Source organism: Citrobacter freundii complex sp. 2025EL-00176, assembly GCF_053309355.1.
Genome location: NZ_JBRYHT010000002.1, coordinates 1 through 54,698, shown reverse-complemented (window position 1 = coordinate 54,698; position 54,698 = coordinate 1). Strand labels below are relative to the sequence as shown.

The 54,698-nt window shown below is 50.9% G+C and carries 65 protein-coding genes, 5 tRNA genes and 2 pseudogenes (1 of these 72 running past the window's edge); 28 read left to right on the top strand and 44 right to left on the bottom strand.

Annotated elements, in window-relative coordinates:
• Positions 1-696, top strand: partial view of a nicotinate-nucleotide--dimethylbenzimidazole phosphoribosyltransferase gene (cobT, locus tag ACVXHP_RS07330; protein WP_447571174.1) — the 3' portion only. It extends 369 nt beyond the left edge of the window; only the last 696 of its 1,065 coding nucleotides appear in the window; the start codon falls outside the window, past its left edge; it ends in the stop codon at positions 694-696.
• Positions 697-821: 125 nt separating this feature from the next.
• Positions 822-1,751 carry a L,D-transpeptidase gene (gene ldtA / locus ACVXHP_RS07325; RefSeq protein ID WP_447571173.1) on the top strand — a complete coding sequence of 310 codons (930 nt, stop codon included), beginning with the start codon at positions 822-824 and terminating at the stop codon, positions 1,749-1,751.
• Between the two features lie 24 nt (positions 1,752-1,775).
• Here ldtA and ACVXHP_RS07320 read toward each other — a convergent pair whose 3' ends face one another.
• The 5 genes from ACVXHP_RS07320 to mtfA all read right to left on the bottom strand — a co-directional run bounded on the left by ACVXHP_RS07320 (position 1,776) and on the right by mtfA (position 6,414).
• On the bottom strand, positions 1,776-2,459 hold the full coding sequence (locus tag ACVXHP_RS07320; protein WP_447571172.1) for an ABC transporter ATP-binding protein: 684 nt from the start codon (positions 2,457-2,459) through the stop codon (positions 1,776-1,778).
• A 10-nt stretch (positions 2,460-2,469) separates the two neighbouring features.
• The gene (locus ACVXHP_RS07315) at positions 2,470-4,158 is read right to left on the bottom strand and encodes an ABC transporter permease (RefSeq protein WP_447571171.1); all 1,689 of its coding nucleotides are present in this window, start codon (positions 4,156-4,158) and stop codon (positions 2,470-2,472) included.
• Positions 4,142-5,179, bottom strand: coding sequence for an extracellular solute-binding protein (locus ACVXHP_RS07310; RefSeq protein WP_304700191.1), 1,038 nt, complete (start codon positions 5,177-5,179; stop codon positions 4,142-4,144). The genes ACVXHP_RS07315 and ACVXHP_RS07310 overlap by 17 nt, the downstream gene beginning before the upstream one ends.
• Before the next feature lie 262 nt (positions 5,180-5,441).
• Positions 5,442-5,517: transfer RNA gene (locus tag ACVXHP_RS07305), tRNA-Asn, on the bottom strand.
• A 99-nt stretch (positions 5,518-5,616) separates the two neighbouring features.
• Positions 5,617-6,414 (bottom strand): DgsA anti-repressor MtfA, encoded by a 798-nt coding sequence (mtfA, locus tag ACVXHP_RS07300; RefSeq protein ID WP_200006038.1) that lies wholly within the window; start codon positions 6,412-6,414, stop codon positions 5,617-5,619.
• A gap of 93 nt (positions 6,415-6,507) precedes the next feature.
• On the opposite strand from mtfA, the gene ACVXHP_RS07295 reads away from it, so the two are divergent.
• Positions 6,508-6,597, top strand: a tRNA-Ser gene (locus ACVXHP_RS07295).
• Positions 6,598-6,663: 66 nt separating this feature from the next.
• Here the strand turns inward: ACVXHP_RS07295 and ACVXHP_RS07290 are convergent.
• Positions 6,664-6,792 (bottom strand): annotated as a pseudogene (locus ACVXHP_RS07290) (hypothetical protein); the annotation flags it as partial.
• A 127-nt stretch (positions 6,793-6,919) separates the two neighbouring features.
• Positions 6,920-7,306 (bottom strand): VOC family protein, encoded by a 387-nt coding sequence (locus ACVXHP_RS07285; RefSeq protein ID WP_447571170.1) that lies wholly within the window; start codon positions 7,304-7,306, stop codon positions 6,920-6,922.
• Positions 7,307-7,591: 285 nt separating this feature from the next.
• Here ACVXHP_RS07285 and ACVXHP_RS07280 point away from each other — a divergent pair, with 285 nt between their 5' ends.
• Together ACVXHP_RS07280 and ACVXHP_RS07275 are read left to right on the top strand one after the other, a co-directional pair.
• The gene (locus tag ACVXHP_RS07280; protein WP_316129580.1) at positions 7,592-7,927 is read left to right on the top strand and encodes a hypothetical protein; all 336 of its coding nucleotides are present in this window, start codon (positions 7,592-7,594) and stop codon (positions 7,925-7,927) included.
• A 101-nt stretch (positions 7,928-8,028) separates the two neighbouring features.
• Positions 8,029-8,361 (top strand): EmrE family multidrug efflux SMR transporter, encoded by a 333-nt coding sequence (locus tag ACVXHP_RS07275; RefSeq protein ID WP_200006041.1) that lies wholly within the window; start codon positions 8,029-8,031, stop codon positions 8,359-8,361.
• A gap of 105 nt (positions 8,362-8,466) precedes the next feature.
• Here ACVXHP_RS07275 and ompC read toward each other — a convergent pair whose 3' ends face one another.
• A complete protein-coding gene (ompC, locus tag ACVXHP_RS07270) occupies positions 8,467-9,657 on the bottom strand; it encodes a porin OmpC (RefSeq protein WP_316129581.1) in 1,191 nt (396 codons plus the stop codon).
• 439 nt (positions 9,658-10,096) lie between these two features.
• Here ompC and ACVXHP_RS07265 point away from each other — a divergent pair, with 439 nt between their 5' ends.
• The 3 genes from ACVXHP_RS07265 (at position 10,097) to ACVXHP_RS07255 (ending at position 12,744) form a co-directional block, all read left to right on the top strand.
• The gene (locus ACVXHP_RS07265) at positions 10,097-10,789 is read left to right on the top strand and encodes a phosphohydrolase (RefSeq protein ID WP_447571169.1); all 693 of its coding nucleotides are present in this window, start codon (positions 10,097-10,099) and stop codon (positions 10,787-10,789) included.
• Between the two features lie 76 nt (positions 10,790-10,865).
• Positions 10,866-12,296 (top strand): DNA cytosine methyltransferase, encoded by a 1,431-nt coding sequence (locus ACVXHP_RS07260; RefSeq protein ID WP_447571168.1) that lies wholly within the window; start codon positions 10,866-10,868, stop codon positions 12,294-12,296.
• Complete coding sequence (locus ACVXHP_RS07255; RefSeq protein ID WP_200006045.1) at positions 12,277-12,744, top strand: very short patch repair endonuclease; 468 nt, start codon at positions 12,277-12,279, stop codon at positions 12,742-12,744. The genes ACVXHP_RS07260 and ACVXHP_RS07255 overlap by 20 nt, the downstream gene beginning before the upstream one ends.
• Here ACVXHP_RS07255 and yedA read toward each other — a convergent pair.
• Entirely contained in the window at positions 12,736-13,656 is a 921-nt protein-coding gene (yedA, locus tag ACVXHP_RS07250) for a drug/metabolite exporter YedA (protein WP_447571167.1), read from the bottom strand. The two genes, ACVXHP_RS07255 and yedA, sit on opposite strands and share 9 nt — an antisense overlap.
• A gap of 178 nt (positions 13,657-13,834) precedes the next feature.
• On the opposite strand from yedA, the gene ACVXHP_RS07245 reads away from it, so the two are divergent.
• Together ACVXHP_RS07245 and ACVXHP_RS07240 are read left to right on the top strand one after the other, a co-directional pair.
• Positions 13,835-14,746 (top strand): DUF808 domain-containing protein, encoded by a 912-nt coding sequence (locus ACVXHP_RS07245; RefSeq protein WP_200006047.1) that lies wholly within the window; start codon positions 13,835-13,837, stop codon positions 14,744-14,746.
• A 77-nt stretch (positions 14,747-14,823) separates the two neighbouring features.
• Positions 14,824-15,006: a YodC family protein gene (locus ACVXHP_RS07240; RefSeq protein WP_200006048.1), complete on the top strand. Its 183-nt coding sequence runs from the start codon at positions 14,824-14,826 to the stop codon at positions 15,004-15,006.
• Between the two features lie 205 nt (positions 15,007-15,211).
• Here the strand turns inward: ACVXHP_RS07240 and yodD are convergent, their stop codons facing one another.
• Complete coding sequence (yodD, locus tag ACVXHP_RS07235; protein WP_032939599.1) at positions 15,212-15,439, bottom strand: YodD family peroxide/acid resistance protein; 228 nt, start codon at positions 15,437-15,439, stop codon at positions 15,212-15,214.
• A gap of 163 nt (positions 15,440-15,602) precedes the next feature.
• On the opposite strand from yodD, the gene dsrB reads away from it, so the two are divergent.
• Positions 15,603-15,791: a protein DsrB gene (gene dsrB / locus ACVXHP_RS07230; RefSeq protein WP_038641589.1), complete on the top strand. Its 189-nt coding sequence runs from the start codon at positions 15,603-15,605 to the stop codon at positions 15,789-15,791.
• A 54-nt stretch (positions 15,792-15,845) separates the two neighbouring features.
• Here dsrB and rcsA read toward each other — a convergent pair whose 3' ends face one another.
• The 14 genes and pseudogenes from rcsA to fliF form a co-directional block, all read right to left on the bottom strand.
• Positions 15,846-16,469, bottom strand: coding sequence for a transcriptional regulator RcsA (gene rcsA, locus ACVXHP_RS07225; protein WP_061382614.1), 624 nt, complete (start codon positions 16,467-16,469; stop codon positions 15,846-15,848).
• Between the two features lie 277 nt (positions 16,470-16,746).
• Positions 16,747-17,542 (bottom strand): annotated as a pseudogene (gene fliR / locus ACVXHP_RS07220) (flagellar biosynthetic protein FliR).
• An 8-nt stretch (positions 17,543-17,550) separates the two neighbouring features.
• Entirely contained in the window at positions 17,551-17,820 is a 270-nt protein-coding gene (gene fliQ, locus ACVXHP_RS07215) for a flagellar biosynthesis protein FliQ (RefSeq protein WP_032939600.1), read from the bottom strand.
• Positions 17,821-17,829: 9 nt separating this feature from the next.
• Complete coding sequence (gene fliP, locus ACVXHP_RS07210; protein ID WP_038641584.1) at positions 17,830-18,567, bottom strand: flagellar type III secretion system pore protein FliP; 738 nt, start codon at positions 18,565-18,567, stop codon at positions 17,830-17,832.
• Positions 18,567-18,944 (bottom strand): flagellar biosynthetic protein FliO, encoded by a 378-nt coding sequence (gene fliO / locus ACVXHP_RS07205; RefSeq protein WP_447571309.1) that lies wholly within the window; start codon positions 18,942-18,944, stop codon positions 18,567-18,569. The genes fliP and fliO overlap by 1 nt, the downstream gene beginning before the upstream one ends.
• Positions 18,944-19,357 (bottom strand): flagellar motor switch protein FliN, encoded by a 414-nt coding sequence (fliN, locus tag ACVXHP_RS07200; protein WP_005127761.1) that lies wholly within the window; start codon positions 19,355-19,357, stop codon positions 18,944-18,946. Before fliN ends, fliO begins: the two co-directional genes overlap by 1 nt.
• On the bottom strand, positions 19,354-20,358 hold the full coding sequence (gene fliM / locus ACVXHP_RS07195; RefSeq protein ID WP_038641580.1) for a flagellar motor switch protein FliM: 1,005 nt from the start codon (positions 20,356-20,358) through the stop codon (positions 19,354-19,356). Before fliM ends, fliN begins: the two co-directional genes overlap by 4 nt.
• A 4-nt stretch (positions 20,359-20,362) precedes the next feature.
• Positions 20,363-20,830 (bottom strand): flagellar basal body-associated protein FliL, encoded by a 468-nt coding sequence (gene fliL / locus ACVXHP_RS07190; RefSeq protein WP_038641578.1) that lies wholly within the window; start codon positions 20,828-20,830, stop codon positions 20,363-20,365.
• Positions 20,831-20,934: 104 nt separating this feature from the next.
• Positions 20,935-22,149: a flagellar hook length control protein FliK gene (gene fliK / locus ACVXHP_RS07185; RefSeq protein ID WP_447571166.1), complete on the bottom strand. Its 1,215-nt coding sequence runs from the start codon at positions 22,147-22,149 to the stop codon at positions 20,935-20,937.
• A complete protein-coding gene (gene fliJ, locus ACVXHP_RS07180; RefSeq protein WP_003030438.1) occupies positions 22,146-22,589 on the bottom strand; it encodes a flagellar export protein FliJ in 444 nt (147 codons plus the stop codon). Before fliJ ends, fliK begins: the two co-directional genes overlap by 4 nt.
• Positions 22,590-22,610: 21 nt before the next feature.
• On the bottom strand, positions 22,611-23,981 hold the full coding sequence (fliI, locus tag ACVXHP_RS07175) for a flagellar protein export ATPase FliI (protein WP_047410431.1): 1,371 nt from the start codon (positions 23,979-23,981) through the stop codon (positions 22,611-22,613).
• On the bottom strand, positions 23,981-24,688 hold the full coding sequence (gene fliH / locus ACVXHP_RS07170; protein WP_317678508.1) for a flagellar assembly protein FliH: 708 nt from the start codon (positions 24,686-24,688) through the stop codon (positions 23,981-23,983). The genes fliI and fliH overlap by 1 nt, the downstream gene beginning before the upstream one ends.
• Positions 24,681-25,676, bottom strand: coding sequence for a flagellar motor switch protein FliG (fliG, locus tag ACVXHP_RS07165; RefSeq protein WP_200006053.1), 996 nt, complete (start codon positions 25,674-25,676; stop codon positions 24,681-24,683). The genes fliH and fliG overlap by 8 nt, the downstream gene beginning before the upstream one ends.
• On the bottom strand, positions 25,669-27,342 hold the full coding sequence (fliF, locus tag ACVXHP_RS07160; protein WP_304700168.1) for a flagellar basal-body MS-ring/collar protein FliF: 1,674 nt from the start codon (positions 27,340-27,342) through the stop codon (positions 25,669-25,671). The genes fliG and fliF overlap by 8 nt, the downstream gene beginning before the upstream one ends.
• A 216-nt stretch (positions 27,343-27,558) precedes the next feature.
• Between fliF and fliE the strand changes: the two genes are divergently transcribed.
• Positions 27,559-27,873, top strand: coding sequence for a flagellar hook-basal body complex protein FliE (gene fliE, locus ACVXHP_RS07155; RefSeq protein ID WP_016153486.1), 315 nt, complete (start codon positions 27,559-27,561; stop codon positions 27,871-27,873).
• 54 nt (positions 27,874-27,927) lie between these two features.
• Here the strand turns inward: fliE and yedF are convergent, their stop codons facing one another.
• Both yedF and yedE read right to left on the bottom strand, forming a co-directional pair.
• Positions 27,928-28,161: a sulfurtransferase-like selenium metabolism protein YedF gene (yedF, locus tag ACVXHP_RS07150; RefSeq protein WP_000790504.1), complete on the bottom strand. Its 234-nt coding sequence runs from the start codon at positions 28,159-28,161 to the stop codon at positions 27,928-27,930.
• The gene (yedE, locus tag ACVXHP_RS07145; protein WP_316129601.1) at positions 28,158-29,384 is read right to left on the bottom strand and encodes a selenium metabolism membrane protein YedE/FdhT; all 1,227 of its coding nucleotides are present in this window, start codon (positions 29,382-29,384) and stop codon (positions 28,158-28,160) included. Before yedE ends, yedF begins: the two co-directional genes overlap by 4 nt.
• 164 nt (positions 29,385-29,548) lie before the next feature.
• Here yedE and yedD point away from each other — a divergent pair, with 164 nt between their 5' ends.
• Complete coding sequence (yedD, locus tag ACVXHP_RS07140; RefSeq protein WP_042307689.1) at positions 29,549-29,962, top strand: lipoprotein YedD; 414 nt, start codon at positions 29,549-29,551, stop codon at positions 29,960-29,962.
• Between the two features lie 40 nt (positions 29,963-30,002).
• Here the strand turns inward: yedD and amyA are convergent, their stop codons facing one another.
• The 4 genes from amyA to fliD all read right to left on the bottom strand — a co-directional run bounded on the left by amyA (position 30,003) and on the right by fliD (position 33,753).
• On the bottom strand, positions 30,003-31,490 hold the full coding sequence (gene amyA, locus ACVXHP_RS07135) for an alpha-amylase (protein ID WP_447571165.1): 1,488 nt from the start codon (positions 31,488-31,490) through the stop codon (positions 30,003-30,005).
• Positions 31,491-31,558: 68 nt separating this feature from the next.
• Positions 31,559-31,930, bottom strand: a complete 372-nt coding sequence (gene fliT, locus ACVXHP_RS07130; RefSeq protein ID WP_003030458.1) for a flagella biosynthesis regulatory protein FliT — start codon at positions 31,928-31,930, stop codon at positions 31,559-31,561.
• Positions 31,930-32,337: a flagellar export chaperone FliS gene (gene fliS, locus ACVXHP_RS07125; protein WP_085048008.1), complete on the bottom strand. Its 408-nt coding sequence runs from the start codon at positions 32,335-32,337 to the stop codon at positions 31,930-31,932. The genes fliT and fliS overlap by 1 nt, the downstream gene beginning before the upstream one ends.
• A 15-nt stretch (positions 32,338-32,352) precedes the next feature.
• On the bottom strand, positions 32,353-33,753 hold the full coding sequence (fliD, locus tag ACVXHP_RS07120; protein WP_447571164.1) for a flagellar filament capping protein FliD: 1,401 nt from the start codon (positions 33,751-33,753) through the stop codon (positions 32,353-32,355).
• Between the two features lie 254 nt (positions 33,754-34,007).
• Between fliD and ACVXHP_RS07115 the strand changes: the two genes are divergently transcribed.
• From ACVXHP_RS07115 to sdiA, 9 genes are all read left to right on the top strand, one after another.
• Positions 34,008-35,270 carry a FliC/FljB family flagellin gene (locus ACVXHP_RS07115; protein ID WP_447571163.1) on the top strand — a complete coding sequence of 421 codons (1,263 nt, stop codon included), beginning with the start codon at positions 34,008-34,010 and terminating at the stop codon, positions 35,268-35,270.
• A gap of 79 nt (positions 35,271-35,349) precedes the next feature.
• The gene (gene fliB, locus ACVXHP_RS07110; protein ID WP_447571162.1) at positions 35,350-36,552 is read left to right on the top strand and encodes a flagellin lysine-N-methylase; all 1,203 of its coding nucleotides are present in this window, start codon (positions 35,350-35,352) and stop codon (positions 36,550-36,552) included.
• Positions 36,553-36,748: 196 nt separating this feature from the next.
• Positions 36,749-37,468 (top strand): RNA polymerase sigma factor FliA, encoded by a 720-nt coding sequence (gene fliA / locus ACVXHP_RS07105; RefSeq protein WP_016153479.1) that lies wholly within the window; start codon positions 36,749-36,751, stop codon positions 37,466-37,468.
• Positions 37,469-37,520: 52 nt separating this feature from the next.
• Complete coding sequence (gene fliZ, locus ACVXHP_RS07100; RefSeq protein WP_061382623.1) at positions 37,521-38,072, top strand: flagella biosynthesis regulatory protein FliZ; 552 nt, start codon at positions 37,521-37,523, stop codon at positions 38,070-38,072.
• A 100-nt stretch (positions 38,073-38,172) separates the two neighbouring features.
• The gene (gene tcyJ, locus ACVXHP_RS07095) at positions 38,173-38,973 is read left to right on the top strand and encodes a cystine ABC transporter substrate-binding protein (protein WP_304700031.1); all 801 of its coding nucleotides are present in this window, start codon (positions 38,173-38,175) and stop codon (positions 38,971-38,973) included.
• 107 nt (positions 38,974-39,080) lie between these two features.
• Positions 39,081-40,067 carry a D-cysteine desulfhydrase gene (gene dcyD / locus ACVXHP_RS07090; RefSeq protein ID WP_447571161.1) on the top strand — a complete coding sequence of 329 codons (987 nt, stop codon included), beginning with the start codon at positions 39,081-39,083 and terminating at the stop codon, positions 40,065-40,067.
• Positions 40,068-40,088: 21 nt separating this feature from the next.
• Complete coding sequence (gene tcyL / locus ACVXHP_RS07085; protein ID WP_200006062.1) at positions 40,089-40,757, top strand: cystine ABC transporter permease; 669 nt, start codon at positions 40,089-40,091, stop codon at positions 40,755-40,757.
• Positions 40,754-41,506 (top strand): L-cystine ABC transporter ATP-binding protein TcyN, encoded by a 753-nt coding sequence (gene tcyN, locus ACVXHP_RS07080; protein WP_279275808.1) that lies wholly within the window; start codon positions 40,754-40,756, stop codon positions 41,504-41,506. Before tcyL ends, tcyN begins: the two co-directional genes overlap by 4 nt.
• 230 nt (positions 41,507-41,736) lie before the next feature.
• Positions 41,737-42,459: a transcriptional regulator SdiA gene (sdiA, locus tag ACVXHP_RS07075; RefSeq protein ID WP_447571160.1), complete on the top strand. Its 723-nt coding sequence runs from the start codon at positions 41,737-41,739 to the stop codon at positions 42,457-42,459.
• 66 nt (positions 42,460-42,525) lie between these two features.
• On the opposite strand, the gene ACVXHP_RS07070 is transcribed toward sdiA, so the two are convergent.
• Together ACVXHP_RS07070 and ACVXHP_RS07065 are read right to left on the bottom strand one after the other, a co-directional pair.
• Entirely contained in the window at positions 42,526-42,750 is a 225-nt protein-coding gene (locus ACVXHP_RS07070) for a DUF2594 family protein (protein ID WP_200006065.1), read from the bottom strand.
• A gap of 19 nt (positions 42,751-42,769) precedes the next feature.
• Positions 42,770-42,913: a hypothetical protein gene (locus tag ACVXHP_RS07065; protein ID WP_447571159.1), complete on the bottom strand. Its 144-nt coding sequence runs from the start codon at positions 42,911-42,913 to the stop codon at positions 42,770-42,772.
• A 296-nt stretch (positions 42,914-43,209) separates the two neighbouring features.
• On the opposite strand from ACVXHP_RS07065, the gene uvrY reads away from it, so the two are divergent.
• From uvrY to ACVXHP_RS07035, 6 genes are all read left to right on the top strand, one after another.
• Positions 43,210-43,866 carry a UvrY/SirA/GacA family response regulator transcription factor gene (uvrY, locus tag ACVXHP_RS07060; protein WP_006684079.1) on the top strand — a complete coding sequence of 219 codons (657 nt, stop codon included), beginning with the start codon at positions 43,210-43,212 and terminating at the stop codon, positions 43,864-43,866.
• The gene (gene uvrC / locus ACVXHP_RS07055; RefSeq protein ID WP_200006066.1) at positions 43,863-45,695 is read left to right on the top strand and encodes an excinuclease ABC subunit UvrC; all 1,833 of its coding nucleotides are present in this window, start codon (positions 43,863-43,865) and stop codon (positions 45,693-45,695) included. The genes uvrY and uvrC overlap by 4 nt, the downstream gene beginning before the upstream one ends.
• Positions 45,696-45,750: 55 nt before the next feature.
• Positions 45,751-46,299, top strand: a complete 549-nt coding sequence (gene pgsA / locus ACVXHP_RS07050; RefSeq protein WP_038641531.1) for a CDP-diacylglycerol--glycerol-3-phosphate 3-phosphatidyltransferase — start codon at positions 45,751-45,753, stop codon at positions 46,297-46,299.
• A gap of 151 nt (positions 46,300-46,450) precedes the next feature.
• Positions 46,451-46,526: transfer RNA gene (locus tag ACVXHP_RS07045), tRNA-Gly, on the top strand.
• 51 nt (positions 46,527-46,577) lie between these two features.
• Positions 46,578-46,651, top strand: a tRNA-Cys gene (locus tag ACVXHP_RS07040).
• Between the two features lie 12 nt (positions 46,652-46,663).
• Positions 46,664-46,750: transfer RNA gene (locus ACVXHP_RS07035), tRNA-Leu, on the top strand.
• A gap of 125 nt (positions 46,751-46,875) precedes the next feature.
• Here ACVXHP_RS07035 and ACVXHP_RS07030 read toward each other — a convergent pair.
• The 12 genes from ACVXHP_RS07030 to ACVXHP_RS06975 form a co-directional block, all read right to left on the bottom strand.
• Entirely contained in the window at positions 46,876-47,886 is a 1,011-nt protein-coding gene (locus ACVXHP_RS07030; protein WP_447571158.1) for a tyrosine-type recombinase/integrase, read from the bottom strand.
• Complete coding sequence (locus ACVXHP_RS07025) at positions 47,886-48,113, bottom strand: DUF4224 domain-containing protein (RefSeq protein ID WP_072034363.1); 228 nt, start codon at positions 48,111-48,113, stop codon at positions 47,886-47,888. The genes ACVXHP_RS07030 and ACVXHP_RS07025 overlap by 1 nt, the downstream gene beginning before the upstream one ends.
• Positions 48,114-48,427: 314 nt before the next feature.
• Complete coding sequence (locus ACVXHP_RS07020) at positions 48,428-48,817, bottom strand: chromosome partitioning protein ParB (protein ID WP_447571157.1); 390 nt, start codon at positions 48,815-48,817, stop codon at positions 48,428-48,430.
• Positions 48,799-49,287 (bottom strand): hypothetical protein, encoded by a 489-nt coding sequence (locus tag ACVXHP_RS07015; RefSeq protein WP_447571156.1) that lies wholly within the window; start codon positions 49,285-49,287, stop codon positions 48,799-48,801. Before ACVXHP_RS07015 ends, ACVXHP_RS07020 begins: the two co-directional genes overlap by 19 nt.
• A complete protein-coding gene (locus tag ACVXHP_RS07010; RefSeq protein WP_407129718.1) occupies positions 49,271-49,570 on the bottom strand; it encodes a hypothetical protein in 300 nt (99 codons plus the stop codon). The genes ACVXHP_RS07015 and ACVXHP_RS07010 overlap by 17 nt, the downstream gene beginning before the upstream one ends.
• A gap of 72 nt (positions 49,571-49,642) precedes the next feature.
• Complete coding sequence (locus ACVXHP_RS07005; protein WP_447571155.1) at positions 49,643-49,894, bottom strand: hypothetical protein; 252 nt, start codon at positions 49,892-49,894, stop codon at positions 49,643-49,645.
• Entirely contained in the window at positions 49,895-50,356 is a 462-nt protein-coding gene (locus ACVXHP_RS07000; protein ID WP_447571154.1) for a hypothetical protein, read from the bottom strand.
• The gene (locus ACVXHP_RS06995; RefSeq protein WP_447571153.1) at positions 50,353-51,030 is read right to left on the bottom strand and encodes a hypothetical protein; all 678 of its coding nucleotides are present in this window, start codon (positions 51,028-51,030) and stop codon (positions 50,353-50,355) included. The genes ACVXHP_RS07000 and ACVXHP_RS06995 overlap by 4 nt, the downstream gene beginning before the upstream one ends.
• Entirely contained in the window at positions 51,014-52,054 is a 1,041-nt protein-coding gene (locus ACVXHP_RS06990; protein WP_447571152.1) for a chromosome partitioning protein ParB, read from the bottom strand. The genes ACVXHP_RS06995 and ACVXHP_RS06990 overlap by 17 nt, the downstream gene beginning before the upstream one ends.
• On the bottom strand, positions 52,054-52,536 hold the full coding sequence (locus ACVXHP_RS06985) for a hypothetical protein (protein WP_235426165.1): 483 nt from the start codon (positions 52,534-52,536) through the stop codon (positions 52,054-52,056). Before ACVXHP_RS06985 ends, ACVXHP_RS06990 begins: the two co-directional genes overlap by 1 nt.
• Before the next feature lie 101 nt (positions 52,537-52,637).
• On the bottom strand, positions 52,638-52,958 hold the full coding sequence (locus ACVXHP_RS06980; RefSeq protein WP_047416128.1) for a hypothetical protein: 321 nt from the start codon (positions 52,956-52,958) through the stop codon (positions 52,638-52,640).
• A gap of 1,045 nt (positions 52,959-54,003) precedes the next feature.
• The coding region (locus ACVXHP_RS06975) for a LexA family protein (protein WP_447571151.1) at positions 54,004-54,698 on the bottom strand (695 nt) is incomplete at its 5' end.

Genomic DNA, 54,698 nt, shown 5'->3' with positions numbered 1-54,698 from the left:
GGTGTAGTGAATATGCGCGTCGCGCGCGGTTGCGGCAATATTGCCCAGGGCCCGGCAATGAGCCGTTCACAGGCCGAGGAACTGCTGCTGGAAGTTATCCGCTATACCCATGAACTGGCGAAAGAGGGCGTCACGCTGTTTGGCGTGGGTGAACTCGGTATGGCAAATACCACGCCTGCGGCGGCTATCGTCAGCGTGCTGACCGGCAGCGATGCCGAGGATGTGGTGGGTATCGGCGCTAATCTGCCGCTTTCAAGAGTTGGCAATAAAGTTGAGGTTGTGCGGCGAGCCATTGCCGTCAATCAACCGGATCGCAATGACGGTATCGATGTACTGGCTAAAGTTGGCGGGTTTGATCTGGTTGGCATGGCGGGGGTGATGCTTGGCGCGGCCTCCTGTGGGTTGCCGGTCGTGCTGGATGGTTTTCTTTCCTATTCTGCTGCGCTGGCGGCCTGTCAGATTGCACCGCAGATTAAACCCTATCTGATTCCGTCACATTTCTCTGCTGAGAAGGGAGCCCGCACTGCGTTGACGCATCTGGAGCTGGATCCGTATCTCAATATGGGGATGCGTTTAGGCGAAGGCAGCGGGGCCGCGCTGGCGATGCCGATTATCGAGGCAGCCTGCGCGATGTATCGCAATATGGGGCAGTTAGCCGCCAGCAACATTGTGCTACCGGATGGTAAAGAAGCATAGTTACGGCAGGCCCGAGCCTCGCCGCATGGCGAGGTTTTTTATACGCATTGAAGTTGTAACCCACTAAAACAGATAATAAAAGCTATAATTACTGGATATCTGCTGCGGCAAGGGAAAGGAAAAAGATGCGTCGTGTAAAACTGCTTTGTTCACTCATCATGTTGCTTGCGAGTCAGGCAGCGCAAGCGGTGAGTTATCCGCTGCCGCCAGAAGGTAGTCGTCTGGTAGGTACCCCGCTGACGATTACGATCCCGCCCGGAAACACCCAGCCGCTGGAGGCATTTGCCGCGCAGTACGGGCAGGGGTTGAGCAATATGCTCGAGGCCAATCCCGGCGTAGATGTTTTTTTGCCTAAGTCTGGCTCGACGCTGGTCGTGCCGCAGCAACTGATATTGCCGGATACCATGCGTGAAGGCATTGTTATCAATGTCGCCGAAATGCGTCTTTACTATTATCCCGCTGGCAGCAATACGGTAGAGGTTTTACCCATTGGTATTGGTCAGGCAGGGCGAGAAACCCCGCGTAACTGGGTGACGGCGGTCGAGCGTAAGCAGGAAGCGCCGAGCTGGACGCCGACGCCGAACACCCGTCGCGAATATGCTGCTCGCGGAGAAACATTGCCCGCGTTTGTTCCTGCCGGACCAGATAATCCGATGGGCCTGTATGCCATTTATATCGGCAGGCTTTATGCCATTCACGGCACTAATGCTAACTTTGGTATTGGTCTGCGGGTGAGCCAGGGCTGCATCCGTTTGCGTAATGACGATATTAAGTACTTGTTTGACACGGTGCCGGTTGGAACGCGTGTGCAACTGATTGACCGACCGGTAAAATACAGCGTGGAGCCAGACGGCAGTCGCTGGGTAGAAGTGCATGAGCCGCTGTCACGAAATCGTTCGGAGTACGAGTCTGACAGAAAGGTTCCCTTGCCAATCACTCCCGCTTTGCGCACATTTATCAGCGGGAGTGGCGTGGACGTGAGCCGCGGGAATCAGGCGCTGGAAAGGCGCTCCGGTATGCCAGTAAACATCAGCCAGGTTCAGCAGCATTTCTAATATTAAAGCGACCCAGGTTTATCGTCAGGTAAGGTGGGGCGCTTTTTTAATTTGATACTGCCCCATTTTTACCACCCCGATATGGTCTGCCATTAGCTGCGCTTCGTGTTCGCTGTGAGTAACCAGCAGTGCTGTTTGCCCGGCAGCGCGCAAAATATCACGTACCTCGTTGCCCAGGCGCTCACGTGTGCGCTTATCAAGGCTGGAAAAGGGTTCGTCCAGTAACAGGATTTCCGGATGCGGCGCTAACGCACGCGCGAGCGCGATGCGTTGTTGCTGTCCGCCGGAAAGTTCATGGGGATAGTGGTTGGCATGGCTATGTAACTCCACCATTTTTAACAGTTCCGCCACCCTGGTCTGCTGCTCTTCACGCGGCATGCGGCGTAATCCAAAGGCGACATTTTGTTGTGCGGTCAGATGCGGAAATAACGCATATTCCTGAAAAACCATACCAACATGACGCTTTTCCGGCGGCAGATGAAAACCAGGAGCGGCAACACGATGCTGGGAGACATAGATCTCTCCGCTTCGCAGTCGTTCAAATCCCGCAACGGCGCGTAGCACCGTGGTTTTCCCGCAGCCTGAGGCGCCCAACAGACAGGCGATTTCCCCTTTGCGTACCGACATTGAAAACCCGTTTAGTACCGCTTGCTGGCTGTTGCCATAGGCAACGTGCACATCCTGGAGGCGTAATGCAATTTCTGACATTGTTACTCTCTTAACCCCGGCGAGTCATTTGGTGACGCACCAATAAAATAACCGGCAGCGTGCCAGCTAAAACAATCATTAGCGCGGCGATAGCACCTTCTTCATAAGTTCCACGAGCTGCTTCCGCATACAGCAATGTTGCCAGTGTTTCGAAGTTAACCGGTCGCAAAAGCAATGTTGTGGGTAGCTCTTTCATCGCGTCGGCAAAAACCAGCAAGGCGCTGCTGACTAAGGCCGGACGCAGCAAGGGGAAATGAACCCGTGCAAACGTGCCCGCACCGTTCTCGCCCAACAGCCGGGAAGCCTGTTCCAGCGAAGGTGGAATTCGCCCCAAACCGGAATCCAGCGCGCCGATGGCAATCGCCTGGAAACGCATAGCACAGCAAATAACCAGCAGGATCCCGGCTGACATCAGCGGTAGGCCACGCACATCCAGCAAATCAGCCAGCCAACGGTCAACCGCCATGGCAGGCGTTAAAAAACCAATCGCCAGGATCGTGCCGGGAACCGCGTAGCCTAAAGAGGCCAGACGCATCACGCCACGGCGAAACCCCGGCATCGCGTTGTCTGCAGCGCTATGGCGCGCGCTCCAGGCCACCAACAGACTGACGCAAACCACCACCAGCGTGGTTCCCGCCGCGAGCAAGAGTGTATTTTGCAATGCTGACAGTAACGAAGGGGAGAGGAGGTTGTCATCGCCGATACGTTTAGCGCTTTCCCACATTAAAAACAGCACTGGGGCCAGAAACCCGAGCACAACCGGCAGCGAGATAACGGCACCGAGCAGCCAGCCGCGCCAGCTCTGCACGCGCGTGGGTTGAATTCCCCGTAGACTGCGGCTGCTGAATCCCTGTTTTCTGCGGCCATAAAATTCCAGCGTCAGAATAAAGAAGATAAACATCAGCATCATGCAGGCGATTTGCGCAGCTGAAGATAAATCAGAGCGCGAGATCCACGTGGTGTACACGGTAACAGTTAATGTCTGTACCCCGAGGAATTCCGACGCGCCGATGTCGTTAAGCGTTTCCAGCAATGCCAGACTGATCCCAACGGCCAGGGCGGGACGTGCCATGGGGAGGGCAACACGGAAAAACGTTCCGGTCGCGCTGCATCCCAGCGTACGTGCGGCTTCCAGTAAATGAGCCGGCTGGCTGATAAACATGGCGCGGGTGGTCAGGTACACGTAAGGATAAAGGACTAATCCGAGCAGAATTATTGCGCCGGGAAGAGAGCGTAAATCTGGCAGGCGGAACTGTCGTGGGCTGTCAAAGCCGAGTAAGAAACGGATAAATGTTTGCAGGGGACCAATCGGATGCAGCAGATCGAGCCAGGCAAAGGCGACGATGTAGGTCGGCATCGCCAGCGGCAACAGTAGCGCCCAACTGAGAATTTTGCGTCCAGGAAAATCCCATGCCGTCACCGCCCATGCGCTACCTACGCCAATGACGCCGACCATCACGGCGACACCCGCTAACAACAGTACGGTGTTTTTTAACGCGGCAGGCAACACCCACGTCAGGAGATTATCCCAGTGAGATAAATCGGCCTGGCTAGCCTGCCAGATCAGCGCAATGACGGGTGTCAGGACGCCAAGCGCCACGCACAGCGCGCCAAGATGCAACGGCGTTAATAATGACTGCGGCCCGGAAACCAGGCCGCGTAACGCTGGAAACTGCAAAGGTTTATTGATCGAATCCAACTTTATCTACCAGCAGGCTAGCTTGTTTACGATACTTCACGATTTCGGTTAACGGTGTTTTATCAACATCAATTTCACCAATGGTGGCGCTGATAATTGGATCAAGCGTTACGCCTTTCAGTACCGGATATTCGAAGTTCGCTTTCGCATACTGCTGTTGGGCAGGCGCGGAAACCAGATATTCCATCAGCTTAACGGCATCGGCTTTATTTGGCGCATAGCGGGCAACGGCAGCGCCGCTGATATTGACGTGCGTACCGCCATTCTCAAAGGTTGGTTTTACAACTTTGATGGCATCGCCCCATTGACGAGCATCGCTGCCTTCTTTGGCATTTTTCATATGGCCGACGTAATAGGAGTTAGCCAGACCGATATCACAAATTCCACCGAGGATATCGCGGGCAACATCGCGGTCACCGCCGGTGGCTTTACGGGCCAGGTTAGCCTTCACGCCGCGCAACCAGTCTTCGGTTTTCGCTTCACCGTGATGGGCAATCATCGCGGCGATCAGCGCCGTGTTATACGGATGTTGTCCAGAGCGGATACAGACTTTACCTTTATACTCCGGGCTGGCGAGTTGTTCGTAATGCCAGTTATCGATGGGCATCGATTTTTCGGCATACAGTACGCGGGCACGCATAGAAAGCGCAAACCACTGATTATCCGCACCGCGCAGGTTAGCAGGAATGGCGGCTTTCAGCGCTTCTGACTCTACCGGTTGGGTCACACCCGCTTCTACGAGATCGAGGAGATTGCCTGCATCAACGGTCATCAGCAAGTCGGCAGGGGAATTTTTTCCTTCTGCTTTGACACGCTCAAGCATGCCATCCTTGATATAGACCGTACTTACTTTTATACCGCTGGTTTTTGTCCAGCTATCAAGTAAAGGCTGAATCAGGCCCGGTTCACGGGTGGTGTAAAGCGTTAATGTTTCCTGGGCGAAAGCCGGCAGGCTAACAGTGAAGACCAGGGCAGAGGCAAGCGTGATACGGCGCAGTCCGGTGCGAGGCAGAGCATTCATCGTTTATATCCCAGAGTAATTGGAACGTACAGTGAACCGAGCAGGGCTCGTTCTTTTGGCTCGCGTACAATAAATGATAATCACTAGCAGTTACAATAATTGCAAAGTTTAAACGATTTACATTTACATAACTTTAATCAAGGGTGTGATGAGACATGGAATAGGGGCGGTACAACAGGCAGAACGTTTATGCAGGATGCTTTTATGCAAGCCTGAAAAGCAAAAAGCCTGCTCAAGTTTCCTTAAGCAGGCCTCTTAAATCTGGCTCCTCTGACTGGACTCGAACCAGTGACATACGGATTAACAGTCCGCCGTTCTACCGACTGAACTACAGAGGAATCGTGTGAACGAGGCGCATATTACTGACCTCACCCTGAGGTGTCAACAGTAAAATTAGCGCGTCATTTCAATTGGTTAATTAATCTTCAAAATCAGTGTTAATGCACATTTGATGAGCGATAATGGTCATCTTCGGGGTTATCTCGTAACCGTTGCATTGGATTTTGGCGATAAAACAGGATGAAACGCTGCCATAAAGCCGGGAAACGTGGCGCAAATAGTTCAGGGGCACTGAAAAAATACTCGGATAATACGGCAAAGCATTCGGCCGGGTCGGTTGCAGCGTAAGCATCTATACTGCATGCGGTTTCCCCTACCAGATCGATTTCATCCTGAATGTTGTTCATTGCGGCATGCAGGTCGTGCTCCCAGCCGGCAATATCTCGCAGAGGAATCGCCGGAATACCGCTGGCGCGATCGCCATTACGCATATCCAGCTTATGCGCGACTTCATGAATGATCAGATTAAAGCCTGAGGCATCAAAGGAATCCTGAATATCAAGCCAGTTGAGGATTATCGGACCTTGCTGCCAGCTCTGCCCGGACTGAACGACACGTTGATTGTGCACCAGCCCAATATCATCTTCCCATTCATCGTCCACAACAAATGGGGCAGGGTAGATGAGAACTTCATGAAACCCATCGAGCCACTCGATCCCCAATTCCAGAACAGGTAAACAGAAAAGCAGAGCAATGCGCGCACTTTTCAGCGGGTCCAGTTCAAACCCCTGAAGTGCTACCAATCTTTTTTGCTGTAAAAAGCGCTCGGCCAGGGCGATAAGTCTGGCTTGTTCTTGCTCGGTGAGATTCACCAGCAACGGAATAGCCAGGGCGTTATCCCAGGGCCAGTCGTCATTTCGGGCTATTTCTTGCTCTTTCCAGGGCCACTTAATCATCGTTTTGCTCGCAAACTCGTCACTTGAACGAAATTGACGGAACTGAGTCTGTTAAAATGCCAAATTACTTGGCATCATGGCAACCGCCGAAACGGAGAGATGCCAGAGCGGCTGAATGGACCGGTCTCGAAAACCGGAGTGGGGGCAACTCCACCGGGGGTTCAAATCCCCCTCTCTCCGCCACTATTCAAACACTTAGCTCAATTCCTTTCAACGACTCATGTCACACTTGGTATAGTGTTGGTATATTCACTTGGTATAAAACTCGCCATCATCATCTTCTGATTTGCCCAATACTGGAAGATCCAATGTGGGGGAAATTTTCACTTTTCTGTCATAAACCACAACCTGGCGTTCAGTTTTGTGACCTGAGAATAAAAGAGCGTTCTCCAGAAATCAGGCCGTTAGAGAAATTAGCAAAAGCCCCTCGAGGATAAATCTGACAGTTTTCTTTGAGCGATGAGCGGACGCACAAGACGGTGGCAACCTGGCAATATTTATTGGGTCATGTCCACGACTTGTTTTGGATAACAACCCTATATCCGTCGAGGTCCACAAATGTCCTTCCGTTCACGTCCCAGTAGGGATTGAATGACGCTGTCATTCTGAAACCAGCATCGTTCATTCTTTCGCAGGCACGCAACCATTCATTTTCATCAGGGTAATAAAGAACGAGTAAATCTTCTTCAGTGTGCAAAGGTTGAACGGGATGGTTTTGGCAAAAAGTGAATTCTATGTGCCAGTCTAAGTCTTCCCACCCTAACATTATTCCATTGAAACCCTCATGATCGTTGAATTCAGCAATTTTATGTAGCCCCAATCCCTGGCTGTACATCAGAAAAGACCTTTCGAGATTGTTGACGGGTTTGGCAATACGCATATGCGTAAACATCTGGGTTCTCCGGGGGAAAATACCGCTTTAACGTTGCAATCCCGCTGAGTTTACATGTGATTATGTTTCTCATTTGTCTATAAGAGCCTACGAAATATCATGCTCCACCTTGCTAACGCTCCGCTGCTGGCACAGAGCGGACTGTCAGATTCGGCTTGGCTCTGTGCCGTGACAGTGCCAGCTCAGGTCCTTCTTTATTGCCACACCCTGCGTAGCTGTAAAAACAAACAGTAGAAATGATAATTATTTCTATTTATCATTATTTATTTGCGAGAGGATAACTCTATGAATAACAAGATTTTTGGTGTGGCTTTTATTGCTGCTTTGTCGGCTGGTTTCGCTTTTAGTACTCATGCAAGTGAAACAATCAGCAAAACCGAGGTAAGAACGTTGGTGGATGAAAATAACAAATTCAAAGTGGTATATGATATTGATGATAAAGGAAAAGTTATAAATATCAGATTTCCTGATGGAGTAATTGATGCTGATACTAAGCAAAAACTTACCAGGGAAATGGAAAGCTGGGCATTCGAAGCTGGCAATCCACAGACAGATGTGACTTCTATGGTGACGTTAAAATTAACCACAACGTCCGCGCATAGCAGACCTCGCGGCACTTAAGACTGTCTTTTATACTGAGCGAAAGTAGTTTTGGTTGTGTTCAACCTCACTTAACCCTTGTGATACGATGATTGTTTTAGAATGTCACACGGGGCCAGATTTTGAATTCATATATTCTCCTTGCCGGGGCCATTGTAGCTGAAGTAATAGGTACAACCCTGATGAAGTTCTCTGACGGATTTACACGCCTATGGCCATCTGTAGCAACCATTGTGTGCTACTGCACTGCTTTTTATCTTCTCGCTCAGACGCTGTCGACCATTCCAACGGGTATTGCGTACGCAATTTGGTCAGGTGCTGGAATCGTATTAATCAGCCTTTTGGGCTGGTTGGTAAGTGGGCAAAAGCTGGATTTCCCGGCGATCGCAGGTATGTTCCTGATTTGCGCTGGGGTTCTGGTTATTAATATTTTTTCAAAATCTTCCCCGCATTAATTCTAGTGAAAGAGTGTCGGATATCTGGCGCTGTTAGCAGATCTTATCCCCGTGCAGTAAAAAAGCCCGCTTCAAATGAAGCGGGCTTGCGTATTTATGTGGTAATTAGAACTGGTAGACTAAACCAACGGCAACGATGTCGTCAGTCGCGATACCATTGCTTTCATAGAAGCTGTCGTCTTCGTCCAGCAGGTTGATTTTGTAATCAACGTAGGTGGACATGTTTTTGTTGAAGTAGTAAGTCACACCCACATCGACGTATTTGACCAGATCTTTGTCGACATAACGCCAGTTGCCACGATTTACTTCCTGGCCGCCTAAATCACTGCCTTTAGACTGCAAATAAGCGATGGATGGGCGCAGACCATAATCAAACTGGTATTGAGCGACGGCTTCAAAGTTTTGCGTTTTGTTGGCAATACCGCCATTACCTTCGCCATTGCCGCCACCGTAATAGGTCATATTGCGGGTTTCAGCATACATGGCTGCCAGGTACACGTTGTTAGCGTCATATTTTGCACCAACGGTCCAGGCTTCAGCGGTTTCACCGCCAGCATAGTTGTTGCGCTGGTTCATTCCGTCCTGGTAGCCACGGGCAACCTGATCGTCGGTACGGTCAGATGCAGAGTACGCCGCACCCAGGCTTAAACCGAAGTCGAAATCATAGGAGGTAGACATACCAAAACCGTCGCCATTTTCTTTCGCCAGACTACGGTTTGTGCTGTTACCGGAACCTTCCTGACCTGTCCATCCCCGATCACCATCTTCATTATTGCCCTGGTACTGCAGAGCGAAGTTTAGACCATCAACCAGACCGAAGAAACCTTTATTGCGGTAGGTGGCAACGCCGTTGGTACGGCCGGTCATATACACGTCGGTCTGGGTGTAAGTATCGCCACCGAATTCTGGCAGCATATCGGTCCAGGCTTCAACGTCGTAGACGACGCCATAGTTACGACCGTAGTCAAAGGTCCCGTTCTGACCAAAACCTAAACCAGCGAAAGCCAGACGGGTCCAGGAATCACCTTTGTCACCTTCAGTACCGTTGGCCTGAACGTTATATTCCCACTGACCATAACCTGTCAGCATATCGTTGATCTGGGTTTCGCCTTTAAAGCCCACACGTGCATAGGTCTGATCGCCGTCGCTACCCGCATCGTCAGAGAAATAACGCAGACCATCAACTTTGCCGTACAGATCCAGTTTATTGCCGTTCTTATTATAGATTTCAGCCGCATTCGCTGCGCCAGCAGCTAATAAAGCAGGCAGGAGAAGTGCCAGTACTTTTCTTTTCATTATGTATTCCCTTATGATAATAATTAATATGAATATGTAGTACTATCCGAAAGACTACATTTGGATACTATCTATGAAGTTCATTTAATTTAAAATATAACATGTAACAAATATATTTAAGGTATTTCAAGATGTTTCTTGATTGTCTTTTTATAATTCGGTCTGTATCTTTTTTATAAATTAATTGATGTAACAAATCTCTTTTTATCAGTTGCTTATGTATTTTATTTATTCATTGTTGTTGTATATATTATTGGTGGGGGTTATTTTATTTTTGATTGCGTGTAATTCTCTCTCGATACGATTCTCCGGAAGCAATAAATTTCCTGTGATTATATAAAATCGAGAGCAATAATATATGTATATAAACTGAAGCACTGGGAGTGGTCTCATATGGAAATTGTTGTTATGGTAGTTTTTTTCTGCAAAGAGAGACCGCATGGAACTACAGGACTGGCAGGCAAAATTTGAAGCCTGGCTACAGGATAACCATTCCGGGCAGGATGCTGCCCATGATATCTCTCATTTTCGTCGCGTGTGGAAGACCTCGCAAAAGCTAAGTACAGATGCGACCGTAAATTGGCTGGTGGTTCTTACCGCGTGCTACTTCCATGATCTTGTTAGCTTACCGAAAAACCATCCGGATCGTCATCGCTCGTCGGTATTGGCGGCGCAGGAAACACGCCGCGTGTTGATGCGTGACTTCCCTGATTTTCCGCAACACTGTATACCGGCCGTGTGTCATGCCATTGAGGCGCACAGTTTCAGCGCCAGAATCGCACCGGAAACCATTGAAGCTAAAATTGTGCAGGATGCCGACAGGCTTGAGGCGTTGGGCGCCATTGGGTTAGCGCGCGTGTTTGCCGTCTCCGGTGCGTTGGGGGTTGCGCTGTTTGACGCGGAAGATCCGTTCGCGCGGCAGCGTAGCCTTGACGATAAACAGTACGCGCTCGATCACTTTCAGACCAAATTATTGACACTGCCGCTGACAATGCAAACTGAACAAGGTCGACATTTAGCGCAGCATAATGCTGACTTCTTACTGACGTACATGGCGAAGCTGAGTGCGGAGTTAAAAGGGGAGTATGAAATGCTGGATCTTGACGCGATTCAACCCTTTAAAGCAGGTTAGCCGCCAGTACAGCCGCGACGTCAACCGCACTATTTTATGTTAATCTGTCGGTTATCCATTTCGGCCGGTTAAATGTATGCAGGATAATTTTTCAGTAGCAGGCTCCATGAACCCGATGACAGATGATAACAAGGCCGCCGCGCAGGTGATTTTGGCTAAGTTGCTTGAAATATATGACGTGAAAACCCTGGTTGCTCATCTGAATGGTGTTGGCGAGAACCGCTGGAGTCCGGCCATCTTTAAGCGAGTGGTGGCGAACGAAACATGGCATCGCCTCAGCGACAATGAGCTTACTCATCTGAATTCCTTGCTGCCGACGCCACCTGCGCATCATCCGCATTATGCCTTTCGATTTATCGATCTGTTTGCCGGCATTGGCGGGATTCGTCGCGGCTTTGAGGCGATTGGCGGGCAGTGCGTGTTTACCAGCGAATGGAACAAGCATGCGGTGCGTACCTACAAAGCGAACAACTATTGCGATCCACTCCAGCATCACTTTAATGAAGACATTCGCGATGTCACGCTGAGCCATCATGATGGGGTGAGCGACCAGCAGGCGGCGAAACATATTCGCCAGCACATTCCAGAACATGATGTACTGCTGGCGGGATTTCCTTGTCAGCCCTTCTCCCTGGCCGGGGTATCAAAAAAAAATGCGTTAGGGCGGGCCCACGGTTTTGCCTGCGATACACAAGGCACACTCTTTTTTGACGTGGTGCGTATTATCGACGCGCGTCGACCAGCAATATTTGTGCTCGAAAACGTCAAAAACCTGAAAAGTCACGACCAGGGTAAAACGTTTCGTATCATTATGCAGACGCTGGATGAGCTGGGTTATGACGTCGCGGATGCGGCGGATAATGGACCTGACGATCCGAAAATTATCGATGGGCAACATTTTTTACCTCAGCATCGTGAACGTATTGTGCTCGTCGGATTTCGACGCGATCTGCAATTGAAATCAGATTTCACGCTGCGCAATATTGTCACTCGCTATCCGCAGCGGCGTACGACGCTGGCGGAGCTGCTTGAGCCGACCGTCGATGCGAAATATGTGCTGACGCCGGTGTTGTGGAAATATCTCTATCGCTATGCGAAAAAGCACCAGGCGCGGGGCAATGGGTTTGGCTATGGCATGGTGTACCCCGGTAATCCCGATAGCGTAACCCGCACATTATCGGCACGCTATTATAAAGATGGCGCTGAGATCCTTGTCGACCGCGGCTGGGATATGGCGCTGGGTGAAAAGGATTTTGACGATCCGTTGAACCAGCAGCACCGTCCGCGCAGGCTTACACCACGGGAGTGCGCGCGCCTGATGGGATTTGAATCACCGCAGGGCTATCAATTCAGGATCCCGGTGTCAGATACTCAGGCTTATCGCCAGTTTGGTAATTCGGTGGTCGTTCCGGCCTTCGCGGCGGTTGCCAGACTGCTGGAGCCGAAAATCAAACAGGCGGTTGCTATTCGCGAGAAAGAGAACCTGCATGGCAGACGTTCACGATAAAGCAACGCGCAGTAAGAATATGCGGGCGATAGCAACCCGCGATACCGCCATTGAAAAACGCCTTGCCAGCATACTGACAGAGCAGGGCGTAACGTTTCGCGTGCAGGATGCGACGTTACCCGGTCGCCCCGATTTTGTGGTGGATGATTACCGTTGTGTGATCTTTACCCATGGCTGTTTCTGGCATCATCACAACTGCTACTTGTTTAAAGTCCCCGCCACGCGAACGGAATTCTGGCTGGAAAAAATAGGCAAAAATGTCCAGCGTGACGCGAGGGATTGTGAAAAATTGCAGGCGCTGGGCTGGCGTGTACTGATTGTCTGGGAGTGCGCCCTGCGCGGGCGCGAAAAACTGGACGATGAAGCGTTATCTGAACGTGTCATCGAGTGGATCTGCGGCGGTGGCGCAACTGCGCAGATCGACACTCTCGGTATTCACTTACTGTAATGTCTTTTCCGACGGGGTCACCACGACATCTGCTTTAGCGGGAAATAAGTATTTACCCAGGGTTACCAATACCACCGCAAATACGATCACCCCGAGCGCCAGCCATTCGATGGGCGCCAGACTTTCTCCCCCCAGACCTGTGCCTAACAGCACGGCAACGACCGGATTAACGTAGGCATAGCTGGTGGCTAATGCCGGACTGACGTTGCGGATCAGGTACATATACGCGTTAATGGCAATAATAGAACCAAACAGGGCCAGATACGCCACCGCCATAAAGCCTGAAAATGTTGGCTTAGTGGTGAGCTTTTCCCCGGAGATCAGTGAAGCGCACATCAGCACAACACCGGCGGCTAACATTTCAATGGCTCCGGCCATCATGCCAACGGGTAACGTTATGCGTGAACCGTACACCGAGCCAAACGCCCAGCTCATCGAACCTATCAGGATCAAAACAGCACCCCAGGGATTACCGCTTAAATTACCGCCGCTGTTCAGCATGATAATTCCTGCCAGCCCAATGGCTATCCCCATCCACTCCAGCTTACGCGTTTTAATACCAAAAAAATGGCTAAAGCACAGCGTAAACAGCGGAACGGTAGCAACCACCACGGCAGCGATACCGGAAGGCACATTTTGATGTTCTGCGACCGTAACTAGCCCATTACCCACAGCCAGCAGCAGAATACCAATTAACGCGGCGTTCAGGAGCTGGCGCAGAGGCGGCAGCTTATGCCCGCGAATCAGTAAGAATGCGGTTAACAAAATGCCCGCAGAGAGAAAACGCACGCCAGCCATCATCAACGGCGGCCAGCTTTCAACGCCGATGCGAATAACGAAGTAGGTGGAACCCCAAATGATATACAGCGCGAAGAGCGCACTGAAAAGTGGTAACAATTGCCTGAAACGCATAATCCCTCACGGTGGAAATAAAAAGGTGCAACATAGTAAACGTCAAAACTATCGTGCTGGCGAGATTTATAATTGCATGCCATTGTTAAATATTTGTTGACCAGAAAGGCCAGTTTCCGCATGGCGTGTTTTACTTCATACTTAATACGGCAAAAAAATAATATTGAGGGTTAACATTTTGGCAGGAAGTAGCTTACTGACCTTACTCGATGATATCGCCACCTTACTGGACGATATCTCGGTCATGGGAAAACTGGCCGCGAAAAAAACCGCGGGTGTACTGGGAGATGATTTATCGCTTAACGCGCAACAGGTGTCGGGCGTGCGGGCGAACCGCGAACTTCCGGTAGTCTGGAGCGTAGCTAAAGGGTCGCTTGTTAACAAAGTTATTCTTGTGCCGTTGGCGCTATTGATTAGCGCCTTCATTCCCTGGGCGATCACCCCCTTATTAATGGTAGGTGGGGCGTTTCTCTGTTTTGAAGGGGTGGAAAAAGTTCTGCACACCCTGGAAGCACGTAAACACAAAGAGACCCCGGAAGAGCGCCAGCAGCGTCTGGCATCTCTGGCGGCGCAGGATCCGCTGACCTTTGAGAAAGATAAAATCAAAGGAGCGGTACGTACCGATTTCATTTTATCTGCTGAGATTGTCGCGATCACCCTCGGTATTGTGGCGGATGCTCCGTTGTTGAATCAGGTGCTGGTGTTATCTGGTATCGCGTTAGTGGTGACCGTGGGCGTGTATGGCCTGGTGGGGATTATCGTTAAGCTTGATGATATCGGGTACTGGCTGGCGGAAAAGCGCAGCGTGCTTGCCCAATCGCTGGGTAAAGGACTGCTGGTGGTTGCTCCCTGGCTGATGAAAACACTTTCTGTAGTTGGCACGCTGGCGATGTTTTTAGTGGGGGGCGGGATCGTGGTACATGGAATATCACCGCTGCATCATGCGATAGAACATTTTGCCCAGCAGCAAAGCGCATTGATTGCGCTAATGCTTCCGACCCTGCTTAATTTGGTGCTCGGCTTTATCATTGGTGGAATAGTCGTTCTGCTGGTAAAAACCGTTGCCAGACTGCGCGGAGTTTCGCACTAATTGTCGCCGGATTAATTACGCAAAAAGCCTCTTTGTCGTCTAAGGTGTAAAGGTTTCTCTTGATACAGGAGGCAGGTATGGTCTTTTCTGTCAGTGAGGAAGTCACCTCGAAAGAGGGTGGCCCACGCATGATCGTTACCGGGTATGCCAGCGGAATGGTGGAGTGTCGCTGGTACGACGGCTTTGGCGTTAAACGGGAAGCATTCCGTGAAGATGAACTGGTGCCCGGCGAGCAAACATCGCTCCGCCAGGATGCCTGACATTGGGCATGACCGTAACCCGGTGGACTCTCAACCATTAGTTATATTTATCATTTTGGTGAGAATTATTTACTTGTCAGGCAAAAAAATTGCAGATAAGGTTTGTTTCACATCAGATTTCCTGGTGTAACGAATTTTCAAGTGCTTCTTGCATAAGCAAGCTTGATCCCGGCCCGATGAGGGCCGGGATTTTTTTCGCCCTCAGTCAGCGATTGATTTCCGACACGCTAAAATCATGGATATCAAGCTCGAACGCGTCGGCCAGTTCATGCCATGTATGGTAATCACGCCCGTCGATGCTGACGCGTTCCGGATCGTCCTGACTGCGATGAATTTCACTCTCGCAGATTTCGTTGATTGCCTTCAGCAGCGCGTCTACATCGACGCTGACTTCACGTTTGGCCGTATCGCTGTACTCTTTCGCGGTTTTCATCCTCATACCTCTCAACCGTTAAGGATACCGGGGGAGCGCATCAAAACCTCAGATACGCACCACTTAAGTATAGACCGTCGAGAAAACCCGCAATCGCATGCGTCGAACGCTGCCACAAAAAGGAATTTGTTCTACACTGGCACAAAGCCACAGGAGGAAAACGATGAAGGTGAATGATCGGGTCACAGTCAAAACGGACGGCGGTCCGCGTCGGCCGGGCGTGGTACTGGCAATCGAAGAGTTTAGTGAAGGCACCATGTACCTGGTTTCGCTGGAAGACTACCCGCTCGGTATCTGGTTCTTTAATGAATCAGGTCATCAGGATGGTATCTTTGTGGAAAAAATAGAGTGAGGTGAGTTCTTCTGCTTGATTCTGACTGGTGGTTCCGCCACCAGTCAGAACGTCTTAGCGCATATTCACAAAGATACCATTGGTGACATTATCCGTGAGTCGAACCACGTGATAGATAACTTGCTTATTATGCGTCTTAATCTTTCGTTTTATATTTCCCTTATGGGATGAGACGGTCTTGGCCTTGATATTCATTTGATCTGATATCTGTATTGTTCCCTGTCCCTCCATCCACATGCGTAGCATGCTGGATTCAGTACGGCTTAATGACAATGTCGGCAGATTAACATCGATAGCAATATTCACTTCCTTTTTCAGAATATCGCCAAGAAGTTCATCCAGTGAATCAGGTTTAATTGATTTAGAACTGATCAATAAATTTTTTCTGACTAAAAGATACTCATCAAAATGCACATTGGCAATTGCCATAAATACAATAAATAATGTACTGGGATGCTGATTAATGATTTGCTTGATTTGCTGACTGTTAGCAGGATCGTGGATAAAACAGTCCTCATTAATAAACACCACAGCGGGTTGAAGAGAAACACAGGCGAGACTGAGTTCCCCAACGCTGGAAATATTGTTGATTTCCCTTTTTTTCACCCCCCGACTGACCAGATAACCGGTCAACCCTAGCCGGGTGTAACTGCATAAATCCATAATAATCGTTGACATGGCATACCCTCACTCAATGCGTAACGATAATTCCCCTTACCTGATTATTGCATCACAACTAAACGGAATAATAACGACCCAAGATGACGCTTTCGCTGTTTTCAGGCGAATTTACTATCCCGTAAAGTTGCGTATAATTTGCCAGGAAACATCTTAAAGTAAAGTAAATGTTGCGTTATGTGAGTGAGGCAAAAACAAATAAACCGCGACAGCGATATCCTGGTGGATGTTGTCGGTTTTTAAATTTAGGACAATCCTTAGTAAAACAGGATAAAAATTAAGGGTTATTATTTTCCAGGCATTTCGCTGACGATATCCGCCAACAAATTAAAAATTTCGCTGAACAAGCGCTCGCAGAATGGCGCAATTAATGGCATCAGCGCCGCCATTAATGAAATACCTACGGTCAGGGTGAGAGGAAAGCCAATGACAAAAATCGACAGCTGTGGCGCCATGCGATTTAACAAGCCAAGCGCAAGGTTCAGCGTCAGCAGCAGCGTCATAACCGGTAGGGCCAGCATGAGTCCATTGATGAAAATCAGACTGCCCGCCCGCGCCAGCGCAAGAAACGCATTGCTGTTAACCGGATTGCCGCCAATGGGCAAGGTATGAAACGTATCTACCAACAGCGAAATCAGCCACAGATGGCCATTAAAGGTGAGGAATAACAGCATGGCGAGCATGTCGATTAGTCGTGCCAGTACCGGCATATTCAGGCGGCTACCGGGGTCGAAGAATGTCGCAAAGGAAAGCCCCATTTGCAGGCCAATCAGTTCCCCGGCAGTACGTACGGCGGCAAACGCAAACTGCATGGTGAAGCCTAAGGCGATGCCGATCAGGATTTGTTGCATTGCCTGCCACAACGCGCCGATGGAAAAGATGGGGACGTCTGCCGGGGGAATTGATGGGGCGATAACAATGGTTATCATCAATCCCAGCCCCAGTTTTACCCGCTTGGGGATGGCGCGTTCGCTGAGAATGGGAGCCGTGGAGATGAGCGCCAGTATGCGCAGCAACGGCCAGAAGTAAAGATTCAGCCACTGCATCCACTCAACGCTGGTCACCTGCAACATAACGTTGTCTACCCGATGATATACGGTAAATTGCTGAACAGCGTACGCACGTAGTCGAGCAACAGATTAAGCATCCATGGGCCGGCAACAATGATGGCAATAAACACCGCGACAATTTTGGGAATGAAGGACAGCGTCATTTCGTTAATCTGGGTCGCCGCCTGCAGAATACTGATGATAAGGCCTGTGACGAGGGCCACCAACAGCAAAGGCGCAGCAAGGGCCAGAGCGACTTTCATCGCTTCTGTACCCATCATCATGACCGATTCAGGTGTCATTTCGCGCCTCTAACTGTAAAAGCTTTGTGCCAGCGAGCCGACAAGCAACTGCCAACCGTCCACCAACACAAACAGCATCAGCTTAAACGGTAACGCGATTGTGGCGGGCGGCACCATCATCATCCCGAGCGCCATCAGCACGCTGGCGATGACCAGATCGATAATCAGAAACGGGATAAAAATGGTAAAGCCTATCTGGAAGGCGGTTTTCAGCTCGCTGGTGACATAAGCCGGAAGCAAAATTCGCATCGGTACGGCTTCGGGCCCCTGTAAGGGACCGCTGTTTGCCAGACGGGCGAACAGCGCCAGATCGGCTTCACGGGTTTGGCGCAACATAAACTCGCGCAACGGTTGGGCGCCTTTCTCCATGGCTTCCTGCATGGAGATCTTCTCTTCGCTGAACGGCTGATACGCGTCAACGTAGATTTTATCGATCACTGGCGACATGATGAAAAAGGTCAAAAATAGCGCCAGCCCCAGCAGCACCTGGTTGGGGGGCGCAGACGGCGTTCCCAAGGCATTTCGCAACAAACCGAAAACGATGATGATGCGGGTGAAGCTGGTCATCATCAATAAAATGGCAGGCAGGAACGTCAGCGAGGTGATAAACACCAGCGTCTGTACAGGCAATGACCAGCTTTGTCCGCCGCCTGGCAGCGGTTGACTCACCAGGCCCGGGAGCTGGGCGAGGGCGACTGGACTGAAAAGCCATAAGCCTGCCAGCGTGATGGAAAACAAACGGCGCATCAGGATCTCCCGGGACGCTTGAGCAAACTCTTCATCATGGCCTGGAAATCCGCAGGGGAGGCCGGTTTTTCTTCTGCATCGGCAGGAGCTGGGGGCAGGGTGTGCAATAGGTTAATTTGCGAGGCTGTGACGCCCAACACCAGGCGCGCATCTTCCACCTCAACAATCACCACGCGCTCACGTGGACCCATCGAAACACTCGCCGCAACCTTCAGCCCTCGCGTACCGGTGCTTTTGGGCGCAAAGCCCAGGCGTTTAATGACCCAGGCCGCCGCCAGGATCAAAACAATGATCCCGAGCAGCGCGCCGCTTACCTGTACCAGCGGTGAGCCGGGGACGGCGGCTGGCTGAGAAACTGTCGCCTGGGTGTTCATGATTAACGGCTCAGACGGCGCATGCGTTCTGATGGGGTGATAATGTCGGTGATACGTACGCCGTATTTATCCGCAACCACCACCACTTCACCCTGGGCAATCAGATAACCGTTGATCAGGATATCCAGCGGTTCGCCCGCCAGACCATCCAGCGCGACAACGGAACCCTGCGTCAGACGCAGCAGCTCTTTGATGGTCATGCGCGTACGACCCAGTTCGACGGTCAGTTTGACCGGAATGTCCATGATCAGGTCGATGTCCTGCAAAGCACCGCTGACGTCGCCGCCGCCTAACTGCTGGAATACCGCATCGGCCGCACTTTTGGTGGTCGTGGTTTTTTGCTCGTTTAACGCGTCAGCCCACAGATCGTCCAATGCGCCAGTGTTCTCATCGGACGGATTATTCATATCACTCATTTGGGCTGTTCCTCATTCAGCGAATTCAAAATCGGGTTTATCAGATGTTCTACGCGTAACGCATACTGACCGTTCACGGTGCCATACTGGCTGGTCAGTACAGGCACGCCGTCCACATGAGCAATAATGCGGTCGGGTTTTTCAATCGGCAGTACATCGCCGGGTTTCAGCTTTAAAATCTGGGACAGCCGTAGCGGAATGTCGGCAAAGTTTGCCACCAGCTCCAGCTCAGAATGCTGAACCTGACGCACCAGATTATTGCGCCAGTTCTGATCTTCATTACGTGAGTTTTCCAGCGGCGGGTTTACCAGCAGCTCGCGCAACGGTTCAATCATGCTGAATGGCAGACAGATGTTAAACTCACCGGTCAGGTTGCCAATTTCAACGTGGAACGGGGTGTTCACCACGATGTCGTTAGGCGAGGTGGTGATATTGGTAAATTTCACCTGCATCTCGGAACGAACGTATTCCACTTCCAGCGGATTGATGGCCTTCCACGCGTCGCTGTAACTTTCCAGCGCCAGCTTCAGCATGCGGTTGATAACGCGCTGTTCAGTATGCGTAAATTCGCGACCTTCCACTTTGGTTGGAAAGCGTCCATCGCCGCCGAACAGGTTATCAACGGCGATAAATACCAGACTTGGTGAGAACACCACCAGACCTGTACCGCGCAGCGGCTTGAGGTGGATTAAGTTCAGGTTGGTCGGCACCGGTAAGTTACGCGCAAACTCGTGATACGGCTGGATGCGGATCGCGCCCACGGTAATATCCGGGCTACGGCGCAACAGGTTAAATAATCCCATACGGAACTGGCGCGCGAAGCGTTCGTTAATGATCTCCAGCGCCTGTAAACGCTCACGCACCACGCGGCGTTGGGTGTTGGGATCATAAGGACGAATATCGCTCTCTTTTGCGATACCGGTAATGGGTTCGTCTTTGGTTTCGCTATCGCCATTCAGCAATGCGTCGATTTCAGCCTGAGAAAGAATACTGTCGCCCATGTCTTTACCGCAGAATAAAAGCTGTATAAAGAACGTCGGTGACAACCTGTTTTGGCTGCCCGACAACGAGCGGAGTCGCGAGCGTCTCTTTGATGGCGGTAATCAGCTGTTGTTTACCTTCCTCGGTGGCGAGCGTGGCCGCATTTTGACGCGAAAACAGCAGCAGCAAGCGGCTACGTACTTCCGGCAAATATTCATTCAGACGCGCACGTGTCGCCTCGTCTTTCATGCGCAGCGTGATACCGATATACAGCACACGGTCCGCATCGCCCAGATTGACGGTAAAGGTATCCAGTGCAAAGAATACCGGGGCAGGCGGTGGAGCCGGTTCCGCTTTGACGCTGGCGGACGGCTGCTGCTGCATGCGCCAGTAGCTATACCCCGCAGTTGCGCAGGCGGCGAGGGTAATTAATACCAGCAGAGGGATCCAAATAGCGCGTTTACTTTTTTTGTTAATCGCGGAGTCAGTCATCAGATACGGGCTTCCTGTTTCGGTACAGCTTATGGGCTGATTATCCCGTGTCCTGTCCACGACAAAGCGTGGAAAAGACGCGGATAATCATGCTACCTCTGGCGTTAGGCGAAGATGTCTACTGCGCCATCACCGCGGGCAGCGGCTTGCAGTGAGGCTGGCGTTGCCAGGATGGCGTCATCTTCAGCGGCAAAAATATCTTGTCCCTGAGCGCGACCCGCCTGCTGTTGCTGCCCGGAAGACTGCTGCTGGCCGGTAAAGCTCTCACTGCTGATGTTGCTTTGGCCCAACTGGATCCCACTTTCAGCCAACTGCGTACGCAGCATCGGTAATGCTGCTTCCAGCGCGGCGCGCACGTGACTGTGCGGTGACACCATTTGCAGCTGTGCGAGATTGTCATCCAGCTTAATGGAAATGTGCACCTGACCCAGATCCTGCGGATGCAGGCGCAGCTCTGCGCTCTGCTGGCCCTGACGCGTGAATAGCGTGACGTGCTGACTCAGTGATTGCTGCCATTCCTGACTTCCCAACGGAGCGCTTAGCACCGGCGCGGCGGTGGGTAACGGCTGAGCATGTGTCTGTGGGCCAGTTAACGGAGCCGCGGTAGCGCCAATGCTGGTTGGCGAAGGGGTGCTGTCAATTTCTGCTTTGGTCGCTGCCGCTGCCGTCAGGGGGGTTAGCGTCGGATTGTTTGTCTGATCCAGGCTGCCACCAGGAGAGGCAATGTCCGTTTTGCCTTTTTTGGCATCACCGGGCAGCAGTTCGCCCGCGTTATCGGCGATAGCGTCGTGTGCCGTGCCTCGAGACAACGCCGAAAGCGTGGCATCAACGGGGGCAGGGGTGCTGTCAACGGCAGGCGTCGCCAGCGGTTGTCCCGGCAGCATGGCGAACAGCGCGCTCAGGTTGGCGAGATCGTCATCGCTGAGCGTGGTGTTTTTTTCATCCTGCTGAGCAACTTTGCCCAGTGTCGTCAGGGCATTCACTTTCAGCGACGGCGTAAGCGCTGACAACAGTTGCTGAGCATCTGTCATGTCGGCAAGAGAAGCATCGGTTTGTATCTCTTTTTGCGCCAGCAGATCGGTTAACTTGACCGACTGTGTGACATCGCCATTTTTTTGCAGCAACCCTTTTTGCAATTTACTGCCCGCCGCCTGTAAGTCGGCAAACGTTAACGGCGCGCCTTTACCCTGCGCGTCGCTCGCACCTAACGCGCCAGCCAGCAGCGCTAAAAAATCCTCGGGTGAATCTACCGCTTTGCCTGACTGAAGACCTGCGGCTACGTCGGTGTCGGTGGTAATCAGTTGGGGTAAAGTAATCATTCGGGTTTCCTCATAGCTGCACGCTGAGCAAATTCATCCATTTTTTTCTGATCCAGACGGTTTTCGGCCAGCAATGCCGCCGAGGTTTGTCTGTCCTGCAGAGTCTGCCACGCCTGCAACCGTTGTTTTTTATCGCGCCAACTGTTCAGCGCCTGGTCCACTTTCTGCGTCCATTGATTGAGCTGCTGGCGATGTTGCTCAATCGCTTTTTCCAGGGTCTGAATAAACTGCTGATAGTTAATCCAGCGATTACTGGTAATACCCTGACCCATATCGTTATTCAGATTGTTACGGTACTCATGCTGATAATCGATCAGCATTTTCAACTGTTCTTCCGCCTGCTGACAGCCACGACGCATCTCTCCCAATAAGACAGCGGCGTCATCTACCTCTTTTTCAGCCAGGTCTTTCAGCGTTGCTAATGCACCATGTTGTGCCATGACCTATGCTCTCCTGCTCAATCACACACCAGGGAAAATCAGTTCTAAAGCTTGCAGGGAATCTTCCCAGTCAGCCCGTTCAAAGATGCCTTGCTGTAAAAAAGCTTCCAGTTGTGGCCATAAGGCGATGGCTTTATCCAGCATCGGATCGCTGCCTTTGGCATACGCCCCCACGCTGACCAGATCGCGGTTACGCTGGAAGCTGGATAGCAACTGTTTAAAGTTACGCACCCGCGCATAGTGTTGTTCACTAATGAGCGCGGTCATGGCGCGGCTGATCGAAGCTTCTATATCGATTGCCGGGTAATGACCCGCCTCAGCCAGATGGCGGGACAGCACAATGTGGCCGTCCAGAATCGCGCGCGCGGAATCCGCAATCGGGTCCTGCTGATCGTCACCCTCGGTCAGGACGGTGTAAAACGCGGTAACTGAACCGCCGCCGTGAATACCGTTCCCGGCACGTTCAACCAGCGCCGGTAATTTGGCGAATACTGACGGCGGATAACCTTTGGTTGCTGGCGGCTCGCCGATCGCCAGCGCGATCTCACGTTGCGCCATCGCATAGCGGGTGAGGGAGTCCATAATCAGCAATACGTGCTGTCCACGATCGCGAAAATCTTCGGCGATGCGCGTGGCGTAGGCCGCGCCCTGCATACGCAACAACGGCGAGACATCCGCAGGGGCGGCGATCACCACCGAACGTGCGCGACCGTCCGCGCCGAGAATATTTTCAATAAAATCTTTAACTTCGCGACCACGCTCGCCAATCAAACCGACGACGATAACATCGGCCTGGGTATAGCGCGCCATCATGCCGAGCAGGACGCTTTTACCGACGCCAGAACCTGCGAAAAGACCCATACGCTGGCCGCGCCCGACGGTTAGCAACGCATTAATGGGGCGCACTCCGGTATCCAGTACGTGTTCAATGGCGGTGCGTTGCAGCGGGTTAAACGGCGGCGTAATTAGTGCCCCGGTTTCGGTGGTATCCGGCGCGGGCAGACCGTCGAGCGGTTTGCCGCTGCCGTCGAGCACTCGGCCCAGCAGGGCAGGACCCAGCGGTAATTGCTTCCCGCTTTGCAGACCTTCTCCGGCAATATTCTTCGCGTATACGCGCGCGCCGGGCAGAACGCCTTCGACCTCTTCGAGCGGCATCAGAAACAGTCGCTGACCGTTAAAGCCCACGACTTCACTTTCAACCTCCTGGGTTTCGTTGCCGTCCTGGCGTTCAATGACGCAGGTGGCGCCCAGCGGCAGCTGTAATCCGGTGGCTTCCAGCACCAGCCCGGTGGCGCGAGTCAGACGCCCGTAACGACGCACCGCAGGCAGCAGCGACATTTTCTCTTCGAAGTTGTCCAGCGTATTGAGCCAGCGAGTCAGACGAGTGGTCATTACACGACTCCTGGCGCGGCCAGACGGCAGAGTTCTTGCCAGCGTGTGGCGACGCTGGCATCCAGATCGCCTTCGTCGGCAGAGACTTTACAGCCGCCGTGATGCAACGTGGGATCGCCGCGCAGCCGCCAGCCGTGCAGACTGAGGGTAGCACCGAGCATCTCTTCCACCCGCTGGAGATCGTCCGGATGTACGCGCAACTGCGGTTTACCGCTGAACAGCGGTTCCTGCTGCAACAGCTGTTGGATTTGTTTAATCAGCGCCGCGTTATCTACGACAGGCGTCTGACCTATCACCTGACGCGCCGCCTCCAGCGCCATTTGCATCAGGCGTGAGGCGATCACGCTGTCCAGTGCGTCCAGCGTATTCTGAAACTCGCTCACCAGTTGCTGCATGCGGGCAGTGATTGGCGCATGCTGCGCGCGCGCCTGGTTCTGGCCTTGCTCCAGGCCCTGATTCAGGCCTTCCTGATAGCCTTGTTCGTGGCCTTTTTGTCGACCTTCCGCCAGGCCGGCGTTATAACCTTGCTCGTGAGCCTGCATTTGCAACTGCGCGAGCTGCTGTTCAAGCTGTTGCTCTGCGGAGAGTTCCGGCTCGGCGGTCTCTTCTGACAGCGGTGTTTCGCTGTGTTCGGCCAGCACGAACTCCGCCATCGGTGGGGCGAGGTCGTCCGGAGTCCAGACTTTCCACGGCAGTTCGTTAGACATAGGTATCCTCGCCGCTGCCGATCACCATCTCGCCGGTTTCCGCCAGACGACGCACAATAAGCAGAATCGCTTTCTGTTCGTTTTCTACCTGCGACAAACGTACCGGGCCACGGTTGGCGAGGTCGTCGCGCAGAATATCGGCAGCACGTTGCGACATGTTGCGCAGGAACTTCTCGCGTAGCGGCTGTTCGGCGCCTTTCAGGGCAATGAGCAGCGATTCGGAATCCACTTCCTGCAGCAGGCGCTGGATACTGCGATCGTCGACGTCCACCAGGTTTTCGAACAGGAACATCTCGTCGATAATTTTCTGCGCCAGTTCGCCGTCGAATTCGCGCACGGCGGTAATAACGGCTTCTTCCTGCTGGGTTTTCATCAGGTTGATGATTTCTGCCGCCGTTCTCACGCCGCCCATTTTGCTGCGCTTGAGGTTCTGACCGTCGAGCAGGCCATTCAATACTTCGGTCAATTCCGCCAGCGCGGCAGGCTGTACACCGCCGAAGGTGGCGATACGCAGCATCACGTCGTGACGTAAACGTTCGTCGAACAGCGCCAAAATATCGGCTGCCTGGCCTCGCTTGAGGTGCACCAGAATGGTGGCGATAATCTGCGGATGCTCGTCGCGGATAAGATCGGCGGCGCTTTGCGGCTCCATAAAGTTGAGCGTTTCAATGCCGCTGGTGGTATCGCGGGTTTCCAGAATATCTTCCAGCAGGCTGGATGCGCGTTCCTCGCCCAGCGCTTTCACCAGCACGGAGCGCAGATATTCGTTGGCGTTAATATTCAGCGCGGCAAACTGTTCTGCTTCTTGTTCAAACTCCGCCAGCACATCCGTCAACTGCTTGTTGGAGATCTGGCGTACGTTCGCCATCGCTGTACTGAGCGCCTGAACTTCGCGGGTGGAGAGATGTTTAAACACCTCCGCCGCGCGATCCTCGCCAATGGTCATCAGCAGGATGACGCTTTTATCGGTACCGGTAAGATTACTCATGATCGTTACTCATCCACTGGCGAATGACCAGCGCCACGACGCGCGGATCGTTATCTGACATTTCACGAATACGCTGACTCATGACTTCTGCGCCCAGACGCTGATTTGTGCGACGCTGCTGGGTCTGTTCGTCTTTGCTGAGGCGAACTTCTACCGCTTCTTCGGTTTCCTGACGGATACGCGTTTGTTCCTGCGCGGCTTTCGCTTCTTCACTGCGACGGGCCAACTGCGGGCGAACGGCTTTGCGCCACAGGATCCAGGCGACAAGCAGAACCAGTAACCAACGACCTGCGGACATTAACTGATCAATAAAGAACGGCTGTTTCCAGAACGGAAGCTCGCCCATGGAATCGTCGGTCGCCGTGAACGGAGAGTTCACCACGTTCAGGGTATCGCCACGTTTGTCGGAGAAACCCATCGCCTCACGGGTCAGATCCTCAATCTGTTTCATCTGTTCGGCAGTTAACGGCAGCGGTTTGCCGTCTGGCAGCGTTTTATAGTTGACTACGACGGCCACCGAGAGACGCTGCACATCGCCAACGTTCATTTTGGTGTGGCGAATGGTACGGTCGACTTCATAGTTGCTGGTTTCATTGCGCTGCGTACTGCGCGGACCGGCATTGTTACTGTTATTCGACGTCTGCGTGGTTTGCGCATTTTGCTGATTAGCCGGTGGATTGGCGATTGGCGCGGTATTAGCCGGGGCTGGCTGATTAGACAATGCGCCCGGGACGCCGCCAGGCGCTCCGCTACCAATTTGCTCATTAATGTTCAACTGACGTGAACGCAGCACGGCCTGGGACTCATCACCGTTTGGACGGTATTGCTCTTCGGTTTGCTCTTTATTGGCAAAATCCAGTTGCGCGGTGACTTGTGCATGGACGTTACCGTTGCCGACAATTGGCGACAGGATCGATTCGATCCGGCGCTGCACGCGGCCTTCGACGTCGCTGGCGTATTTTAACTGCGCATCGTTGAGATCGCGGCTGCTGGTGTTCGACTGGGTTAACAGATGACCCGCCTGATCGACCAGCGTTACGTTGCCCGGCGGTAAGCCTGCAACAGCGCTGGAGACCAAATGCGTGACCGCGCTGATCTGACCTTCATCCAGCGCACGACCCGGCTCCAGATTAACGGTGACGGAGGCCGAAGGCGCTTTTTGCTCACGTACAAACAGCGATGGTTTAGGCATCGCCAGATGCACGCGGGCGCGTTTTACCGGGCCCAGGGTTTCAATGGTGCGGGCTAATTCACCTTCCAGCGCGCGCTGATAATTGACCTGCTCGCTAAACTGGCTGATACCAAACTTTTCCTGATCCAGCAGCTCAAAGCCAACGGCTCCACCTTTCGGCAGGCCTTGCTGCGCCAGACGCAAGCGTAGCTCGTGGACTTTATCGGCAGGAACTTCAATCGCGCCGCTTCCCTCAGTAAAACGATAGGGAACGTTCATCTGCGTCAGTTGGGTGACAATCGCGCCACCATCCTGATCGGAAAGATTGCTGAACAAGGTGCGGTAGTCGGGCGCTTTGGCCCACAGAACCATCGCAACGACGATAGCGACGGCAGCGGCTCCTGCCACAATCAGAGGAATTCTGGGATTCGCGCGCAGGCGATTTAACCACTCGAGAGGTTTAAGCTGGGTTGCAGTCGATGCTGTCGCACTCATCTCGCACCTCGTGGCTTATCGTGGACGGCGTTTTTTGCAAAGTGGAACAAGACTCACTCCCGGGTCAGCAAACTCGAAAAATTGACGGTCTCATTATTTGCGGTTTCGAATTTTTCTATGGGTTAAAAACCGTGGTTTTTTATCGTTATTTAACGCCTTTATCTTATTGACTAACTGGTAATCTCAGCTACGTGAAAATTCATCCAGGGGATCAGCATGTCGGCAATACAGGGGATTGAAGGGGTCATTAGCCAGTTACAAACCACGGCGATGTCAGCAAAAATGCAGGATATGCAGCCACAACCGACCGTGAGTTTTGCCGGTCAGTTGCATGCGGCGTTAGACAGAATCAGCGATGTGCAGACCGCGTCCCGTGTCCAGGCTGAGAAATTTACCCTCGGTGAACCGGGTATTGCGTTGAATGATGTGATGACCGATATGCAAAAAGCGTCGGTGTCGATGCAGATGGGGATTCAGGTACGTAATAAACTGGTATCGGCGTATCAGGAAGTGATGTCGATGCAGGTGTAGGGACAACGTGCAGAGAAAGTAGGCCGGATGAGCGCAGCGCCATCCGGCAAACAGTTATTTCTGAATCAAATAGCGAATCGTTGGGCCATCCTGCTGAATATCCAGCACCGTATAGCCGTGATTGCGCGCATCCAGTGGAATATTATTGATTGACTGCGGGCAGTCGCTCACCACTTCCAGAATTTCACCTTTCTTCAATTGCGGCATCGCCTCCAGCGTGGCAACTGCCGGGTACGGACACGGCTCACCGACCATATCGAGGCGATAATCAGGCACGATATTTTTCATACAGACTCCTTGGCAGGCGTTAGCCCTACACGGCGGAAGAAACGTTTTTCCCAGCCGATGATGAGCATCAGCGCGGTAAATAACAGCAGATAGGTCACCAGCAAGCCACCGAGCGGACCAAAGGTGTTGAGCAGATTCACCTTATCCCAACTGGTGGCGAGGGCAGGCGCAAAATCATCCCAGTAGTAGGCCAGAATGGTTGAGCCAATAACGTTGCCCAGACCAACCCACCAGTAATGCACCTGGCCTTCAACCGCGCGGTACATCCAGCCGGTTTCACACCCGCCCGCTAAAACAATACCGAAGCCGAACAGCAAGCCGCCGATCACTGCATTCGGACCCGCCCACATAATCTTCGGCTCGACGCCCAGTTGCACGTAGCTAAAGATACCGATGGCGCTGACCGCCATCCCGAAGATGATCGCTTTTGCCATATGGGTACGACCGGAAATCCACAGGTCACGGAAGGCTGAAGTGAAGCAGATCTGCGCCCGTTCAATCAGCAGACCGAACCCGACGCCGAACAGCATCGCCAGGCCGAGCTTGGGTTTATCCATCGCAGTGAGTAACGCCCAGCCGATCATGCCGATAAACACCAGCATGCCGAGGCGAAAACGACGACGCGCCTGATCCGGTTTTTGCGTCAGCGGGGAAGCGGCGGAGACTTTCTGCATTTTGACCGGAATACGGAACATCGGCAGCAGGGTAAAACGTGCGCCAAACCATGAGCCAATAGCTGTTGCCAGCGCAAAAAACCAAGCGTGTAGCGAGAACTGCGGAATACCGGTGAAGAACGCGGCCAGGTTACACCCCATCGCCAGACGGGCGCCGAATCCGGCAATCATCCCGCCGACTATCGCCTGCATGATGCGTATCCGACTGCGCGGCATGCGGAGTTTGACGTTGTTGGCCCACAGTGCGGCAGCAAAACAGCCGCCGAACATACCGAGGATCATCATACCGTCGATGCGGGTCAGGGGAGAGCCTTCGAGATGGATCAGCTTGTAGTAACCCCACTCTTCTGCGTGCACGCCAAATAATTGCAGGATTTGCCCGCCCCAACGGGTGAATTCACCGGTCACGGCCCAGAAGGTTCCCGTAATGCCGAAATAGTAAGTAGAGAGAATACCCGCTGCGATGACCGCAGGGGCGGGGGCCCAAAATTTAATTAACCAGGCCTGTTTGAAGTGTTGCCATGACATGCGTTGTGCCTCTGAACTCAGAAGGTATGTAACAAGAAGTGTGGATACTACACCGATCAGAATTTTTGACTATGAGTAATAAGAGGTAACACCGTCTGGATCAATCTTTCTCAACGCGACCGAAAGGCTGGCGGCATCAGGCCTTTAATGCCACAATCCCATTTTCTTCGCATGCAGGATGAATGATGAAAAAATTAGCAATCGTTGGGGTATTTCTGGCGCTGAGCGGATGCGCCGAAGTAGAGAATTATAACGACGTGGTGAAAACGCCCGCGCCAGCCGGTCTGGAAGGTTACTGGCAGTCAAAAGGCCCGCAACGCAGCCTGGTCAGCCCGGAAGCCATTGCCAGCCTGGTGGTGACGAAAGAGGGCGATACGCTGGATTGTCGCCAATGGCAGCGGGTCATTGCCCTGCCGGGGAAACTGACGATGATTTCCGGCGATCTCACCAACGTGACGGTGAAACGTGAGCTGTATGAGATTGAGCGCGAAGGCAATACGCTGGAGTATGATGGCATGACGCTGCAACGGGTGGATCGCCCGACGCAGGAGTGCGCTGACGCGTTAACGAAAACGCCGCTGGCCACACCGCTGCCATAAGCAGCACGCCCCGGTAGCCAGTAGCCACCGGGGTTGAGTATTACAACACGTCTTCAATCACCCACACGCTGACGCTACCGCCGTTGCAGAAAAACGTCGCTTCCCCGTTTTCATCAGTAACCACGCTTTCTTCGCGATTACCCAGATAATCGCGCCAGGTTTTATTGCCATAATTCGCACCCAGATTGATGGTCTTCTCCCCATCATCACCGTTAGACAGCACCACCACACAGCCGGGATCTTCGTCCGTTCCGCTGCGGCTAAAAGCGATACAGTTAGGATGATCGAAAAAGAGCGTCTGTACGCCGTGGGCGAAACGCTGGCGGGCGAGGATCAGTTCGGCGAGCTGATCGATGATCGGCATGTCGATAGGATAGGTTTCGCCATCGCCGCCGGTGTCTTCGTAATGCGCCCCGTAGAGGTCAGGATAAAACACCGACGGTACGCCGTTTTCCCGCAGCAGGATCAACGCATAGGCCAGCGGCTTAAACCATGGCTCGACAGGGGCTTCCAATGCCTGCAACGGCTGGGTGTCATGATTAGCAACCAGCGTGACGGCATGAAACGGATCGGCCTCGACTAACGTGCCGGTGAAGATCTGGCTCATGTCGTAATCGCGGCCCTGACGGGAGGCTTCGTGGAATTTCATCTGCAAAGGGGCGTCGAACAGCATGGTTTTCCCCTCCACCTGGTTAATGTAGGTTTGCAGTTTGTCGACCTCGTGGGACCAGTATTCCGCGACAATAAACAATGGTTTGGGGGCGACTTCCTGGACGTGTTCAATCCACTCTTTATAAAACCATGCCGGAATATGTTTCACCGCATCTAAACGAAAACCGTCACACTGGGTTTGCTCCATCACCCAGCGCGCCCAGTATTTGATCTCCTCGGTCACGGCGTGATTACGAAAATCGATGTTCTCGCCCATCAGATAATCAAAATTACCCAGTTCATCATCCACCTGATCGTTCCAGCCTTCACCGGTGTAATCGTTAACGATTTTGAAAATACCGTCTTCGGTGGGGTTTTCGATATGGTCAATGCCGCTGAAGCATTTAAAGTCCCAAATGAATTGCGAATACTGGCCTGCGCGGGCGGGGAAGGTATAGCGCGTCCAGGCCTCACACTCGATGATTTCATCTTCTATTTGCGTACGATCGTCGGCGTTAACTCGCTGAACACGAATCTTTTCTTTCTCATCTGCGCCCATTTTGTGGTTAACCACCACGTCGAGCAGTACGGCGATGTCGTTGTGTTTCAGCGCATCTATCGCCGCCAGCAGTTGGTTTTTATCGCCGTATTTGGTGGGGATGGTGCCCCTCTGGTCAAACTCGCCCAGGTCAAACAGATCGTACGAGTCGTAGCCAACGGAATAACCGCCGGACGCGCCTTTATAGGCGGGGGGCAGCCACACCATATTGATGCCGATATCATTGAGTCCGCCTGCGCGTTCGGCAAGCTCGGGCCAGAGTTGACCCCCATCGGGGTAATACCAGTGAAAATACTGCAATAACGTGGGATTTTTCATCTTCCGTGCTCCAGAAGTCGTTTGGCCGACCTCTGGAGTATGGAAGATTATTCAGATTTAACAGAAAATTATTGCGGGGCGGTAGGGGCATCAGGCACTAACAGCATCCCGGAAAGACGGCCGTAGGCGTTATTCAGCGTCTTCTGGCGCGTCGACTGACCGATGAGATTGCTGAGCTCATCCAGCCGCTGCTGCAACAGTGTTTTGAGCAACTGTTCGTTATCCAGCGTCTGTTTAATATACCCGGCCACTAAGTCCTGAATACTTCGCGTAATGCCTGGTGGAGTTTGCTCTTCCATGACCACTTCAATACTTTGCAGATAGGTAACTTCCTGTTCCAGTAAAAGGTCCCACTCACCCCGCTGCGCTAGTTCCAGCAGCGAGTGACTGAGTAGCGCGATGCGCTGCCAACGGTTGATAAACTCCACGGCTGAGGTCATTAACGAGACTCCTGGGACGACGCTTTCGGTGAGATCTGTTTCCAGGCTTCCGCAATGTTGCCGAGCAACCCTTCGACTTCTTCAATAGCCTGACAATCATTACGCAAGTTGGCTTGCAGTAAACGGCGAATCATATAGTCATACAGCGCAGACAGGTTGGTGGCGATTTCACCGCCATTCTCCTGATCCAGCCCTGCTTTCAGACCATTGTCGATAATATTAATGGCTTTGCTTAAGGCCTCGCCTTTGGCGACGATATCACCCTGTTGCATAAACAGGCGAGCGCGCACCAGGGCGCTGTTCGCGCCATCAAACAACATTTCGATCAGCTGATGTGGGCTGGCGCTCATTACGGCGCTTTCCACACTGACCTGTGCATAGGCTTTGGTACCGCTCGCGGTATACATGCTTACCTCGTGTTATCAGGATTTATTCATCGCTGTAAATTGTTGGCCCAGGTAGGTACTGGTGTTATTCAGTTTGCTCATCATGCTATCGAGCTGGGTAAATTGCGCCGTATAGCGCGCAACCATGTCGTCAATACTGGCGCTGACGGACAGGTACTGTTTGGTCAGTTTCTTCAGTGTGGCGTTAATGGTGTCTTGCGCATTATCGATAATGCCGTCATCAGCCAGATAACTTTTCACTTCAGCGGCAATTTTGGTGGTGATCCCGGTTTCTTTACCGTCGCCAGCCAATAACTCACGTACCGAAGCGGTGTTTTCGTCCAGCGCTTTTTTCAGTTTGGTGTCATCGATGGTCATCTTGCCGGTTTTGCCATCCTGCTTGATGCCAATTTCATTCAGCGTCTTAAAGGCACCTTCGCTACCAGAGTTGGCAAACTGCGCGCGAATACCGGTCTGAATGGTTCGTACTACGCTGTCACCCACCAGCGCGCCGTTATCTTTGTCCTGACCTTCCGCACCTGCGTCTACGGCTTTATATTTGGTCAGCGTATTAAAGGTATCGATCAGTGAGTTATAGGCATCGACCCAGCCTTTAATCGCTTCCGTGGCTTTCTCATTGCTTTTCGTCACGGTTACGCGCGCGTCGGTGACTTTTTTGGTCAGTTCCAGCGTCACGCCCTGCGGGGCATCGGTGACTTTGTTACTCTGACGTTCAATTGGGATCCCGTTCATCGTGAGCTGTGCGTTTTGCGCTTTAACCAACTCAGTCATTTTTCCGGAGCCAGCTTTGCTGTCGTAGGCCAGCATATCGTTAAGCTTACTGTCGCCTTCAACAGAGATGGTCATTTTGCTGTCCATACCTTCTGCTGCGGTCAGCACCAGTTTGAACTCACCATCTTTCACCTTCACGATACTGGCGGAGATTCCGCTATCGCTATCGTTGATCGCCTTACTGATATCATCCAGCGTGGTTTTGTCTTGCGACAGTTTAATCTCCAGCGGCTCTTTACGACCCGGCTGCTCAATCTTAATTGTACGGGTGGCAGACCCATCACCCAGCGCCTCTTTGCTGGAAGCCACCGATGAGGTGCTCAGAGACTGCGCCTGGGCAAGCTGCGTGACGCTGATGGTATAAATACCCGGTGCCGCGCCGGCTTCGGTGGTCACTTTCAGATCTTCAGTGCTGCTGGTCACATTACTGCTTCTGAACAGTTCCGGTTTATTTAACGCGGTATTGGCCGTCTGGAATTTTTCCAGCGCACTCTTCAGCGTACCGTAAGCCGTCAGACGGGCGGTATTGTCGGTTTGTTGCTGAGTTATTGGATTTAAACGTTTTTTCTCAGCAATAGTCAGGTTGTTTAGCAACGTGTCCAGTGGTAAGCCTGAGCCTACGCCTAATGATGTAAATGAAGCCATGCCCGATTCCTTGTGATTGCAAACAATTGTTAAGCGGGTTATCGGCAATCTGCGCGCAAAGTTTAATGATAGTTTTGTCAAAATAATGCGCGGAATAGTGGTGCATAAAGAGGGTATTTCACAGGCTAAGAAAAAAATGGCGAAAATAAAAAATTTTCTAAAGTTCGAATTTAAGGTGCCGATACAAGGGTTACGGTGAGAAACCGTGGGCAACAGCCCAATAACATCGAGTTGTAATTGATAAGGAAAAGATCATGGCACAAGTCATCAATACAAACAGCCTGTCGCTGTTGACCCAAAACAACCTGAACAAATCTCAGTCCGCTCTGGGCTCCGCTATCGAGCGTCTGTCCTCTGGTCTGCGTATCAACAGCGCGAAAGACGATGCTGCTGGTCAGGCGATTGCTAACCGTTTCACCTCTAACATCAAAGGCCTGACTCAGGCGTCCCGTAACGCTAACGATGGTATCTCCGTTGCACAGACCACTGAAGGCGCGCTGTCTGAAATCAACAACAACCTGCAGCGTGTGCGTGAACTGTCCGTCCAGGCAGCTAACGGTTCTAACTCAGAATCTGACTTGTCCTCTATTCAGGATGAGATTAACCAGCGCCTGGCAGAAATCAACCGAGTATCTGAGCAGACCGACTTCAACGGTAAAAAAGTTCTGAACCAGGATGGTCAGTTGACTATCCAGGTTGGGGCAAAAGATGGTGAAACCATTACTATTGATCTGAAAAAAATCGACAAGGCAAGTTTAGGCTTAGATAAGTTAGATGTAACTAAAGTTGCTTCAACAGTAAAAGATAAAGCTGTCGTTAGCATGGATATTACCTTGGTAGATGGTAATTTCGATGACAAAAAGGCTGCTACACCAATCACTGCTGATTTAGAATTACATAAAGACACAAACGGTGCAATTTTTGCTAAAGATACTGCAACTAATAAATATTATGCAGCGAAAGTTGATAATAACGCAGGTAAAGTTACTTTCGATAGCACGGCCGAAAGTACTCCAACAGGGGCAACCACTAAAGTAGATTCCATTAAAAAGGATATTACAGCGTCTACTGCTAGTTTTGCTGATGGTGAATCCCTTATCAAATATACTGAAAATGGTAAAACGGCATTAGCTAAGCAAGTAGTCAATAGTGCGACTGGTGAAACAACCTTCTTCAAAGCAACAGTTAACGCAACGACTGGCGCGCTTTCTTTTGCCACAACTGCATCTGCTTTGGATATTTCTGTTGATCCTCTTGCAAAAATCGACGATGCCCTGAAAACTGTTGACGGATTCCGTAGTCAATTAGGTGCTGTTCAGAACCGTTTTGAATCTGCAATTACTAACCTGGGTAACACCGTGAACAACCTGTCTTCTGCTCGTAGCCGTATCGAAGACTCCGACTACGCGACCGAAGTGTCTAATATGTCTCGTGCGCAGATCCTGCAGCAGGCAGGTACTTCTGTACTGGCACAGGCTAACCAGACCACGCAAAACGTCCTCTCTTTACTGCGTTAATCCACCGATTGGGTTACATAGTCGTCAGAGACAATAAAGGCAGCGAAAGCTGCCTTTTTTCTATACTGGAGTCTGAAGAATGCAAGAAATTACCGTTACTGAACCCAATTTTGTGACTACGTTTCAGTGCACCGGCACGCAATGTCGCGATCATTGCTGTAAAGGCTGGAATATACATCTGGATAAGGCAACGGTGAATAAATATGTCTCCAGTAAAAATGAGATCATCAAGAACATTGCCAAAGAGAATATTATTCTGCTTAAAAAAGATATTGCGCAGTGGGGGATGATTAAACTTGCGGATAGCACAGGAAACTGTCCTTATCTGACTGAAGAGAGTCTGTGTCAGGTACAAAAAACATTGGGAGCCAAGGCGTTAAGTACGACTTGTAAAACATTCCCGCGTAGTGAGCGTATCTACAAAAACGATGTAAGAAAAGCATTAAATCTGTCGTGTCCGGAAGTCGCCAGTTTAGTCCTGACCGATCCCAATGCGATGGTTCTGAATGAGAGCAGTAAAATTGTGCCTAATGCTTATACTGCACCAGTCTTTCCTCAACAGCAAAAACTGCTTAATCTTTTTTGTCTGAGCCTTGTGGATCAGGCCGGGAGTGATGTGGATGTGGGGCTATATGCGCTTATTAAACTTACTTTATGCGTTAAGAAGTTTAATCAGATTGATAATGTGGCGCTGGCTGAAGTTGAGCAAATTTATCACGCGATTATGACTCAGATGCAGTCAGGTGAAATGCGAGATGAACTGTCGAAGTTTTCTGCTGACAACAATGTTAAAGTCAATTTAGTGCTCTTGCTTCAGGATTATTTCCGCAGTCTTCCGGTAAGCCGCGCCAATGGCGTACTTAACTATTATATCCAGTGTCTTTTGAGAACATTGACCCAGGAAGAAAATCACTCTGTGGGTGAAGGGGTTGCTAAACTTGAGGCGACCTGGCAGAGGATTTACGAAGAGCAGGATAAGACTGGATTCGATCTTAAAAATTTCATTTTGTATAAAATTTGGGAAAACAACTTTCCCAATCAAAAGAACGTAGACCCGCTTCGGACGTTATATATGATAAGCGTAGAATACTATTTTATCAAAATGTTGATCGCCGCAAGTGCCTACGAAAGAACATATCTCGAGAAGGAGGACGCCATCAATATTGTCTACAGCTTCCATTCGAGAAGTCAGCATAATCCGACCGTGCATGAAAACTTCCATAAGCACATCGAGACCGTACGCACAGGTGATGACCTGTCGATGATACATCTCTTGACATAATTTAAGCAGGGATGCGTGAAAACGCATCCCTTGCAAGCTAACCATTTGATTTATGTTTGATTATTTCTGGTCCGAAATAACGCCCTCAGCTACATAAGTGAAATAACCCTTCTTTTATAGCCTTATTCCTCCGATAGAACCCCCTGCAGAAACGGATAATCATGCCGATAACTCATTTAACGCAGGGCTGTTTATCGTGAATTCACTGTATACCGCTGAAGGTGTAATGGATAAACACTCGCTGTGGCAGCGTTATGTACCGTTGGTGCGTCACGAAGCATTGCGCCTTCAGGTGCGTTTGCCGGCGAGCGTAGAACTGGATGACCTGCTACAAGCGGGCGGCATCGGGTTATTGAATGCAGTTGACCGATATGACGCTTTGCAAGGAACGGCATTTACCACTTACGCAGTGCAGCGTATTCGTGGAGCGATGCTGGACGAACTACGTAGCCGGGATTGGGTACCGCGTAGCGTTCGGCGCAATGCTCGCGAAGTGGCACAGGCGATGGGACAACTGGAGCAGGAATTAGGGCGCAACGCGACGGAAACCGAAGTGGCGGAGCGTCTGGCTATTCCTGTGCAAGAGTATCGTCAGATGTTGCTTGATACCAATAACAGCCAACTCTTCTCCTACGATGAGTGGCGGGAAGAGCATGGCGATAGTATTGAGCTGGTGACGGAAGAACATCAGCAGGAAAACCCGTTACAACAGCTACTTGAGGGTAACCTCCGCCAGCGCGTGATGGACGCGATCGAGGCGTTGCCGGAGCGCGAAAAGCTGGTGTTAACGCTGTACTACCAGGAAGAGCTGAATCTGAAAGAGATCGGCGCGGTACTGGAAGTCGGGGAATCACGGGTCAGCCAGTTGCACAGTCAGGCCATCAAACGTCTACGCACCAAGCTGGGTAAGCTATAGGGGTAATCATTACCCCTGATGCCGCATTACGAATTGACTACCAGGAGTTCTCATGACGGTGCAGCAATCAAAAAGACGGCCTCTAAGCCGCTACCTCAAAGATTTCAAACACAGCCAGACGCATTGCGCCCATTGCCTGAAGCTGCTCGACAGGATCACGCTGGTTCGTCGCGGGCAAATTGTGAATAAAATTGCCATCGCCCGCCTGGACACGTTGCTGAATGAAGCGGAGTGGGAGCAGGAGAAAAAAGAGTGGGTGGCGCTGTGCCGTTTTTGTGGGGATTTGCACTGCAAAGAGCAGAGCGATTTTTTTGACATTATCGGTTTTAAACAATTTTTATTTGAGCAAACCGAAATGAGCCACGGCACGGTACGTGAATACGTGGTCCGCCTGCGCCGCCTTGGCAATCATCTGACCGAACAAAATATCTCTCACGAATTGCTGCAGGAAGGGTTCCTCGACGAAAACCTAGCCCCGTGGCTACCGGAAACCAGCACCAACAATTACCGCATCGCATTGCGTAAGTACGAGCAGTTTAAAGCCCATACGCATATGGGGCATATGCAGAAATCCTCCTGGACAGCCAGTTCTGATATATATTAAAAACGAATAAGGTGTAACAGAGTCGTGTTTGTGGAACACAGCAAACGCTTTACACTGTAGTCATAAATGATAGTCACTAATGACAATATTCGGGGTAACTATGAAATTAGCACTTCTGGGACGTCAGGCTCTGATGGGTGTAATGGCTGTTGCACTTGTCGCCGGAATGAGCGTAAAGACTTATGCAGATGAAGGTCTGTTAAATAAAGTTAAAGAGCGCGGTACGCTGCTGGTGGGCCTGGAAGGGACCTATCCCCCGTTTAGTTTTCAGGGTGACGACGGCAAGTTGACCGGCTTCGAAGTGGAGTTCGCTGAGGAGCTGGCAAAGCACCTTGGCGTGAAAGCCTCGCTGAAACCGACCAAATGGGACGGCATGCTGGCTTCTCTTGATTCCAAACGTATTGACGTGGTTATCAACCAGGTGACCATCTCTGACGAACGTAAGAAAAAATACGATTTCTCTACCCCGTACACTGTCTCTGGTATCCAGGCGCTGGTGAAGAAAGGCAATGAAGGCGTTATCAAGACCGCCGCCGATCTGAAAGGTAAAAAAGTCGGTGTTGGTCTGGGCACCAACTATGAAGAGTGGCTGCGCCAGAACGTGCAGGGCGTGGATATTCGTACCTATGATGATGACCCGACCAAATATCAGGATCTGCGCGTAGGCCGTATCGATGCCATTCTGGTTGACCGTCTGGCGGCGCTGGATCTGGTGAAGAAAACCAAAGATACGCTGGCCGTCACCGGTGAAGCGTTCTCCCGCCAGGAATCCGGTGTGGCACTGCGCAAAGGCAATGAAGATCTGCTGAAAGCGGTTGATGCTGCCATTGCCGACATGCAAAAAGACGGTACGCTGAAAGCCCTGTCTGAAAAATGGTTTGGAGCGGATGTGACGAAATAATCGTCATCCGATGAAAAAAGGCGCCTTTAACAGCGCCTTTTTTTATTTCATTGCGCCTGAACGTGCATAATAAAAAGAACATCACAACAACGAATACCGGAGGCTGTATGCCGCTGCATAACTTAACGCGCTTTCCACGTCTGGAATTTATTGGCGCGCCAACACCGCTCGAATATCTTCCACGCTTCTCCGACTACCTTGGGCGCGATATTTTCATCAAACGCGATGACGTTACGCCGATGGCCATGGGCGGCAATAAACTGCGTAAGCTGGAGTTTCTGGCGGCAGACGCGCTGCGTGAAGGTGCCGATACGCTGATAACCGCGGGCGCTATCCAGTCTAACCATGTGCGCCAGACGGCTGCGGTAGCGGCTAAACTTGGTCTGCATTGCGTGGCGCTGCTGGAAAACCCGATTGGCACCACGGCGGAAAACTATCTCAGTAATGGCAACCGTCTGCTGCTGGATCTGTTTAATACCCAGATTGAAATGTGCGATGCGCTGACCGATCCGAATGCACAGCTTCAGGAACTGGCGACGCGGATTGAAGCGCAAGGATTCCGTCCGTATGTGATCCCTGTTGGGGGTTCCAATGCTCTGGGCGCGCTGGGCTACGTGGAAAGCGCGCTGGAAATTGCGCAACAATGTGAAGGGGCCGTAGAGCTGTCTTCCGTGGTCGTGGCGTCGGGCAGCGCGGGAACGCATGCCGGACTGGCCGTTGGTCTGGAGCAGCTGATGCCACACGTTGAGCTGATTGGCGTGACTGTCTCGCGCAGCGTGGCCGATCAAAAGCCAAAAGTTGTTACGCTGCAACAGGACATTGCCCGTGAACTGGAACTGACGGCCTCGGCGGATATCCTGTTATGGGATGATTATTATGCGCCGGGCTACGGTACGCCAAACGAAGAGGGCATGGAAGCGCTAAAACTGCTGGCACGACTGGAAGGCATCTTGTTGGATCCGGTCTATACCGGCAAGGCTATGGCGGGTCTGATTGACGGCATCAGCCAGAAGCGCTTTAAAGATGAAGGGCCAATTCTCTTTATCCATACCGGTGGGGCGCCTGCATTGTTTGCCTACCATCCTCACGTGTAACAATCAGGTAGAACAACGCTAATGCAAGAAAGTATCCAACTGGTGATCGATTCCCTGCCGTATCTGCTTAAAGGTGCGGTTTTTACGCTGCAACTGAGTATCGGCGGGATGTTTTTTGGCCTCGTGCTGGGGTTTATCCTGGCGCTGATGCGCCTGTCGCCGCTGCTACCTGTACGTTGGCTGGCACGCTTTTATATCTCGGTCTTTCGCGGAACGCCGTTGATCGCCCAACTGTTCATGATCTATTACGGTCTGCCACAGTTTGGTATTGAGCTGGATCCCATCCCGGCGGCGATGATTGGTTTGTCGTTGAATACGGCGGCCTACGCGGCGGAAACGCTGCGGGCGGCAATCTCCTCCATCGACAAAGGTCAGTGGGAAGCGGGGGCCAGTATTGGCATGACGCGCTGGCAGACCATGCGCCGGGCGATCCTGCCGCAGGCGGCACGCGTTGCGCTACCGCCGCTGAGCAACAGTTTTATCAGCCTGGTGAAAGACACATCGCTGGCCGCGACTATTCAGGTTCCGGAACTGTTCCGTCAGGCGCAGCTGATTACCTCGCGTACGCTGGAAGTGTTCACTATGTATCTGGCGGCTTCATTGATTTATTGGGTAATGGCGACGGTGCTTTCTGCGCTGCAGAACTATTTTGAAGAACAACTGAACCGCCAGGAGAAAGATCCAAAATGAGTGCTATCGAAGTCAGAAACCTGGTCAAAAAATTCCATGGGCAAACGGTGCTGCATGGGATCGATCTCGACGTCAAACCCGGTGAAGTTGTGGCGATTATCGGGCCGAGCGGTTCGGGCAAAACCACGCTGCTGCGGAGCATTAATTTGCTGGAGCAACCGGAGGCGGGCACCATTAAAGTTGGGGAAATAACCATTGATACCGCGCGGTCGTTAACTCAGCAGAAAGGACTGATTCGCCAGTTGCGCCAGCATGTAGGCTTTGTGTTCCAGAACTTTAATTTGTTTCCCCATCGTACGGTGCTGGAAAACATTATTGAAGGCCCGGTGATTGTCAAAGGCGAACCGAAAGCCGAAGCGACAGCCCGTGCGCGCGAACTGCTGGCGAAAGTCGGGCTGGCGGGAAAAGAAACCAGCTACCCGCGCCGTTTGTCCGGTGGGCAGCAGCAGCGTGTGGCGATTGCCCGGGCGCTGGCAATGCGACCAGAGGTTATTTTATTCGATGAACCTACCTCAGCGCTTGACCCTGAACTGGTTGGCGAGGTGCTGAGTACCATTCGCCAGTTGGCGCAGGAAAAACGCACCATGGTGATTGTGACGCATGAAATGAGCTTTGCTCGCGACGTGGCCGACCGGGCGATATTTATGGATCAAGGACGAATAGTGGAACAGGGCCCGGCTAAATCTTTATTTACGCATCCGCAACAGCCGCGAACCCGTCAGTTTCTCGAAAAATTCCTCATGCAGTAAATAGTTCAAGCAGCACTCACCGACATTGTTTATGGTGAGTGCTGCTCGCATAACTATTTATAAATATTGCTTTATTATTAATGCTTGATTCTGTTGCTTTCTCCGGCTGTTGAGTAACGCTCAAGTAATTCTTCATTTGTCCGATAATTTGCATATATAAAATACATTTATGTGTTAGCTTGTTTCATATGTTTGGATGATTATCAATCTCAGGGGCATTACCACTTAGTATGCAGGATCATGATTTCTTCACCTGGCGACGGAGCATGCTGTTACGCTTTCAGGAAATGGCGACGGCAGAGGATGTCTATAATGAATTACAACAACAGACGCAGCATTTAGAGTTCGATTTCTACGCACTCTGTGTTCGTCATCCCGTACCCTTTACCCGCCCTAAAACGTCACTTCATACGACCTACCCCGAAGCATGGGTGGCGCATTATCAATCCGAGAATTATTTCGCCATTGATCCGGTGCTGAAGCCTGAAAACTTTAGTCAGGGGCATTTACCCTGGAACGATACCTTGTTTCGTGATGCGCAACCCCTGTGGGACGCCGCACGCCATCACGGTTTACGCAAAGGGATGACGCAATGCCTATTGTTGCCGAATCGGGCGCTGGGATTTTTATCGGTATCGCGAGCGAGTATCCGTAATAGTCGTTTTGCGAATGATGAAGTGGAGCTCAGAATGCAGCTTCTGGTGCGGGAAAGTCTGTCGGTGCTGACGCGACTGGAAGATGACATGGTCATGGCGCCAGAGATGCGCTTTAGCAAGCGGGAAAAAGAAATATTGAAATGGACCGCAGAGGGGAAAACGTCTTCGGAGATAGCGATAATACTGTCGATTTCTGAAAATACCGTCAACTTTCACCAGAAGAATATGCAAAAGAAATTCAATGCGCCAAACAAAACGCAGATAGCGTGTTACGCCGCTGCGACCGGGCTTATCTGAATAAATTATCGTTCTGAGTGTCAGACGCAAAACCGGCTGATAGCGATGCTCTCAGCCGGTTTCTTATTACTGGCGGTAGGCCTGTTTAATTTGCTTAACAGTGCTGGAAAATACCGCAGCCTGTGATTGATCTTCAATCAGCGCGATCTGTTTTTCCATTTTAAGAATCACGCGTCCAGCATCGGCTTGACCCATTGCCTGCAGCATCAGTGTTAACAGGGATTTCAGGCAGGTGACTTCATTGGCCAGTTCCTGGTTATTCTCAGCAGTGGAAAAGTCAGGCGTACTCATTTATTTTCCTCGTTATGTTTCAATGAAAAAGTGCGATGTCAAATCTTAAGGCGGCGGAGTATACCATAAGAGAGGCTAAAAATATCAGTGGTTGTTTTTTGTGCAAGTGAAAGAGATGGACATTAAAATAAACAACATGTTGCAGTGCATATATTTTCTCCACTTGTTGTTTATTTCGAGTATTTTACTCGTTAATTATTGTTACAACTTTGGCTGCCTGGTTTGCATTCAACGCAGGAATATGAATTTTTTGTCACTATTCTGAAACAGCTATGCAGATATAACCGTGGCAGTAGCCTGTCAGGCCTGGAAGTTTCCACACGTCGTACAATCTAATTTCCAAAAACGAGAGCAAAATCGAAAGTCGGACGTTTTTTACATTTCAAAGTTGAGATAAAACCCGTTAACATAGGACCGATTAACTATCGGTAGCGTTATCCCTATTCTGGAGATATTCCTTTGATCAACGTTTTTCTTGTTGATGACCACGAACTGGTGCGCGCAGGGATACGACGCATTCTGGAAGATATAAAAGGCATAAAAGTTGTCGGCGAAGCGTGCTGCGGTGAAGATGCGGTGAAATGGTGCCGCTCAAATTCCGTGGACGTTGTGCTGATGGATATGAATATGCCCGGTATTGGCGGTCTCGAAGCAACCCGCAAAATTGCGCGTTCAACGGCAGACATTAAAGTGATTATGCTGACGGTACATACCGAAAACCCGTTACCTGCAAAAGTTATGCAGGCAGGTGCCGCAGGGTATCTCAGCAAAGGAGCCGCCCCCCAGGAAGTAGTGAGTGCGATTCGTTCGGTTTATTCCGGGCAACGTTATATTGCCTCCGATATCGCTCAGCAAATGGCGCTCAGCCAGATTGAACCTGAGAAAACGGAAACCCCGTTTGCCAGTTTGTCTGAACGCGAGTTGCAGATTATGCTGATGATCACCAAAGGTCAGAAGGTCAATGAGATTTCAGAACAACTGAATCTTAGTCCTAAAACGGTGAACAGCTATCGCTATCGAATGTTCAGTAAATTAAACATTCACGGCGACGTCGAGTTGACTCACCTGGCAATTCGCCATGGCCTGTGTAATGCGGAGACATTAACAAGCCAGTGACCGATCAGTTTGATGCCAAAGCGTTCCTGAAAACCGTAACCAGTCAGCCCGGCGTTTATCGTATGTATGATACCGCCGGGACGGTTATCTATGTCGGGAAAGCGAAAGACCTGAAAAAAAGGCTTTCCAGTTACTTCCGTAGCAATCTCGCGTCGCGTAAGACCGAAGCGTTGGTCGCGCAAATCCAGCAGATTGATGTCACGGTGACACACACCGAAACCGAAGCGTTATTGCTTGAACACAACTACATCAAGCTGTATCAGCCGCGCTATAACGTATTGCTGCGCGACGATAAATCCTATCCTTTTATTTTCCTCAGCGGCGACACTCACCCACGTCTGGCGATGCATCGTGGGGCTAAGCATGCCAAAGGCGAGTACTTTGGACCGTTCCCCAACGGCTATGCCGTACGTGAAACGCTGGCGCTGCTGCAGAAAATTTTTCCCATCCGTCAGTGCGAAAACAGCGTGTATCGCAATCGCTCGCGACCTTGCCTGCAATATCAGATTGGTCGTTGCCTCGGTCCCTGTGTGGCGGGTCTGGTGAGTGAGGAAGAGTATGCGCAGCAGGTCGAGTACGTGCGTTTATTCTTGTCCGGGAAAGACGATCAGGTATTGACCCAACTGATCGCCCGGATGGAAAAGGCCAGCCAAAATCTCGAATTTGAAGAGGCTGCACGTATTCGTGACCAAATTCAGGCGGTACGACGCGTCACTGAAAAACAGTTTGTCTCGAATTCCGGAGACGATCTGGACGTTATCGGCGTGGCATTTGACGCGGGTATGGCTTGTGTGCACGTACTGTTCATTCGTCAGGGTAAAGTGTTGGGCAGCCGCAGCTATTTCCCGAAAGTACCAGGTGGAACAGAACTCGGCGAGGTGGTTGAAACCTTTGTCGGGCAGTTTTATTTGCAGGGTAGTCAGATGCGTACCTTACCCGGCGAGATCCTGCTCGATTTTAATCTTAGCGATAAAACCCTGCTGGCGGATTCATTGTCTGAACTGGCCGGGCGGAAGATTAACGTCCAGACGAAACCGCGTGGAGATCGCGCGCGTTATCTGAAGCTGGCACGTACCAACGCAGCGGTGGCGTTAACCACCAAGCTTTCTCAGCAGTCGACCATTACACAGCGTCTGACGGCGCTGGCCTCCGTATTGAAGTTACCTGCGGTGAAGCGTATGGAGTGCTTCGACATCAGCCATACTATGGGCGAGCAGACGGTCGCCTCCTGCGTGGTTTTTGATGCCAATGGCCCACTGCGCGCAGAGTATCGTCGTTACAACATCACCGGCATTACGCCGGGCGATGATTATGCGGCGATGAATCAGGTTCTGCGTCGGCGTTACGGTAAGGCGATCGAAGAAAGTAAGGTTCCGGACGTTATATTGATCGACGGCGGTAAAGGTCAGTTGGGGCAGGCGAAAGCCGTTTTTGCCGAGCTGGATGTTCCCTGGGATAAACAGCACCCGCTCTTGCTGGGGGTGGCGAAAGGGGCCGATCGTAAAGCCGGTCTGGAAACACTGTTCTTTGAGCCGGAAGGTGAGGGCTTTAGCCTGCCGCCGGATTCGCCTGCGTTGCATGTGATACAGCATATCCGCGATGAATCTCACGATCATGCGATCAGCGGACACCGGAAAAAACGTGCGAAGGTGAAAAGTACCAGCACGCTTGAGACCATTGAAGGCGTTGGGCCCAAGCGTCGGCAGATGTTGTTGAAATATATGGGCGGTTTGCAAGGTCTTCGTAACGCAAGTATTGAAGAAATTGCAAAAGTGCCGGGTATTTCGCAAGCTCTGGCAGAAAAGATCTTCTACTCGTTGAAACATTAGGCCCTCTGTAGCAACATAGGGGTAATTTCACTGACAACAGATAGTTATCCGTCATATGCAATTTAATATCCCTACGTTGCTCACGCTGTTTCGCGTCATCCTGATCCCATTCTTTGTATTGGCGTTTTATCTGCCATTCACCTGGGCTCCCTTTGTTTGTGCGCTGATCTTCTGTATCGCGGCGGTCACCGACTGGTTTGATGGCTATCTGGCGCGTCGCTGGAACCAAAGCACGCGTTTTGGCGCCTTCCTCGATCCCGTTGCCGATAAAGTGCTGGTGGCTATCGCGATGGTTCTGGTGACGGAGCACTATCACAGCTGGTGGGTGACGCTTCCTGCCGCCACGATGATCGCGCGTGAAATTATCATCTCTGCGCTACGTGAATGGATGGCTGAGCTGGGCAAACGCAGCAGTGTTGCAGTGTCCTGGATCGGTAAAGTGAAAACGACTTCGCAGATGGCCGCACTGGCGTGGCTGCTGTGGCGTCCAAATATCTGGGTAGAGTATGCCGGGATCGCACTTTTCTTCGTCGCCGCGGTACTGACTTTGTGGTCAATGTTCCAGTATTTGAGCGCTGCATGGGGAGATTTGCTTGAACAGTGATCGTTTCGGCGCAAATTTCAGCAAACGATCGTCAGTGGTGAAAAATATCGTTGACTCATTGCGTCAGGTAAGTAGAATGCAACGCATCGAACGGCAGCACTGATTGCCAGACGATAACAAAATCAAGTGATTAACAAAGTTACTTGGTGATGCGGGAATAGCTCAGTTGGTAGAGCACGACCTTGCCAAGGTCGGGGTCGCGAGTTCGAGTCTCGTTTCCCGCTCCAAATTAAAGGCATCGGCAATAGCGGGTGTCGGCTGAAAAGCCAGAAGATTTCGGCGCGTTAGCAAAGCGGTTATGTAGCGGATTGCAAATCCGTCTAGTCCGGTTCGACTCCGGAACGCGCCTCCAATTTCTTCCCGAGCCCGGATGGTGGAATCGGTAGACACAAGGGATTTAAAATCCCTCGGCGTTCGCGCTGTGTGGGTTCAAGTCCCACTCCGGGTACCATGGGAAAGAATAGAATAATCAAAGCAATAAGCAGTGTCGTGAAACCACCTACGGGTGGTTTTTTTGTTTTTGTGCTACATGTTCACCATTGTTTCGCCATTCAGCTTCGCCATAAAAAGAGGGCATTACTGCCCCCCAACGACCGGAACAACAGATATTTTGCGGTTATATCTTGCAGTCTGCGAAGCATTTTTGTGGCCTGATATTTCCTGTTTCTCATGCAGCGTTCCTTCCAGATCAGATATCCCCTTAGCTTTCAGATCATGGAACGTGAAGTTAAATTCGAGCTCAGGAAATTTTTCAGCGGCTAACTTTTTCGCTTTCATCCACTGAGCATTAAATGCATCTCGGGTGTAACGAGAACCTGACTGCTGGTGGAGCACGTACAGACTCACCATGCCGCTGTTTAACGGAAGGGAATCTGCCAGTGTGATCGCATTCGATAGGCGCACAGTCCAAGCCTTAATCTGGCTCACCGCTGTCTTGCTTTGCTGAATTAGAATACCTTCATCAAGTATCTGGCTCTTTTTAAGATCCAGAATGTCACCCTGACGTGCGCAGCATAAATAGGCTAATTCCATGGCAATCTTCACCGGTACTGACGAAACGCTAAATAGTGCTTCATATTCTTTGTCCGTGACGTAACGGGTGCGCGCCAGTTCCTTAAATTGCTTCACACCGTGGCATGGATTAATCTTCACTTTGCCACGCTCATATGCCCACCTAAACACCCTCGACATAAACGCTTTCTCTCGGTTCGCCTGAACCCTGCTCTTAACACCCCTTTTATCCATATACTTCCTGATATGCTCAGGCTTGATGTTATCCGGCTTCATTTTCCCGAAGACCACATTTACCTTTGAACCGTATTTTCTGTAGTCTTTTCGCGTTTCAGTTGCTAACTCGTGGAAATCTCCGGAATTAAAGAACTCTTCACAAAGTGCGTTGAAGTTCGTACCAACCTTTAAATCGTTAATGAAGTTTTCGTAAGCTGCCCATACCTGCGATTTTGTTAAATCAGGATTGCACAACCTGATGGTACGACCATCTGTTGTACGAAACTCATAAGCAGATTTTCCCCGACGAACGCGGGGAGGCATCCAGTTATCATCGGGGTTTTTGCGAGCTCTAGACATTACATATCCTTAAAGTTTGGTTCTTCTTCCTCTGGATTACTCACTATCAACTTAAGGCCAACCGGGTTTGATACATGATCCCATGTTGTTCCTGGCCTGCCGTCCTTACGTGGGATAAAAAATACACCACTCTCCCTGAGAGCTTTGCATTGTAGGGAAGGGCGACGATAACCAGTTAATTGATAGAGGTCATCTGGAGTAAGAAAACGTTGGATTTGTCCGCTCATAGATAGTTCTCCACTTAAACCGGCTGCACCCGGTTACTTCATTCTGTAAGCACACGATGAACATCCGTGACGGGTTCCATCGTTGCAATTGCGACATAATGGATATTCTTTCGAACCCTTCCCATTAAGTTGATTAACTATCTCTACTGGTACCATTACTGGCATTGGCACACGAATAACTATGCTTCTGAGTTCAGCAATTTCGTTTTCCTGTTCGAACACTCTCGCCTTACAGTATTCAGCTTCAGATTTCCACCATGCCACATCCGATCTAAGGCGGCGCAATCGCCGCTGTTTAAGTTTGCTGGACATATTTAACCGCCGAATATCCACTGATTATTTGCATGTGCTTGAAAACGGCATGATGTATCTGGAAGTAATAATTCTTTAACTACCTGACCATTCTCCACGAAGTAATAATCGGAATCGGTCACGTTGTTTATGAAAAATGCCTCCCGTTCTTGTTCGCTAAGGGTATTAATTATTTTCATCACTTTTTTACCAATCGGACGATAATCAGGATCAACCCCTGCGAGCATCGCAGCAGCATAATTATGATGACCGTCCATAAGGATAGTGTATTGCTTACCGCGCAAAATCACGGGATACACAGAGACAATGAAGCGCTTAAATCGTATGGCGCGTTCAGCGACCTTTGCTTTATCAAGATAGCGTTGACTGCTGATTAGCTTTCCCTTGAACACGACTTCACCTCCTGCTGCGTTGCTGCTTCGAAATGCTCGACACCTTTAGCCCAAATAGCTTTGATGGTCGTCCAGGTGACAGGAACGGTAATTTCAAGCCTTCCGCTACCGTCACATGTTTCGCACTCATCATCACCAAAACACTCCGGGCAGTTTATAAACTTCGTTTCTGAAAACTCACCGGATAGCTCGCCCTTAGCGCCGTTCTCAGCGGTTAGTTTCTTCGGGACCATCACATAACCATCTTGGGTTATTGGAAATTTGCCAGCCTTGCGGCATTCCAGCACCTCATTAATCACCTTCACAGCATCAGCCATTGCGTAGCCGAGATTACCGCCGTCGCTTTGTGCTGCTGCTTTGCTGAGTATTTCGCTTATCTGGTGCAGGCGATCGAGTGATACAGGACCGTGTGCCGGGTGGTTATTTTGGCCTTTGGTTAATGAGAGCATGGTTTCACCATCTTTCTTCATCTTCTTCCTCCCAGCGCTGGCGTTCGGCATCAATACAGGGTTTGCACACCTCATAGACTCGACCGTGGCTCCCTTCTTCGATATCCCTGTGAGGGATTAAGCGTTCGGCGTGTTTACCGCACCAGTTGCATTTACCTGAATAGTCGGTGCTATTGGTTTCACGAACGTATTCATCGTGGCATTCCTGGCACATGTCGTGATATTCACAACCAAACGAATCTGTTTCCCCCTGAACGCGACGAACTGCATCTCGATCAGGGTGCTCATCGCATTTAGTACCCACCGGCACTCCGGCAAAATGGCCTGGTAGTGTTGATACTGGACCATTGCTAATATCTGCCATCTCATCCACCCTTCACGCCAATGCAGCAGCTTCGCGCCAGTACGCGAAACACTCATCAAGTTTATCTTTGTCGTAAGTAACGTTTGCAGTTGCCGTGGTAACGCCATATCCACCGCTAAGTGCCATATCTTTCCAGTTGGAGTGGATGCCGGAATTTTCCACGGCATCGCGGCACGCGCTGGGGGCGTCAATGCCGCAACCAACAATCCCTCCAGAACGGGAAACAACAACGAAAATCTTTTCGATTTTTGCTCGCTTAGCCATCTATTCATCCCCCTCACACCGGAATCCTGCTAGGCGAATCTGCCGCCTGGCGAGAGTAATAGCCTCTTCATATGCTTTTTCTTGCTCATTCCAGTAGCCGTTTGTTTTTGGCAGCGAAACGGGATTAGCTAACTTTGCCTCCAGTTCTGCCATGCGATTCTCTGCCCCGTTAGCCCTCACGTGCTGCGTGATAAGCGCCCTATTAGCCATTACTAATTGTTCATGTTCTGTTTTGAATGCCTCTGCCAACTTATCAGCACGAAAACGCTCGTTATCAAAACTGTTGCGCCAGTTGTCTCGTTCCCTTTCTGCGGCTTCCATCTCATCAAGCAGCGCCAGCACACGCTGCGCCAGCCAGCGCTTTTCTTCATCGCCATAGGCGTTGTCAGCTATCTCTTTGAGGCGGCCAGTGCCAATATCACCACCATCAGCGCGGTATGCCGGTTTGTTGAGTGCTGTCATTGGACTGACTCCTTGCGAAGTTGGGCGGCGAACTCACAAATAGTGATACCGCCTTCCTCTGAATAATCTGCTGACGAAATATGCAGACCATGGGCAATACTGCCGTCGTCACGTTGAATGCTACCAACCCATAGCAACCCGTCAGTAAAATCACCGTACCCAGATTCATTGCCGTCACCGCATTGCGAGCAAATAGACTCAATGTCGGATGGCTCAAGGAAAATTTGTTGAGGTACAAGCACGTAACCTTCAGGAATAGCGCTGGCCCGCACTTCAGCCAGGAAAGCGTCCGTCGCTGGGGTTTCGTCTTCAAAGGTGTCGCAAATCATATGCAGATACCCTTCGTTGGTTGGTCGGATGCGATTCATCACGCCAGCAATGAAATACTCTCTACACTCGCTGATGATTTTTTTTGCCCCCGCATTCTCCGCCGCCAGCTCCCTGCACTTGCTCTCGGCGTTAGCGAGCTGTACTGCAATGTCTGCGTTTTGTAATTGCAGTTCTTCGTACTTACAACGTGTTTCGCGAATTTCTAATACAGCAATCTGAACCGCATAGGCAAACATGGAAACAGAACGTTCACCCATCTTTTCACTGTCAGACTGCATGCGCATGGCGACTGCCATCAGTTCATCCAGTTGTGCACCGGTCATTGGTTTATTGGTTGTTGTCATGATGATTTTCCTGCTGCAGTTTGTATTGCTTGACGAAGTGGGCCACTGCTTTTGACTGGCTGGCGATTATTTTTTTATCGCCTAAATCCAGGGTGACGTTCTTACCGCGATAAATTATTGCTGAGCCGATTTCCTTACCGTCCAGCTTCACATACAGCACTTTCCCGATAATCTCTGTCGTAGGGATTGGCTGTGAAAGGCGATATGTTTCGCGAGCTTCAGCAATGGTTTTGTGTTCGTCGATGATCGCCAGAGCTTCAGCCAGTGCCGTACCTTGTAAAGTGAACACGCCTTCATCGCTGATCGTCGCCATGGACATTAACTCCACGAAACGGCGAGCGCTTTTAATGTTGAGTTCCGGAGCGATAGAACTGCGCGTAACTTTTGTTTTCCCCTGGGCTGCGGCTACTGCTTTATCATGCTTGAGAACCTCACCAGCCTGTTCGCCAAACTCACGAACGCGGTCAACAGCAACATCAACAGATACGGCACCAGATTTAACTTCCTGCTGAACGTCATAATTGGCGGTACTCAGAGTGAGCAACTTCTCAACGGTCGCTACAGACTTATTGACCAGCTTTGCAATCTCGCTGGTGGTCTGGTTGAAAGCGTTATGAAGCTCCTGAATAACAGCAGCCTGTTCAATATCGGAAAGTGGGAGTTGGTTATTACTGGTCATGATGCGAGCCAGACGCTGCACATCGTTACCGTTGAACGGCATGATATGAATGCGGTCTACTGGCTTACCAGCTTCAGCACAACGTGCGTAGCAGCGACGGCGGCGATGGCCTTCAACAACCCACACACCGCCTTCATCACGTGCGATAACCTCCAGTGGAGGAACGGTGCCACCGTTCATCAGATAGTTAAATAGGTCATCATCAGCCTGGCGGGTGCGTTCGTCGTCTTCACGCTTGTTGAATCCTTCACGCACGTGGATATGTTCAAGGCTGATAAACATCCCGGTATCGGTGCGCTTGATGGTCCCGTCACGGGACATCTGTTTGAATGAGTTGGCGGCCATTACGCAGTACCTTCACGAAGTTGGTTAGCGAATAACAGAGCCTGATTACCAGCGTAAACAATGCTTTCTTCTTGCTCTTCTTTGCCTATAGCAATAGTGACGTTTGCGTACTTTTCCACGCCAGTGGCCTGGATATCGCGAATAACCTGATCGGTAACTGGAGTTAACTCGCGTAATTCTCTCTGCGCCTCCAGCATGTGCATATTGGTCGGCGATTTGGTATGACGTTCAACGATGCGGTCGCACTCTTTGGCCCAGCAGTTAACATCGTCGCGCAAAACGGTGTTCTCAATAGCCAGCGACTTACGCTGTTCCATTGATTCGCACAGTGCGACACCCTGAACATCGTAGCGGTTAGCCAGTTCATTCATCAGCCACTGGGAAGCAGTTGGAAGGAGAGGGGCCGCTTTACGGGCCGCATCGATCAGTTGCTCTCTGGTCATACGTGGTTGTAGCTCAGTGACGTTCTGTGTGGTCGTCATGGTTAGTTTCTCCGTGTTATATGCGCCCTGCACGGCGCTGAATTTTGGTTGCACGAATCCCGGCACTATGAATGCTGCCTAATTCGTTAATTAATAATTAGTTAAAAATATTCCCTGTTATCTGATCTAACTCGTTCGAGAATAATTTTGGCCTCTTCGAATGATGGTGCCAGTAAAGCCTTTTCAACTGCTCTGGCGAAGCAGGTGGCATCACATTCGTAACTATCAGATTTCGATTCCCATTCGGAAGCATCTTCTTCTGCGTCTGAAATACGATCTTCATATTCAGATTCCAGCTCACGCCTTACCTCGGCGCGAAGACGCTCTCGAATGATGTCTGATGCTTCGTCCAGTGGGAGAATAATCAGTAAATTTTCGGGCTGGTAAGTACCGTACTTTACCGCCAGATCATTCGCAGACATACAACCTCCAGAAAAAGTGCCCGCCGCGAAGCGGGCTAAGAATATCTCTCCAATTCAACCAGAACAGTCTCAACGTCTCCTGTAAGGTTGAGATGGCGTTATTACCATCACCAAGCACCCAGTGGATGCTTGAGGCTGATCGCCATAACCGGTACTGCAATACCGGTGCTTAATTTCTCCACTCAAATGAAAGCGCGTTCCGCTGGTTTTGGATTTAACGAACTGGCACTTAATGACAAGGGACAGAACGCGCTTTCAGTTGAGTAAAAAGGGCGGTACCAGGGACTTCAAAGGTTGGTACTGGTACCGCCAAGACTCCACACAGCTTTCTTACTTCCTGGTACCACGCTGGCTACGTGATTTGGTGTGTGGTGGCTGGCGCTGATCTCCAGCTCAGTGGCTCGGTGTTTCAATATCGTAACCGCCCGTTCCATCCGCGTTCGATCAGTCCGTATGCTCGCTTAGAACGTTTCGCCTGCTTATCTTTTCTCAACCGTTTGACGGTCAGCCCCGTCATTCACCACAACGAAAAGAGCACTACCGCGTTTCTGCCGTTCCATCCTGGCTTTTGGTGCTGCTACGGCTGCGAGATATTTTTTGCATGCCAGCGCTCTTTTCGTTGTGCACCGGGATTCCACCGGTTCCCATCTGTTTTTAAAGCCACACAGATATCGTCTGGGCTTCGCCGTCTACTTCCGGCTGTCACTGCCGTCGAGAGTGCTGGCATCTCACTGACCTGATAACTCCCAGGATCAACTGGAGTGGTTGTTATCGCGACCAAAGCGCCACTGTCCAGGACATTTAAAAGAACCGTCTCCAAGTGGTAACTCTTCCAGTCCCGGTAAGAACCCTGCGAGATGCTTACCGTGACTGACTGAAACACCTGTCTCCTTATAATTAAGAATGTATCACTGCGGTGCACATTGAGTATCACCAATAGTGATTAATTGGTCAACACCTCTAGTGATAAAATTATCACTAAAAGTGTTAACTTCATGATTATTAAGGTGAAAAAAGATGCAAAAAAAAGGAGCCGATTGGCTCCTTATTCGAAGATATTTTCAGGCCATTGGGCCTTAACAACCTTACCTATTATCCTGCAATGTTCATTACATTCAATTGCTTGGTATCGTGGGCTAGGATTGAGTGGTTCAAGCCACGGCCTTCCATCCTCACGAACGAATCTCTTAAATGTCACTTCTGAGTCGTTAAAAATACCAGCAACGCAAAAATCACCTGCCTCAACATCCTGTTCTGGATCTATGAGGATTAGCATACCCTCAGGAAAGCTTGGCTTTACACCAGGTGGTGCGGTCATTGAATGTCCAGAAACTTCAAGCCAAAAAGCTGAATCACTGGCTTTAACTGTAGTGGAAACCCATTCCTTTGCATCTCGCTCAGTGTAAGAGCTTACAGGACAGAAGGAACCAGCCTGAACTTCGGTTAGTAGTGGGTATTCATAAACTGAAGAATGGTTTTTTCCGTTTGCGATAGCTTCAAACATTGCTGATATTTCAGCTGCAAGCGATGGGCTGAAGTCGTCAACTTTCACACCCAGAATTTTAGCGAACTGAGCTGCATGAGTTGCATTAATTGCGTTGGTCCCATTGAGCAGTTGTGCAACGCCACTCTGACCCATACCCATCTGTTCAGCCAGCGTCTCCTGAGAGAGCCCAAGAGATTTCTTCTTGGACTCAAAAATGGCTTTAAGCCTACTGGCGTCAGCCAATTGTTCGGCGG

Excerpts from the sequence above, each read along its gene's own strand:
- ldtA (WP_447571173.1), top strand. The coding sequence starts at position 822 with ATGCGTCGTGTAAAACTGCTTTGTTCACTCATCATGTTGCTTGCGAGT.
- ACVXHP_RS07320 (WP_447571172.1), bottom strand. The coding sequence starts at position 2,459 with ATGTCAGAAATTGCATTACGCCTCCAGGATGTGCACGTTGCCTATGGC.
- ACVXHP_RS07310 (WP_304700191.1), bottom strand. The coding sequence starts at position 5,179 with ATGAATGCTCTGCCTCGCACCGGACTGCGCCGTATCACGCTTGCCTCT.
- mtfA (WP_200006038.1), bottom strand. The coding sequence starts at position 6,414 with ATGATTAAGTGGCCCTGGAAAGAGCAAGAAATAGCCCGAAATGACGAC.
- ACVXHP_RS07285 (WP_447571170.1), bottom strand. The coding sequence starts at position 7,306 with ATGTTTACGCATATGCGTATTGCCAAACCCGTCAACAATCTCGAAAGG.
- ACVXHP_RS07280 (WP_316129580.1), top strand. The coding sequence starts at position 7,592 with ATGAATAACAAGATTTTTGGTGTGGCTTTTATTGCTGCTTTGTCGGCT.
- ompC (WP_316129581.1), bottom strand. The coding sequence starts at position 9,657 with ATGAAAAGAAAAGTACTGGCACTTCTCCTGCCTGCTTTATTAGCTGCT.
- ACVXHP_RS07265 (WP_447571169.1), top strand. The coding sequence starts at position 10,097 with ATGGAACTACAGGACTGGCAGGCAAAATTTGAAGCCTGGCTACAGGAT.
- ACVXHP_RS07260 (WP_447571168.1), top strand. The coding sequence starts at position 10,866 with ATGCAGGATAATTTTTCAGTAGCAGGCTCCATGAACCCGATGACAGAT.
- ACVXHP_RS07255 (WP_200006045.1), top strand. The coding sequence starts at position 12,277 with ATGGCAGACGTTCACGATAAAGCAACGCGCAGTAAGAATATGCGGGCG.
- yedA (WP_447571167.1), bottom strand. The coding sequence starts at position 13,656 with ATGCGTTTCAGGCAATTGTTACCACTTTTCAGTGCGCTCTTCGCGCTG.
- ACVXHP_RS07240 (WP_200006048.1), top strand. The coding sequence starts at position 14,824 with ATGGTCTTTTCTGTCAGTGAGGAAGTCACCTCGAAAGAGGGTGGCCCA.
- yodD (WP_032939599.1), bottom strand. The coding sequence starts at position 15,439 with ATGAAAACCGCGAAAGAGTACAGCGATACGGCCAAACGTGAAGTCAGC.
- dsrB (WP_038641589.1), top strand. The coding sequence starts at position 15,603 with ATGAAGGTGAATGATCGGGTCACAGTCAAAACGGACGGCGGTCCGCGT.
- rcsA (WP_061382614.1), bottom strand. The coding sequence starts at position 16,469 with ATGTCAACGATTATTATGGATTTATGCAGTTACACCCGGCTAGGGTTG.
- fliQ (WP_032939600.1), bottom strand. The coding sequence starts at position 17,820 with ATGACACCTGAATCGGTCATGATGATGGGTACAGAAGCGATGAAAGTC.
- fliP (WP_038641584.1), bottom strand. The coding sequence starts at position 18,567 with ATGCGCCGTTTGTTTTCCATCACGCTGGCAGGCTTATGGCTTTTCAGT.
- fliN (WP_005127761.1), bottom strand. The coding sequence starts at position 19,357 with ATGAGTGATATGAATAATCCGTCCGATGAGAACACTGGCGCATTGGAC.
- fliM (WP_038641580.1), bottom strand. The coding sequence starts at position 20,358 with ATGGGCGACAGTATTCTTTCTCAGGCTGAAATCGACGCATTGCTGAAT.
- fliL (WP_038641578.1), bottom strand. The coding sequence starts at position 20,830 with ATGACTGACTCCGCGATTAACAAAAAAAGTAAACGCGCTATTTGGATC.
- fliK (WP_447571166.1), bottom strand. The coding sequence starts at position 22,149 with ATGATTACTTTACCCCAACTGATTACCACCGACACCGACGTAGCCGCA.
- fliJ (WP_003030438.1), bottom strand. The coding sequence starts at position 22,589 with ATGGCACAACATGGTGCATTAGCAACGCTGAAAGACCTGGCTGAAAAA.
- fliI (WP_047410431.1), bottom strand. The coding sequence starts at position 23,981 with ATGACCACTCGTCTGACTCGCTGGCTCAATACGCTGGACAACTTCGAA.
- fliH (WP_317678508.1), bottom strand. The coding sequence starts at position 24,688 with ATGTCTAACGAACTGCCGTGGAAAGTCTGGACTCCGGACGACCTCGCC.
- fliG (WP_200006053.1), bottom strand. The coding sequence starts at position 25,676 with ATGAGTAATCTTACCGGTACCGATAAAAGCGTCATCCTGCTGATGACC.
- fliF (WP_304700168.1), bottom strand. The coding sequence starts at position 27,342 with ATGAGTGCGACAGCATCGACTGCAACCCAGCTTAAACCTCTCGAGTGG.
- fliE (WP_016153486.1), top strand. The coding sequence starts at position 27,559 with ATGTCGGCAATACAGGGGATTGAAGGGGTCATTAGCCAGTTACAAACC.
- yedF (WP_000790504.1), bottom strand. The coding sequence starts at position 28,161 with ATGAAAAATATCGTGCCTGATTATCGCCTCGATATGGTCGGTGAGCCG.
- yedD (WP_042307689.1), top strand. The coding sequence starts at position 29,549 with ATGAAAAAATTAGCAATCGTTGGGGTATTTCTGGCGCTGAGCGGATGC.
- amyA (WP_447571165.1), bottom strand. The coding sequence starts at position 31,490 with ATGAAAAATCCCACGTTATTGCAGTATTTTCACTGGTATTACCCCGAT.
- fliT (WP_003030458.1), bottom strand. The coding sequence starts at position 31,930 with ATGACCTCAGCCGTGGAGTTTATCAACCGTTGGCAGCGCATCGCGCTA.
- fliS (WP_085048008.1), bottom strand. The coding sequence starts at position 32,337 with ATGTATACCGCGAGCGGTACCAAAGCCTATGCACAGGTCAGTGTGGAA.
- fliD (WP_447571164.1), bottom strand. The coding sequence starts at position 33,753 with ATGGCTTCATTTACATCATTAGGCGTAGGCTCAGGCTTACCACTGGAC.
- ACVXHP_RS07115 (WP_447571163.1), top strand. The coding sequence starts at position 34,008 with ATGGCACAAGTCATCAATACAAACAGCCTGTCGCTGTTGACCCAAAAC.
- fliB (WP_447571162.1), top strand. The coding sequence starts at position 35,350 with ATGCAAGAAATTACCGTTACTGAACCCAATTTTGTGACTACGTTTCAG.
- fliZ (WP_061382623.1), top strand. The coding sequence starts at position 37,521 with ATGACGGTGCAGCAATCAAAAAGACGGCCTCTAAGCCGCTACCTCAAA.
- tcyJ (WP_304700031.1), top strand. The coding sequence starts at position 38,173 with ATGAAATTAGCACTTCTGGGACGTCAGGCTCTGATGGGTGTAATGGCT.
- dcyD (WP_447571161.1), top strand. The coding sequence starts at position 39,081 with ATGCCGCTGCATAACTTAACGCGCTTTCCACGTCTGGAATTTATTGGC.
- tcyL (WP_200006062.1), top strand. The coding sequence starts at position 40,089 with ATGCAAGAAAGTATCCAACTGGTGATCGATTCCCTGCCGTATCTGCTT.
- tcyN (WP_279275808.1), top strand. The coding sequence starts at position 40,754 with ATGAGTGCTATCGAAGTCAGAAACCTGGTCAAAAAATTCCATGGGCAA.
- sdiA (WP_447571160.1), top strand. The coding sequence starts at position 41,737 with ATGCAGGATCATGATTTCTTCACCTGGCGACGGAGCATGCTGTTACGC.
- ACVXHP_RS07070 (WP_200006065.1), bottom strand. The coding sequence starts at position 42,750 with ATGAGTACGCCTGACTTTTCCACTGCTGAGAATAACCAGGAACTGGCC.
- pgsA (WP_038641531.1), top strand. The coding sequence starts at position 45,751 with ATGCAATTTAATATCCCTACGTTGCTCACGCTGTTTCGCGTCATCCTG.
- ACVXHP_RS07030 (WP_447571158.1), bottom strand. The coding sequence starts at position 47,886 with ATGTCTAGAGCTCGCAAAAACCCCGATGATAACTGGATGCCTCCCCGC.
- ACVXHP_RS07025 (WP_072034363.1), bottom strand. The coding sequence starts at position 48,113 with ATGAGCGGACAAATCCAACGTTTTCTTACTCCAGATGACCTCTATCAA.
- ACVXHP_RS07015 (WP_447571156.1), bottom strand. The coding sequence starts at position 49,287 with ATGAAGAAAGATGGTGAAACCATGCTCTCATTAACCAAAGGCCAAAAT.
- ACVXHP_RS07005 (WP_447571155.1), bottom strand. The coding sequence starts at position 49,894 with ATGGCTAAGCGAGCAAAAATCGAAAAGATTTTCGTTGTTGTTTCCCGT.
- ACVXHP_RS07000 (WP_447571154.1), bottom strand. The coding sequence starts at position 50,356 with ATGACAGCACTCAACAAACCGGCATACCGCGCTGATGGTGGTGATATT.
- ACVXHP_RS06995 (WP_447571153.1), bottom strand. The coding sequence starts at position 51,030 with ATGACAACAACCAATAAACCAATGACCGGTGCACAACTGGATGAACTG.
- ACVXHP_RS06990 (WP_447571152.1), bottom strand. The coding sequence starts at position 52,054 with ATGGCCGCCAACTCATTCAAACAGATGTCCCGTGACGGGACCATCAAG.
- ACVXHP_RS06985 (WP_235426165.1), bottom strand. The coding sequence starts at position 52,536 with ATGACGACCACACAGAACGTCACTGAGCTACAACCACGTATGACCAGA.
- ACVXHP_RS06980 (WP_047416128.1), bottom strand. The coding sequence starts at position 52,958 with ATGTCTGCGAATGATCTGGCGGTAAAGTACGGTACTTACCAGCCCGAA.